This is a genomic window from Kitasatospora sp. NPDC058492, from assembly GCF_042720685.1.
Taxonomy (GTDB): Bacteria; Actinomycetota; Actinomycetes; order Streptomycetales; family Streptomycetaceae; genus Kitasatospora.
The window spans coordinates 4,189-60,647 of the sequence record NZ_JBHXMU010000051.1 but is presented as its reverse complement, the minus strand read 5'-3'; the positions used below and the strand labels follow the sequence as shown (position 1 = coordinate 60,647).

48 protein-coding genes (1 of these 48 running past the window's edge) are annotated in these 56,459 nt (G+C 73.2%); 22 read left to right on the top strand and 26 right to left on the bottom strand.

Annotated elements, in window-relative coordinates; all coding sequences use genetic code 11:
* Positions 1-2,527, bottom strand: partial view of an acyltransferase domain-containing protein gene (locus ACFWPI_RS28835; RefSeq protein ID WP_380378670.1) — the 5' end (the start) only. 3,482 nt of this gene lie to the left of the window's left edge; 2,527 of the gene's 6,009 nt are visible here — the first part of the coding sequence; the start codon lies at positions 2,525-2,527; the stop codon falls past the left edge of the window.
* Positions 2,528-3,313: 786 nt separating this feature from the next.
* On the opposite strand from ACFWPI_RS28835, the gene ACFWPI_RS28830 reads away from it, so the two are divergent.
* Together ACFWPI_RS28830 and ACFWPI_RS28825 are read left to right on the top strand one after the other, a co-directional pair.
* Positions 3,314-4,687: an MFS transporter gene (locus tag ACFWPI_RS28830; protein ID WP_380378669.1), complete on the top strand. Its 1,374-nt coding sequence runs from the start codon at positions 3,314-3,316 to the stop codon at positions 4,685-4,687.
* A 1,439-nt stretch (positions 4,688-6,126) separates the two neighbouring features.
* Positions 6,127-6,768: a LuxR C-terminal-related transcriptional regulator gene (locus tag ACFWPI_RS28825; protein ID WP_063346323.1), complete on the top strand. Its 642-nt coding sequence runs from the start codon at positions 6,127-6,129 to the stop codon at positions 6,766-6,768.
* Here ACFWPI_RS28825 and ACFWPI_RS28820 read toward each other — a convergent pair.
* A complete protein-coding gene (locus ACFWPI_RS28820) occupies positions 6,760-7,572 on the bottom strand; it encodes a BTAD domain-containing putative transcriptional regulator (protein WP_380338649.1) in 813 nt (270 codons plus the stop codon). The two genes, ACFWPI_RS28825 and ACFWPI_RS28820, sit on opposite strands and share 9 nt — an antisense overlap.
* Before the next feature lie 300 nt (positions 7,573-7,872).
* Here ACFWPI_RS28820 and ACFWPI_RS28815 point away from each other — a divergent pair, with 300 nt between their 5' ends.
* Positions 7,873-9,873: a GTP-binding protein gene (locus ACFWPI_RS28815; protein WP_380378666.1), complete on the top strand. Its 2,001-nt coding sequence runs from the start codon at positions 7,873-7,875 to the stop codon at positions 9,871-9,873.
* Positions 9,874-9,965: 92 nt separating this feature from the next.
* Here the strand turns inward: ACFWPI_RS28815 and ACFWPI_RS28810 are convergent, their stop codons facing one another.
* The 4 genes from ACFWPI_RS28810 to ACFWPI_RS28795 are packed head-to-tail and all read right to left on the bottom strand — an operon-like array spanning position 9,966 to position 14,131.
* Entirely contained in the window at positions 9,966-10,736 is a 771-nt protein-coding gene (locus ACFWPI_RS28810) for a cyclase family protein (RefSeq protein ID WP_063346326.1), read from the bottom strand.
* A complete protein-coding gene (locus ACFWPI_RS28805) occupies positions 10,723-12,384 on the bottom strand; it encodes an FAD-dependent oxidoreductase (RefSeq protein ID WP_380378665.1) in 1,662 nt (553 codons plus the stop codon). Before ACFWPI_RS28805 ends, ACFWPI_RS28810 begins: the two co-directional genes overlap by 14 nt.
* Entirely contained in the window at positions 12,377-13,315 is a 939-nt protein-coding gene (locus tag ACFWPI_RS28800) for an aromatase/cyclase (protein WP_380378663.1), read from the bottom strand. Before ACFWPI_RS28800 ends, ACFWPI_RS28805 begins: the two co-directional genes overlap by 8 nt.
* Before the next feature lie 27 nt (positions 13,316-13,342).
* Entirely contained in the window at positions 13,343-14,131 is a 789-nt protein-coding gene (locus ACFWPI_RS28795; RefSeq protein ID WP_063346329.1) for an SDR family NAD(P)-dependent oxidoreductase, read from the bottom strand.
* Between the two features lie 179 nt (positions 14,132-14,310).
* On the opposite strand from ACFWPI_RS28795, the gene ACFWPI_RS28790 reads away from it, so the two are divergent.
* The 4 genes from ACFWPI_RS28790 to ACFWPI_RS28775 are packed head-to-tail and all read left to right on the top strand — an operon-like array spanning position 14,311 to position 17,665.
* Positions 14,311-14,730 (top strand): nuclear transport factor 2 family protein, encoded by a 420-nt coding sequence (locus ACFWPI_RS28790; protein WP_380378660.1) that lies wholly within the window; start codon positions 14,311-14,313, stop codon positions 14,728-14,730.
* A 14-nt stretch (positions 14,731-14,744) separates the two neighbouring features.
* Positions 14,745-16,298: a class I adenylate-forming enzyme family protein gene (locus tag ACFWPI_RS28785; RefSeq protein ID WP_063346331.1), complete on the top strand. Its 1,554-nt coding sequence runs from the start codon at positions 14,745-14,747 to the stop codon at positions 16,296-16,298.
* 26 nt (positions 16,299-16,324) lie between these two features.
* Positions 16,325-16,615, top strand: a complete 291-nt coding sequence (locus tag ACFWPI_RS28780) for an antibiotic biosynthesis monooxygenase (protein WP_063346332.1) — start codon at positions 16,325-16,327, stop codon at positions 16,613-16,615.
* 12 nt (positions 16,616-16,627) lie between these two features.
* A complete protein-coding gene (locus ACFWPI_RS28775) occupies positions 16,628-17,665 on the top strand; it encodes a methyltransferase (protein WP_380425127.1) in 1,038 nt (345 codons plus the stop codon).
* A gap of 78 nt (positions 17,666-17,743) precedes the next feature.
* Here ACFWPI_RS28775 and dapC read toward each other — a convergent pair whose 3' ends face one another.
* Positions 17,744-18,835, bottom strand: coding sequence for a succinyldiaminopimelate transaminase (gene dapC / locus ACFWPI_RS28770; RefSeq protein ID WP_380379913.1), 1,092 nt, complete (start codon positions 18,833-18,835; stop codon positions 17,744-17,746).
* Entirely contained in the window at positions 18,832-19,254 is a 423-nt protein-coding gene (locus tag ACFWPI_RS28765) for a PPOX class F420-dependent oxidoreductase (RefSeq protein ID WP_380379910.1), read from the bottom strand. The genes dapC and ACFWPI_RS28765 overlap by 4 nt, the downstream gene beginning before the upstream one ends.
* A 169-nt stretch (positions 19,255-19,423) precedes the next feature.
* Here ACFWPI_RS28765 and ACFWPI_RS28760 point away from each other — a divergent pair, with 169 nt between their 5' ends.
* The 3 genes from ACFWPI_RS28760 to ACFWPI_RS28750 are packed head-to-tail and all read left to right on the top strand — an operon-like array spanning position 19,424 to position 23,668.
* Complete coding sequence (locus ACFWPI_RS28760) at positions 19,424-20,908, top strand: FAD-dependent monooxygenase (protein ID WP_380379907.1); 1,485 nt, start codon at positions 19,424-19,426, stop codon at positions 20,906-20,908.
* 49 nt (positions 20,909-20,957) lie between these two features.
* The gene (locus ACFWPI_RS28755; protein WP_380379904.1) at positions 20,958-21,995 is read left to right on the top strand and encodes a methyltransferase; all 1,038 of its coding nucleotides are present in this window, start codon (positions 20,958-20,960) and stop codon (positions 21,993-21,995) included.
* A 17-nt stretch (positions 21,996-22,012) separates the two neighbouring features.
* The gene (locus tag ACFWPI_RS28750) at positions 22,013-23,668 is read left to right on the top strand and encodes an NAD(P)/FAD-dependent oxidoreductase (RefSeq protein WP_380346393.1); all 1,656 of its coding nucleotides are present in this window, start codon (positions 22,013-22,015) and stop codon (positions 23,666-23,668) included.
* 96 nt (positions 23,669-23,764) lie between these two features.
* Here the strand turns inward: ACFWPI_RS28750 and ctcQ are convergent, their stop codons facing one another.
* Both ctcQ and tcr3 read right to left on the bottom strand, forming a co-directional pair.
* Entirely contained in the window at positions 23,765-24,340 is a 576-nt protein-coding gene (gene ctcQ, locus ACFWPI_RS28745; protein ID WP_380379901.1) for a flavin reductase CtcQ, read from the bottom strand.
* Positions 24,341-24,473: 133 nt separating this feature from the next.
* The gene (gene tcr3, locus ACFWPI_RS28740) at positions 24,474-26,006 is read right to left on the bottom strand and encodes a tetracycline efflux MFS transporter Tcr3 (protein WP_380345791.1); all 1,533 of its coding nucleotides are present in this window, start codon (positions 26,004-26,006) and stop codon (positions 24,474-24,476) included.
* 176 nt (positions 26,007-26,182) lie between these two features.
* Between tcr3 and ACFWPI_RS28735 the strand changes: the two genes are divergently transcribed.
* Positions 26,183-26,680, top strand: a complete 498-nt coding sequence (locus tag ACFWPI_RS28735) for a MarR family winged helix-turn-helix transcriptional regulator (RefSeq protein WP_063346340.1) — start codon at positions 26,183-26,185, stop codon at positions 26,678-26,680.
* Here ACFWPI_RS28735 and asnB (ACFWPI_RS28730) read toward each other — a convergent pair.
* The 4 genes from asnB (ACFWPI_RS28730) to ACFWPI_RS28715 form a co-directional block, all read right to left on the bottom strand.
* Positions 26,664-28,493 carry an asparagine synthase (glutamine-hydrolyzing) gene (asnB, locus tag ACFWPI_RS28730; protein ID WP_063346341.1) on the bottom strand — a complete coding sequence of 610 codons (1,830 nt, stop codon included), beginning with the start codon at positions 28,491-28,493 and terminating at the stop codon, positions 26,664-26,666. The genes ACFWPI_RS28735 and asnB (ACFWPI_RS28730) overlap by 17 nt on opposite strands.
* Positions 28,494-28,495: 2 nt before the next feature.
* Positions 28,496-28,750 carry an acyl carrier protein gene (locus ACFWPI_RS28725; RefSeq protein WP_063346342.1) on the bottom strand — a complete coding sequence of 85 codons (255 nt, stop codon included), beginning with the start codon at positions 28,748-28,750 and terminating at the stop codon, positions 28,496-28,498.
* Between the two features lie 104 nt (positions 28,751-28,854).
* The gene (locus ACFWPI_RS28720; RefSeq protein WP_063346343.1) at positions 28,855-30,063 is read right to left on the bottom strand and encodes a ketosynthase chain-length factor; all 1,209 of its coding nucleotides are present in this window, start codon (positions 30,061-30,063) and stop codon (positions 28,855-28,857) included.
* Positions 30,060-31,340, bottom strand: a complete 1,281-nt coding sequence (locus ACFWPI_RS28715) for a beta-ketoacyl-[acyl-carrier-protein] synthase family protein (protein ID WP_279634872.1) — start codon at positions 31,338-31,340, stop codon at positions 30,060-30,062. Before ACFWPI_RS28715 ends, ACFWPI_RS28720 begins: the two co-directional genes overlap by 4 nt.
* A 174-nt stretch (positions 31,341-31,514) precedes the next feature.
* On the opposite strand from ACFWPI_RS28715, the gene ACFWPI_RS28710 reads away from it, so the two are divergent.
* Together ACFWPI_RS28710 and ACFWPI_RS28705 are read left to right on the top strand one after the other, a co-directional pair.
* Positions 31,515-32,759, top strand: a complete 1,245-nt coding sequence (locus ACFWPI_RS28710; RefSeq protein WP_063346345.1) for an FAD-dependent monooxygenase — start codon at positions 31,515-31,517, stop codon at positions 32,757-32,759.
* 99 nt (positions 32,760-32,858) lie between these two features.
* Positions 32,859-34,196 (top strand): cation:proton antiporter, encoded by a 1,338-nt coding sequence (locus ACFWPI_RS28705; RefSeq protein WP_380379894.1) that lies wholly within the window; start codon positions 32,859-32,861, stop codon positions 34,194-34,196.
* A 19-nt stretch (positions 34,197-34,215) separates the two neighbouring features.
* On the opposite strand, the gene ACFWPI_RS28700 is transcribed toward ACFWPI_RS28705, so the two are convergent.
* From ACFWPI_RS28700 to ACFWPI_RS28685, 4 genes are all read right to left on the bottom strand, one after another.
* Positions 34,216-34,443: a DUF6059 family protein gene (locus ACFWPI_RS28700; protein ID WP_063346347.1), complete on the bottom strand. Its 228-nt coding sequence runs from the start codon at positions 34,441-34,443 to the stop codon at positions 34,216-34,218.
* Positions 34,444-34,594: 151 nt separating this feature from the next.
* On the bottom strand, positions 34,595-34,972 hold the full coding sequence (locus tag ACFWPI_RS28695) for a hypothetical protein (RefSeq protein ID WP_063346348.1): 378 nt from the start codon (positions 34,970-34,972) through the stop codon (positions 34,595-34,597).
* A 440-nt stretch (positions 34,973-35,412) separates the two neighbouring features.
* Positions 35,413-35,955, bottom strand: a complete 543-nt coding sequence (locus ACFWPI_RS28690; protein WP_380378339.1) for a hypothetical protein — start codon at positions 35,953-35,955, stop codon at positions 35,413-35,415.
* Complete coding sequence (locus tag ACFWPI_RS28685) at positions 35,955-36,323, bottom strand: hypothetical protein (RefSeq protein WP_380378338.1); 369 nt, start codon at positions 36,321-36,323, stop codon at positions 35,955-35,957. Before ACFWPI_RS28685 ends, ACFWPI_RS28690 begins: the two co-directional genes overlap by 1 nt.
* 357 nt (positions 36,324-36,680) lie before the next feature.
* Between ACFWPI_RS28685 and ACFWPI_RS28680 the strand changes: the two genes are divergently transcribed.
* The gene (locus ACFWPI_RS28680) at positions 36,681-37,820 is read left to right on the top strand and encodes a WD40 repeat domain-containing protein (RefSeq protein WP_380378336.1); all 1,140 of its coding nucleotides are present in this window, start codon (positions 36,681-36,683) and stop codon (positions 37,818-37,820) included.
* Positions 37,821-37,834: 14 nt separating this feature from the next.
* On the opposite strand, the gene ACFWPI_RS28675 is transcribed toward ACFWPI_RS28680, so the two are convergent.
* Positions 37,835-38,713 (bottom strand): alpha/beta fold hydrolase, encoded by an 879-nt coding sequence (locus tag ACFWPI_RS28675; RefSeq protein WP_380378334.1) that lies wholly within the window; start codon positions 38,711-38,713, stop codon positions 37,835-37,837.
* 343 nt (positions 38,714-39,056) lie between these two features.
* Here ACFWPI_RS28675 and ACFWPI_RS28670 point away from each other — a divergent pair, with 343 nt between their 5' ends.
* The gene (locus ACFWPI_RS28670) at positions 39,057-40,310 is read left to right on the top strand and encodes an MFS transporter (protein ID WP_380378333.1); all 1,254 of its coding nucleotides are present in this window, start codon (positions 39,057-39,059) and stop codon (positions 40,308-40,310) included.
* Between the two features lie 51 nt (positions 40,311-40,361).
* Here ACFWPI_RS28670 and ACFWPI_RS28665 read toward each other — a convergent pair whose 3' ends face one another.
* The 7 genes from ACFWPI_RS28665 to ACFWPI_RS28635 all read right to left on the bottom strand — a co-directional run bounded on the left by ACFWPI_RS28665 (position 40,362) and on the right by ACFWPI_RS28635 (position 48,135).
* Positions 40,362-41,240: a helix-turn-helix domain-containing protein gene (locus tag ACFWPI_RS28665; protein WP_380378331.1), complete on the bottom strand. Its 879-nt coding sequence runs from the start codon at positions 41,238-41,240 to the stop codon at positions 40,362-40,364.
* 112 nt (positions 41,241-41,352) lie between these two features.
* Entirely contained in the window at positions 41,353-42,195 is an 843-nt protein-coding gene (locus ACFWPI_RS28660) for a trans-aconitate 2-methyltransferase (protein WP_371515894.1), read from the bottom strand.
* A complete protein-coding gene (locus ACFWPI_RS28655) occupies positions 42,192-43,769 on the bottom strand; it encodes a 4-hydroxyphenylacetate 3-hydroxylase family protein (RefSeq protein WP_380378329.1) in 1,578 nt (525 codons plus the stop codon). Before ACFWPI_RS28655 ends, ACFWPI_RS28660 begins: the two co-directional genes overlap by 4 nt.
* Before the next feature lie 27 nt (positions 43,770-43,796).
* On the bottom strand, positions 43,797-44,327 hold the full coding sequence (locus tag ACFWPI_RS28650) for a flavin reductase family protein (protein WP_380378327.1): 531 nt from the start codon (positions 44,325-44,327) through the stop codon (positions 43,797-43,799).
* Positions 44,324-46,159 (bottom strand): asparagine synthase (glutamine-hydrolyzing), encoded by a 1,836-nt coding sequence (gene asnB, locus ACFWPI_RS28645; protein WP_380378326.1) that lies wholly within the window; start codon positions 46,157-46,159, stop codon positions 44,324-44,326. The genes ACFWPI_RS28650 and asnB (ACFWPI_RS28645) overlap by 4 nt, the downstream gene beginning before the upstream one ends.
* 1 nt (position 46,160) lies before the next feature.
* On the bottom strand, positions 46,161-46,940 hold the full coding sequence (locus ACFWPI_RS28640; protein ID WP_380378324.1) for a hypothetical protein: 780 nt from the start codon (positions 46,938-46,940) through the stop codon (positions 46,161-46,163).
* A gap of 253 nt (positions 46,941-47,193) precedes the next feature.
* Complete coding sequence (locus ACFWPI_RS28635; protein WP_380378323.1) at positions 47,194-48,135, bottom strand: LuxR C-terminal-related transcriptional regulator; 942 nt, start codon at positions 48,133-48,135, stop codon at positions 47,194-47,196.
* A 744-nt stretch (positions 48,136-48,879) separates the two neighbouring features.
* Between ACFWPI_RS28635 and ACFWPI_RS28630 the strand changes: the two genes are divergently transcribed.
* The 7 genes from ACFWPI_RS28630 to ACFWPI_RS28600 all read left to right on the top strand — a co-directional run bounded on the left by ACFWPI_RS28630 (position 48,880) and on the right by ACFWPI_RS28600 (position 56,355).
* On the top strand, positions 48,880-49,824 hold the full coding sequence (locus ACFWPI_RS28630) for an ABC transporter permease (RefSeq protein ID WP_350880832.1): 945 nt from the start codon (positions 48,880-48,882) through the stop codon (positions 49,822-49,824).
* A 1-nt stretch (position 49,825) separates the two neighbouring features.
* Entirely contained in the window at positions 49,826-50,773 is a 948-nt protein-coding gene (locus ACFWPI_RS28625) for an ABC transporter permease (RefSeq protein WP_380378320.1), read from the top strand.
* A complete protein-coding gene (locus ACFWPI_RS28620; protein ID WP_380378319.1) occupies positions 50,770-51,552 on the top strand; it encodes an ABC transporter ATP-binding protein in 783 nt (260 codons plus the stop codon). The genes ACFWPI_RS28625 and ACFWPI_RS28620 overlap by 4 nt, the downstream gene beginning before the upstream one ends.
* Positions 51,549-52,346 carry an ABC transporter ATP-binding protein gene (locus ACFWPI_RS28615; RefSeq protein WP_380378317.1) on the top strand — a complete coding sequence of 266 codons (798 nt, stop codon included), beginning with the start codon at positions 51,549-51,551 and terminating at the stop codon, positions 52,344-52,346. Before ACFWPI_RS28620 ends, ACFWPI_RS28615 begins: the two co-directional genes overlap by 4 nt.
* 100 nt (positions 52,347-52,446) lie before the next feature.
* Positions 52,447-54,066 (top strand): ABC transporter substrate-binding protein, encoded by a 1,620-nt coding sequence (locus ACFWPI_RS28610; RefSeq protein WP_380378315.1) that lies wholly within the window; start codon positions 52,447-52,449, stop codon positions 54,064-54,066.
* A gap of 67 nt (positions 54,067-54,133) precedes the next feature.
* Positions 54,134-55,195, top strand: a complete 1,062-nt coding sequence (locus tag ACFWPI_RS28605) for an LLM class F420-dependent oxidoreductase (protein WP_363581882.1) — start codon at positions 54,134-54,136, stop codon at positions 55,193-55,195.
* Between the two features lie 68 nt (positions 55,196-55,263).
* Positions 55,264-56,355: an LLM class flavin-dependent oxidoreductase gene (locus ACFWPI_RS28600; protein ID WP_380378312.1), complete on the top strand. Its 1,092-nt coding sequence runs from the start codon at positions 55,264-55,266 to the stop codon at positions 56,353-56,355.
* Positions 56,356-56,459 lie beyond the last annotated feature (104 nt).

Sequence of the window (56,459 nt, the reverse complement as noted above, 5' to 3'; positions counted from 1 at the left end):
GGCGCAGGTTGTCCGCCCAGTAGTCCGGCCCGAGCTCGGCGCCGTCGACGCGTTCGCCGGTGACGGTCGAGATCATCGGGATGCGGGTGGTCCGCGGCCTGATGCCGTCGAGTTCGACCTTCAGCGGGGCGAGGACGTGGTCGACCAGCGGGGAGTGCGGGGCGTGGCCCATCCGGACCCGGTGGTTGGTGACGCCCTCCGCGGTCAGCCGCTGGACGAGGTCGTCGATCTCCTGCGGTGTGCCGGTGACCAGGGTGGAGTTCAGGCCGTTGTGGCCGGAGACGGTGAGCCGGCCGGTCAGGTACGGCCTGACCTCGTCGGCGGCGGTCATCACCACGATGCCCTCGCCGCGCCCCACGGCGAGTTGCTGGAGGAGCCGGCCGTGGTGGGCGGCCAGGCGGGAGGCGTCGTCGAAGTCGAGTGCGCCGGCGATGTGGGAGGCGGCGAACTCGCCGACGCTCTGCCCCACGACGACGTCCGGCTCCACCCCCAGCGAGCGCCAGGCTTCGGCCAGCGCGACCTGGAGGGAGAACAGCAGCGGCTGGAAGACGTCCATGTCGTCGATGCGGCCGTCCGGGGACATCAGCTGCTCGACGAGCGAGAAGCCCAGCAGTTCCCGCATCCGCCGGTCGGACTTCATCATGGACCGGCGGAACACGGGCATTCCGGCGAGCAGTTGCCGGCCCATGCCCACCCACTGCGAGCCGTTGCCCGAGAACAGGAAGGCCACCCGCGGCCTGCGTCCGGTCCGCTCCCCGACGCTCAGCCCGGCGGCCTTCGCCCCGCTGCCGAAGGCGTCCAGCTGGGAGCGGAGTTCGGGCATGTCGCGGGCGGTGGCCGCGAGCCGGAACGGGCCGTCGCCGGGCGTCCGGCGGCAGAGCTCGCGCAGGTCGCTCTCGTCGCGCAGCGCCCGGGCCCGCTCGGCCAGCGCCTCCCGGGAGTCCGCGGCCAGCAGGAGCAGCGAGCTCTCGGGGCGCGGCAGTTCCTCGACGGCGACGTGGCAGATCGCGCCGCCGAACCCGAACGAGCTGACGCCGCCCCGGCGGGCGTCGGAGCGTCGCGGCCACGGCGTCAGCCGGTCCTGGACGGTGAGGTTGTACTCGTCGAACATGATCTGCGGGTTCGGCGCGCTGTAGTGCAGGCTCGGCGGCAGCACGCCGTTGCGCATCGACATCGCGAGCTTGACCAGGCCGACGATGCCGGCGGCCGCCTCCAGGTGCCCGACGTTGGACTTGACGGACCCGAGCCGCAGCGGCTCCGTACGGCCGCCGCCGAGGACCGCGCCGATGGCGTTGGCCTCGATCGGGTCGCCGAGGGGTGTCGCGGAGCCGTGGCACTCGATGTAGTCCACGAGGTGCGGTGCGATGCCCGCCCGCTGGTACGCGGTGCGGAGCATCTTCTCCTGCGCCTGGGGGTTCGGCGCCGTCATGCCGTTGCTCAGACCGTCGTTGTTGGAGGAGCTGCCCTTGATCAGGCAGTACACCGGCAGGTCGCGCTCCAGCGCCACGCTCAGCGGGGCGAGCACGACGACGCCGGCGCCCTCACCGCGGACGTAGCCGTTGGCGCGGGCGTCGAAGGACTTGCAGCGGCCGTCCGGGGCGAGCGCGCCCATCGCGTCCATGGCGGTGTAGTAGTCGGAGACGAAGCTCAGGTTCACGCCGCCGGCCAGCACCAGGTCGCTCTCGCCCAGCCAGATCGACTGGCACCCCACGTGCACCGAGACCAGCGATCCGGCGCAGGCGGCGTCGATCGCCATGCTCGGGCCCTGGAGGCCGAGGACGTAGGAGACCCGGTTGGCGATGATGCCGTCGTGCATGCCCGTCGCGGTGTGCGGGGTGATCTGGCTGTCGGGGCCGCGGTAGTGCGCCAGGGCGGCGTAGTCGCCCCAACAGGAGGCCATGAACACGCCGGTGTCGCTGTCGACCAGGCTGTGGGGCGCGATGCCCGCGTCCTCCAGCGCCTCCCAGGACAGCTCCAGGATCAGGCGCTGCTGCGGGTCCATCTGGACGGCTTCGCGGGGCGAGATGCCGAAGAACAGCGGATCGAACTGGTCGATGCCGTCGATGAACCCGCCCCAGCGCGCCCTGTCGTTCAGCAGCTCGCGTCGCGCGGCCGGTACCGGCCCGACGGCGTCGCCGCCCTCGACCAGCAGTTGCCAGAACGACGACGGGTCCGCCCCGCCGGGGAACCGGCAGCCGATGCCCACGATCGCGACGGGCTCGTGCGAGGGCAGACGGCGGCGCTCGGTACTCGGGGCGGGCTCCGCGGCGCGCGGACCGTCGACGAGCGCACGCGCCAGCCCGTCGACGGTCGGGTACTGCCACATCCAGGTGGCCGGGACCTGCCAGCCGAGGAACTCGGACAGCGAGGCCGCGAGCGTCACCGATCTCAGCGAGTCGAGTCCGTACCGGTGCAGCGGCGCCGAGCGGTCCACCGCGCTCGCGGACACGTCCAGCAGCTCGACGACACGGGAAAGCAGGAAATCCGTTACGGCGGAAATGTCTCGCGCGGCGCGCTCTCGGGGCACGGCGACTCCCTCAACAGGGCGGATGGAATGGACGGGTGGAGCTTCACGGCCGACCGGTCGGGGGGGGTCGGTCCGCACCCGGGCAGCCGGACACGGGGGGCGGCTCACGACGCGGAGGGTCCCCTTCGCCGCATCAAGTTCCAAGGTGGGGCAGACGGTTGGCGTGCGGATGAGATCGGCGTTTCCGATCTCCACGTTCACAGTGGGCGAGAACTCCCGTTCGCGTACCGCCGTTTCAGCCGGCGGCGCAGCTCGTTCTCACCGCGGGAGAAATCACGGGCGCCTCTGGGTCACATCGGTCCGCGAGTGCATCGACGACAGGATCGCGTACGCGGAATCTTCACCTGCACGGCTACTGTCGATGGGCTCCAAGGTCCATTTGGTCAAGCGCGACGAGTATGCCGATTGAGGCAAAATGGATCGTCAGTGCTAATCCGACCGGCGGACAGCAGAGTGCCAGTTTGTTAATGGTGAGACAAGCGCCATTCGAGGGCCGGTTGAGGCAGTGGCGAGATTTGACCTCCAAGTGTCCGGTTCGAGTGGGAGCCGTCGGCGATCCGAAATGGCGCCTCGACCCGGCGGCCCGCCCCGTCACCGGGCCCCGGCCGGGATAGGCGCTCGGCCCCGCGAAAGGCGCGCTCCACCGGCACGCGACGGGGGTAGACAGCGACTGAGTGACCCATGCAAGCTGACCCCCATGGCAGTTGAGAACCTTGATGCGGCGTCAGCCCGTGCCGACCGTTCCTTAGCCGGGCTCACCGGCCGCGACGTCGACGGCAGGCCCGCATGACGGACGCCACCGACACCACCGGCACCACCGACACCGCGGCCAAGCCGGCGCTCCGACCGGGACTGGCACTCGGAGTACTGGCCGGGGCGCTCGCCCTGGACGTGAGCGGCCTCGGAGTCCTCAACGCCGCCCTGCCGTCGGTCGGAGCGCGCTTCGACCTGGACGAGACCACGCTCCAGTGGGTCATGACCGCCTACGCCGTCACGTTCGCCGGCTTCCTGCTGGTGGGCGGCCGACTGGCCGACGTCCTCGGCCGGAGGCGGGTGTTCGAGGTCGGGGTCGCCCTGTTCACCGTGTCCGCGCTGGTCGGGGCGCTGGCTCCGGACACCGCGGTGCTGCTGGGTGCGCGTGCCGTCCAGGGCATCGGCGCCGCCCTGTCGGGCCCGGCCGCGCTGGCCCTGCTCACCGAGACGTTTCCGGCCGGTCCGGCCCGCAACCGGGCCTTCAGCGTGTACGCGGCGGTCGGCGCCGCGAGCTTCAGCGGCGGGGTGATGCTGGGCGGCGTACTGACCCAGTTCCTCGGCTGGCGTTCGGTGCTGTGGTTCTCGGTGCTGCTGGGGCTCGCCGTGCTGGCCGCGACCCGCGCCGGACTGCCCGGTGGCGCCGGGCACAGCGGCCGGCTGGACCTGCCCGGCGCGATCACGGGCACGCTCGGCCTCACCCTGCTCATCGTCGGCGTGAGCAGTGACGGCGCGACGGCGTGGATCGTCCTCGGCGCCGCGGTGGCCTCCCTGGTGCTGTTCGTCGTGCGCGAGCACCGCACCGCCGACCCGGTGCTTCCGCTCGGCCTCTTCCGGATCAGGTCCGTCCGGGCCGCGAGCCTGGCGGCGTTCCTCCAGTACATGGGATCGGTCGGGCTGCTGTTCTTCGCGCCGCTGTACCTCCAGGGGATGCTGGACTACTCCCCCTTCGAGTCCGGTCTCGCGCTGGTGCCGATGTCCCTGGCCGTGTTCCTCACCGCCAACTTCGCCACCGGACGCCTGCTGGCCCGGTTCACCCCGCGCACGCTGATGGCGGTCGGCCTCGTGCTGATCGGCGGGGGCGCCGCACTGTGGCTGGGCACACCGCACGACGGCGGCTACGTGCAGTACGTGCTGCCCGGCCTGGTGCTCAGCGGCATCGGCCAGGGGCTGAACTTCCCCTCGATGACGTCCGCCGGGCTCACCGGAGTCCCGGCGCGGCAGCACGCCGTCGCCGGGGCGGTGAACGTCGTGGCGCAGCAGATCGGCGCGAGTGCGGGCGTCGCGGTGATGGTCCTGGTCGCCGCGACCAGCACGGACCAGCTCACCGGCTACCACCTCGCCTACCTCACCGCCGCCGGCGCGTGCGTCCTGGGCGCGGCGGTCATCGCCGTGCGACGGCAGGCCTGAGGGCCCCGGCCGACCGGCGGCCGGCCCGCGCCCGGCCGGGCGCTGCCGTGTCGGCCCAGTGCGCGGTCGAGGTTGAAGGCGGCGCGCCGTCCGCGGCGAAGAACCGCGTGATCAGCACGTTCGTACCGACCAGCGCGGCCGTACGAAGCTCGCCGATCAGGCCGCGCTCGGAGATCGGCGCACAACAGCTGCCGCCTGCCTGCTCGAACCCCATCGTGGCCGGAGGCGATGAGGGCGCGGAGCGCGCCGGACATCCCGCGCTGGGCCGCCCCCGGCGGCGACGGCAGCCGGCTGTGCGGACCGGGCAAGGCGATCGAGGCGTCGGCGACCCTCCCGGCCTCCTGGACTGGAGGGGACGGCAGGCCCGGCCCTCGCCCCCTGCACGCCCACACCCACACCCGTATCCCTGAGCCGCGTCCGAGCCGGGCACCGGCGCCGCCACCGAGGAGTGGGAAGCCTTCCTGCTGATCTGCTGATCTGCATCACTCCCTCGACTGTCGTCACGTCACCCGACGGCATCAGGCCGCCCGCGACCATCACCGGTGCGCGACCAGAGCAGCAGGGCCGATCGCACCGGGGCCGCCGAACCGAGAGCGGCCGAGGAGGCGGACGGCAGGCCCGAGAAGCACGGGGCGGCCTGCCGGAGCGGGCGGTTGCCCACGCCAACATCCCGGCTCACCTCGCTAGTTCAGTCGACGATGAGCCGGGGAGCGGCGGTCCCGCGCGGACGGGCCGCCAGGTTGCCGCGAGCCGCAACGGAGATTGTGATCATTCACAGTCCCTTCCCCCTCTTCACACCCACCAATCACACGAGATGCGCACGGCCGGGCCGGCATCGCGCTTCGTTCACGGAGAGCGAGATCATCCCGTGATCTCACCGTTTCCGACGCGGCGAAAAAGCGCCCTTGGGCTGCCTGCGAGGGTCGGTTAGGTTCTCCTTACATCAGGTCACGGCAACAGTCCCGGTGCCGCCGCAGCTTCGGACTCCAGCACCCCGTTGCCTGTGCGGCAAGCGGGGTTGTGACCTGGACCATAAAGCCCGCGAAAACCAGCCGTTGACCGACGATCGGAAGAAGATGAATGGTTGGCGTTCCCAGTTGATGGCTGACCCCGGACCTGCACTGTGGCCGCTGCCGTGACGGTCGGCGCCGCCGCCCACGAGGGCGGCGGTCGCCCGAAGGTGCAGGTGACGCCGGTGCGCGCAAGCCTCCGTCGGCATCGAGGCCGGACCTCACACCGACGGTCGAGGCCTCGCGGACCACCGGGCCGGGACGGCCGAATGGCACCAGCGGGCTCGGCACCGCGCAGCCCCCGATATCACTCCCCCCACACGCCCGTTGCCGTCGAATCCCGTCGGGCGCGCCGCTCTCCGCGGCGGGCCGAAAACGGCTGCCACGGCCGGGAATTCGCGCCTTCTACCAACGAGGTCTATCGTGACAATGATAAAGAATCGCACGTCGGTCCTCGTCCTCGAAGGAAATTCGCTGCTGCGCCAAGGACTGCACGCCTTCCTCTCCGCCGAGCCCGACCTGGTCGTACGCGCGACGGTGGGCACCGTGGACGAGGCGCTGGAGGTGCTGTCCGAACACCACGTCGACGTGGTGCTGTTCGGGGTGGGCGACTCGCACGCGGCCACCGAACAGGCCCTGGGCCGGCTGCTCCCCCGCGGCGCCCGCTGCCGGGTGGTCGTGCTGAGCAAGCGCGAGCGGCCGGGCGAGGTGGAGATGTACCTCGGCTTCGGAGTGAGTGCCTACCTGCGCGAGGACGTCACCAGCGACTGCCTGGTGTCCGTGGTCCGGGGGCTGGCCGTCAACCGGGAGCGGGTGTACATCATGGCCTCCCGCTCCGGCATCGACTGGATGACCGGGCCACGCGGATCCCAACTCTCCTCACGGGAACGGGAGATCATGGGACTTGTGGCGAACGGCCTGAGCAACTCCGCCATCGCCGGCCACCTCAGCATCGCCCCCGGCACCGTCAAACGCCACCTCAGGAACGTCTTCGTGAAACTCAACGCGGTCTCCCGGATCGATGCCGTCAACAAGGCCAGGGCTGCCTCCCTGCTGGTGCCACTAGGCTGAGCCGGCCGGCTGCTGGCCGAGTTCCATCACCTGCCCGGCACTCGGCCGACGCGGCTCCCGCAGCCGCGAGATTCCACTGAGCAGATCGTCGTGCAGCTCCCGCAACGGCTGCGACGGGTAGATGCCCAGGTCCTCGTCGAGCTTGCGGTAGAGCGACCGGTAGACGTGCAGGGCCTCACTGCGTCTGCCGGCACAGTCGAGCGCGAGCATGAGCTGCTCGTGAAACCACTCGTTGAGCGGGTGGTGGAGCGTCAACGCCCGTAGCTCCGGTATGAGTTCCCGGTGCCGGCCGATCTGCTGATCGGCCAGGATGCGGTTCTCCAGCGCGCGCAGGCGCATCTCCTCCAGGACGGCCACGTGGCCGGCGAGCGCCCTGCCGACGGGGATGTCCGCCAGCGCGCCGCCACGCCACAGGCTCAGCGCCTGGCCCAACCGGTCCGACGCCGCCTCGGGGTGGCCGTCGGCCAGCAGGCGGGCGCCCTCGTTGTAGAGCCGCTCGAAGTCCTGGGAGTCGAGCTCCTCCTCGCCCAGGAGCAACAGGTAGCCCGGCGCCTTGGTGAGGATGAAGTCGCGGCCCTCCACCCGACCGAGTTTGCGGAGTTGGTAGATGTAGGTCTGCGCGGTGGTCACCACCGTGCGCGGAGGATTGTCGCCCCATATTTCCTCGATCATGACGCCGAGGTCGACGATCCGATTGGCGTGCATCACCAGGATGGCCAGCGTCCACCGGACCTTCAGCGCGCTGGGTGTGCACGGGGTTCCCGCATCGAGGACTTCCATCGGGCCGAGAACATTGAACCTCATGACGCCTCCGATTTCGCCGAGATAATCACTCGACTCCTGTATATCCACGCTTCGATCAACGACTCAAGGGGACTGCGCGCAAGGTGGCACTACTGCTATTCCCAGGCGCTCGGCACGGTTGTTCCAAAAGGAATACTCCCCCGCCGATCGACGGGGGTCGATCGGCGGTCGGATCGTCAAGTGCTGTTAGACTGCGACAGGTTGGACTACTGTCACGACACGAGGAGAATGACGTGCCCCGAAAGATCCGTGTTGCTCCGGTTGTGCAAGCGAAGACCGAAGAACTAGGGGAAGCACGTCATGTCAAGCGTGAACATCGGAATCCTGGCCCATGTCGACGCCGGTAAGACCAGCCTGACCGAGCGGCTGCTCTACACCGCCGGCGTCATCGACCGGATCGGCAGCGTCGATCGCGGCGACACTCAGACCGACTCCCACGACATGGAGCGGCAGCGCGGCATCACCATCCGGTCGGCGGTGGTGTCCTTCACCGTCGGCGATGTGAAGGTCAACCTCATCGACACCCCCGGCCACCCGGACTTCATCTCCGAGGTGGAGCGGGCCCTCGGCGTGCTCGACGGCGTGGTGCTCGTCATCTCCGCGGTGGAGGGCGTCCAGGCCCAGACCCGCCTGCTGATGCGCACGCTGGTCAAGATGCGCATGCCGGTGATCCTCTTCGTCAACAAGATCGACCGCATGGGCGCCCGCCACGACGACCTGCTGGAGTCGATCCGCTCCGAACTCACGCCCGCCATCGTCCCGATGAGCAGGGTGGAGAGGATCGGTACGCCGCAGGCGAGCGCCGCGGCCCGCCGGATCGCGGCGGGGGGCACGGAGGAGGAGGCGGGGGACGACTTCGCCACCGAACTGGCCGACGTCCTGGCCGAGCACGGCGACGCGTTCCTGGCGCGCTACCTCGACGACGAGGCGGCGCTGACCGAGCAGGATTACACGACCGAGCTGGCCCGGCAGACCGGCTCGGCGCAGTTGTACCCGGTGTTCTTCGGCTCGGCCGTGGCCGGCGTCGGCATCACCGACCTGATGGACGGGATCACCAGCCTGTTTCCGGTCAATCACGGTGGCTCCGGCGATGCGCTGCGCGGAACGGTGTTCAAGATCGAACGCGGCTGGGCCGGCGAGAAGGTCGCCTATGTCCGGCTGCACACGGGAGCGCTCAAGGGCCGCACCAAGGTCTCCATCCACCGGCAGGACCAGCACGGCGCCGTCGTCGAGCTGCCCGGCCGGACGACCGTGGTCGAGGTGTTCGACCGGGGCTCCGCGGTGGTCGAGGCGCCGGCGTCGGCCGGTGACATCGCCAAGGTCTGGGGGCTCAAGGGCATCCGGATCGGGGACCAGCTCGGCACCGCCGAGGGGCTGCGCGGGCAGCACCTGTTCGCGCCGCCGAGCCTGGAGACCGTGGTCAGGGCGACGAGGTCCGGCGCGATGCCCGAACTCTACGAGGCCCTGCTGCAGTTGGCCGACCAGGACCCGTTCATCAACGTCCGCAAGAACGACGAGGAGCAGGAGGTCTCGGTCTCCCTCTACGGGGAGGTGCAGAAGGAGGTCATCAAGGCGACGCTCGCCGAGGACTACAAGCTGGACGTGGTGTTCGAGGGCACCCGGATCATCTGCGTCGAGCGGCCGATCGGGGTCGGTGAGTCGGCGGAGGAGATCGACTACCGGAGCAAGACCTACTTCTGGGCCACGGTCGGGCTGCGGGTGGAGCCCGGAGAGCCCGGCTCGGGGGTCGTCTTCCGGCGGTCGGTCGAGTTGGGTTCGCTGCCGTACGCCTTCCACAAGGCGGTGGAGGAGGCGGCGCGTTCGACGCTCCAGCAGGGACTGTGCGGGTGGGAGGTGCTCGACATCCTGGTGACGCTGACCCACACCGGGTTCGCCAGCCCGGTCAGCGCGGCGGGCGACTTCCGCAAGCTCACCCCGCTGGTGCTGATGAACGCGCTCAAGCAGGCCGGGACGCAGGTGTTCGAGCCGGTGAACAGGTTCGAACTGGAGGTGCCGGCCGAGAACGTCAGCACCGTCCTGTTGAACCTGGTGGAGTGCGGTGGCACGCCGGAGACGACGAAGGCGCAGGGCAGCACCTGCCTGGTGGAGGGCACCATCCCGGCCCGCACGGCGCAGGAGTTCGAGCAGCGGCTGCCGGGGCTGAGCCAGGGTGAGGGAGTGTTGGTCACCCGGTTCGACAGCTTCCAGCCGGCCGTCGGCGCGGCCCCGAGCCGCCGTCGGACCGACACCAACCCGCTGGACCGCAAGGAGTACATGCTGCGGATGTTCGGCCGGATCTGACCACAGGGCCGCACGCCCGACAGGTCCCGATCACCCCACGGTGGTCGGGACCTGTCGCATACCGGCCGCGCTGAATTCGGCGGCCGCGGCCGTCAATCGAGCAGTGCCACCGCCCGAGTCCAACCCGCGCCCGCGCCGACGATTTTGACCGGAAGCGCGTGTACGGTGAATCCGGTCGGCGCGGGCAGCGCACCCAGATTGCACAGCCGCTCGATCTGACAGTATTCCCGCTGCCGCCCCGCGAAATGCGCGGGCCAGAGCACGGAATGGTCGCCGGAACGCCGGAACTCCGAGAGCATATGCGTGAAAGGGGCGTCCAGGCCGAAGGCGTCCGTCCCGATGAGCCGCACCCCGAGGTCGAGCAGTAAGTTGGTCGCCTCACCGTCCAGGCCGGCGAACTCGGTGAAGTACTCCGGTGTTCCGGCGAGCTGGTCGGCGCCGGTGTGCAGGAGCACGATGTCCCCGGCGCGCGGGCAATGGCCGATGTCGTCGAATGCCCGCCGCAGTCGGTCCGCGCCGATCGTACCGACCCCGGTGTCGGTCAGGTCGAGGACGACTCCCGGGCCGATGAACCAGTCCAACGGCAACTGGTCGATGTCGCGCGGAATTCCGTACGCCGTCTTGGTGCCGTAGTGCGACGGCGCGTCGACGTGGGTGCCGGTGTGGGTGGTCAGGGTCAGGGTGTCGAGGGAGAGCAGTTCTCCGTCGGGCAGGTCGGCGATGTCGAACTCGATGCCGTGGTTGCGGAGCATCCCCTCGGCCATGTGCCGCGCGCCGTCGGCCGGCGTCAGTACCTCGTGACGGATCCCGTCCACCTCCCAGGCGCCGCCGTCGATCGCCGAGGACAGGTCAATGATGCGCACTGGTGGTCCCTTCCGGTAGCAGGGCGCAGGCCTGGAGGACCTGGCGGAACCGGCCCGGGCCGCGGTCCCGGGCGGCGACGTAGCCGTCCGGCCTGATCAGCAGGAACTCCCCGGGCGCCAGACCCAGGGCACGACGCAGCGCGCCGTCGGTGTCCGCGTCGGAGTGACCGTCCGCGTCGGAGTGACCGTCCGCGTCGGAGCTACCGTCGGCGTTCGCGTCGGACAGCACCCGTACCGAGACGGCCGCGCCGAACAGCCGGTCCACCTGCTCCACCGCCTCCCGGTGGGCGGCGCGCCCGGTTGCCGGCTCGGCGGCCAGCAACGTCCATCGGGGATCGGCGAGTTCGGCACGGAGAGCGGCCCCGCCGGGGTGCCCGCCTGCCGTGCCGGCGGCGCAGCCCACCCGGTCGCCGGGCCTGATCCCACCGGTGGCGTCGGTCGCCAGGGTGAGCGGGCTGTCCGGGTAGGCCAGGCCCAGCCCGCAGAAGCCGCGGATCATCTTGCCCTCGACCCGGCGCTTCAGCGGCGGCACCGCGCGCAGCACGGCTGTGCCGACGGTGAGCAGGGCCGGCCCCAGCACGGTGCGCAGCGAGACCAGCGCGGTGGCCGTCCTGGTGGAGCGCAACAGGACGGCCCCGGTCGGCACCCGCTCGGCGTCGTAGCTGTCGAGCAGGTGGGGCCCGGCGTGACCGCGCGTCACGTCCGCCAGCTTCCAGGCGAGGTTGTAGGCGTCCTGGATGCCGCTGTTCATGCCCTGCCCGGAGGCGGGGCTGTGCACGTGCGCGGCGTCGCCGGCGAGGAAGCAGCGTCCCGAGCGCATCCGGGTGATCTGGCGCTGCTGCACGGTGAACACCGAGAGCCAGCTGGGCGCGCCGACCGTGACCTGCCGGCCCAGCGCCCGGCCGATTTTGGCGGTCAGCCTGCGCCGGACGACCTCGGGGTCGTCGGCTCCGCCGGTGTCCCTGGTGTCCACCACGCGCCACTTGCCCGGTTCGGGGAAGGGCACCAGCAGCAGCGTTCCCGGGTCGGTGTGCAGCAGGTGGTTGCTGTCCGGCGGCAGGTCGGCGTCGATCGTGACGTCGGCGTTGAGCCACTCCTGGGTGGTGTCCCCGATCAGCCGCATGCCGAGCTGGCGCCGGACGGTGCTGCGCCCGCCGTCGGCACCGATCAGCCAGGGCACCGGCGTCTCCTCGACCCGCCCGTCGGGGTGGCGCAGGGTGACCAGCGCGGCGTCCGTCTCGGAGCGGACGCCGACCAGTTCGACGCCCCATTCGACGGTGACGCCGTACCGCGCGGCGCACTCGCGCAGCACGCGTTCCGTCACCACCTGGTCCACCATCAGGCTGAATGGGTAACCGGTGGGCATCGTCTCGTAGTTGGTATCGAATCGAACCAGGGTGCGGCCCCGGCGGTGCATGGTGAAGTGGGTGACACGTCGGCCCAGCGGGAGCAGCCGGTCGAGCGCTCCCATCTGGTCGAGCACCTCCATGGTCCGGGCGTGCACCGCGAGCGCCCGGCTGCTGGTGGCCGGGCCGTCGGCGGCGTCGATCAGCCGTACCCGTACGCCGCGTCGGGCGAGCTCGTGGGCCGCGGTGAGCCCGACCGGGCCGGCGCCGGCGATCAGGACGGACGGTGCGGGGTCAGCCATGGCGTTCCTCGGCGAACCGCTTGGCCAGCGCCAGGGTGGCGCGGCTGTTGCCGCCCGCGGCGGAGCGGATGAACGTCCGGGCGGAAGCAGTGGTCGCCTCGGGGCCCAGGACGGCGGGAATCGCCTCGGGGTTGAGCACGACGGCGTGCCAGGACGTCACCCGGACGCCGTGCCCGGTCTGCTCGAAGGTCCACCGGCCGGTGTGGGCGGACATCATCGACGGTGTGCGCAGCTGCTTGTAGGCGATGGCGGTGCCGGGGAAGCAGATCCGGATCGACTCGGTGGTGTGCTCGGAGCCGTCCGCGGTGCGGGTGTCCATCGCCATGTGCTGGATGCCGGGGACGTCCTCGCGCAGGTCGAGGCGGGCCACGTGGGGCAGCCGGTCCGGCCACTCGGCGGCTTCGTGGAGGAAGCCGTAGACGGTCTCCAGCGGCGCGTCGACCAGCACCGAGTCCTCGAACTCGAATTCCAGGTCGGCGAGCGCCGACCAGCTCTCGGCGAGGGCCTTGATGTTGCCGAGTTCGGTTCGACTGTTGCGGTCGGTGGCCCGGGTGATCCACTCGACGCCCTGTGGGTCGTCGTCGACCGCGGTGAACTCGTGGGTGAGCGTCAGGGTGGCGCCGCCGGGCCGCTCGTGGACCTGCCACTCCCCCGCCATCGAGGCCACCGGCGGCGAGGAGACCTCCTGCCGGAACCGGATCCGCCGGCGGCCGCCGTCCAGCTCGCGGCGTGAAGTCCAGTGCTTCACCTCGCCGTTGGCGCCGGCCCAGATCCGCAGCCGCTCGGTGTCGGCCGTCAGGGCCTCGTGCTCCACGTGCAGGGTGGGTCCGAACCGCCGTGGCCACGCCAGGGTGTCGGCGATGACGGCGTAGACGACGTCGGCGGGGGCGGCCACGTCGATGTCGTGGGTGGTGTGCTGTGTGCGGGTCATCCGTCGACCAGCCTTCCGTCGGTGGGTTCAGTAGATGCCGAGGCCGCCGCAGACGTTGATCGCCTGCGCGGTGATGGAGGCGGCGGCGGGGGTGGTCAGGTAGTCGACCATGCCCGCCACCTCCTCCGCGGAGGAGTAGCGGCCGAGCGGGATCTTCTGCTCGAACCGGGCGAGCACGTCCTCCTCGCTGGTCTCCCAGGTGGCGGCGTACGCCTGGCGGACCCGCACCGCCATCGGGGTCTCGACATAACCGGGGCAGACCGCGTTCACGGTGGTGCCGGTGGCGGCGAGCTCCTTGGCGAGCGCCTTGGTGAAGCCGATGACGCCGGCCTTGGACGCCGAGTACGGAGCCCCGAGCGGGACGCCCTGCTTGCCTCCGGTGGAGGCGACGGTGATGATCCGCCCGTGGCCGGCCCGCTCCATGCCGCCGGTGGTCAGCACCTCCCGGGTGACCCGGAAGACGCTGGTGAGGTTGGTCTCGATCACGTCGTTCCACAGCTCGTCGCTGATGGCCGAGGTGACGCCACCGCCGTTGCGCCCGGCGTTGTTGATCAGCACGCCGATCGGACCGAACCGGTCCACCGCGGTCCGGACCGCCGTGGCGACGTCCTCCTGGGAGCGGACGTCGGCGGGTACGCCGTCGACCTCGTACCCCTCGCCGCGCAGCCGCGCGACCGTCTCCGAGACGTCCTTCGCGGTGCGGGCGCAGATGAAGACGCGCAGGCCTCGCTGGGCCAGGCGGACGGTGCTGGCCAGTCCGATCCCGCTGGTCGCCCCGGTCACCAGGGCGACCCCGGTGGTTGTCTCGGTGCTCATCGCATCAGTCTCCGATTCAGAGTTCCCGGGCTCGTTCAGGCCCCTCGGCCCGACCCTGCACCGCCGGCTTCGACTCCCGTTGGAGCGCGCCCGCGCGGCCCGCGCTCGAACCGGATTCGAAACGGGGGTGCGAACGTCGTCGCCGTACCGATCCCCAACCGCCCGAGGAGGGCCCGAGCATGACCGAATCGCTCTACGAGGAGGTCCAGCACTTCTACGGGCGGCAGATGCGCCACCTGGACGAGGGCGAGGTCACCCAGTGGGCCGCGACCTTCACCGAGGACGGCGTGTTCGCCGCCAACGCCCGCCCGCACCCGCAGGAGGGCCGGGGGAGCATCGAGCGCGGCGCCCACGAGGCGGCGGCGCGCCTGGCCGCCGCCGGGGTCCAGCACCGGCACTGGCTCGGCATGCTGGAGGTCGCCGAGCAGCCGGACGGCACCGTGCTCGCCAGGACCTACGCGCTCATCATCGCCACGCCCAAGGGCGGTGCGGCCACCGTGCACCTGAGCACCAGCTGCGAGGACCGGCTGGTGCGGGTGGCCGGGGAGCTGAAGGTCCGCCACCGCCAGGTGTGCCGGGACGACCTGCCGGCCGCCTGAGAGGAGACCCCGACATGGCTACCTCTGCGGACAGTACGACCTTCGGCGCGCCGCTGGACACCGTGTCGGAGCTGATCGGCGGCCCCCGGATCGACGACCTGCTCCGACGCTCGGCCCGGCGCTCGCCCCGGCACCCGGCGCTGGTCGCCGACGGCGAGGTCCTCGACCACGCCGGACTCGACGGACGGGTGACCCGCTGCGCCGAGGCGCTGCGCGGCGCGTTCGGCGGCCCGGAGACGGTGATCGCGATCGCCGCCGAGCTCACCGTGGACTTCGCCGTCACCTTCCTGGCGATCTCCCGCTCCGGCAACACCAGCGCCATGTTCAACCCGTTGATCTCGGACGACGCCCTGGTGCACGTCCTGAACGCATGCGGTGCGCGGGCGGCGGTGCTGTCGCCCCGGATGCACCGCCGGATCGAGGCGGTGCGGCACCGGGTCCCGGCGCTGCGGCAGATCGTGGTGACCTCGGACGCGGGCGACGGCACACCGGTGCTGGACGAACTGCCCCGGGCGGCCGTCCCGGACGGCGAGGCCGCGCGGACCGCCTGCCTCCAGTTCACCAGCGGTACCACCGGCGCTCCCAAGACGGTGCGGCTGAGCCACGACAACCTCCTGGTGAACGCCGCGCAGTCGGCGCACGCCCACCAGCTGGGCGCGGACTCGGTCTCGCTCGACAACCTGCCCTCGTTCCACCTCATGCACCTGAACACCGCGCTGGCGGTCGGCGCGACCCTTCTGCTCTGCCCGGCGGAGGACCAGGAGGCGATGGTGGAGCTGGCCCGCGCCTGGCGGGCCAGCCACCTGTACAGCCTCCCGGTGCGGCTGTCCCGGCTGGCCGGGGACCTGCGCCTGCCGGCCTTCCGGATCCCCTCGCTGCGGGCGGTGCTGTCCGGCGGCTCCACGCTGCCGCCGCGCACGACGACGGCCCTGTCGGAGCACTTCGCCGTCCCGGTGGTCCAGGGCTACGGTCTCGCCGAGACCTCGCCCTCCACCCACTTCGACCTGCTGGACCGGCCGACCACCGGATCCTGCGGCCCGCCGGTGGCGGGAACGGGCTGCCGGATCGTCGACGTGCGGACCGGCGCGGTACTGCCGACGGGCGAGAAGGGCGAGATCCAGGTCAAGGGGCCCCAGCTGATGCTGGGCTACCTCGGCGCCGGGCACGGCGAGGCCGTGCGCCCGGACGGCTGGTTCAGCACCGGTGACGTCGGACGGGTCGACGAGGAAGGCCGGCTGTCCGTCGTCGACCGGATCAAGGACGTCTTCAAGTGCGACAACTGGCTCGTGTCGCCGACCGAGATCGAGCGGGTGCTGATGCGGCATCCGTCGGTCGCCGACTGCGTGGTCTTCGACTACCCCGACGAGCTGAGCGGCGCCGTCGCCGTCGGACTCGTCGTCCCGATGGGCGATGACGTCGACCCGGCCGCCCTGGCCGGCTTCGTCAACGCCCGACTGCCCTACTACGAGCACCTGCGGCACCTGTGGCTGGCGGAGAGCATCCCGCGCTCCGCCACCGGCAAGGTGCAGCGGCGCGATCTGCGCGACCGGCTGCTCGGCAAGCCCTGACCCGCGACCGACCCAGGAGGACCAGCATGTTCACCTTCATCAACCGCTTCACCGTCACCGGTGACAAGACCGAGTTCGAGGCCGTCGTCGGGGAGATCACCGCGTACATGAGCGCCCAACCCGGCTTCCGCTCCCACCGGCTGTACCGCTCGGCCGCCGACGCGCAGGTCTACGTGGAGACCGCCGAGTGGGACGACGCCGTCTCGCACAAGCAGGCGACCGGCTCCCCGGAGTTCCGCTCGCGGGTCGGCCGGGTGATGGCGCTCGCCCAGGCCGAACCGGCCCCGTTCGACCTGATCACGCAGCACGGCGCCTGAGGAGGACGGCAGATGACGACGACCGGCGAAACCATTCCGCAGGCGGTGATCCGGCTGCGCGAGCTCGCGCTCAGCGCGGCCTGCGCCGCCTCCGTCCGCGCGGCGGCCCGGCTGGGCCTGGCCGACGCGCTCGGCGAGGAGCCCGCCACCGTGGCCGAGCTGGCCCGGGCCGTGGGCGCCCAACCGGACGCGCTGCAACGGCTGCTGCGCTCGCTGACGACCTACGACGTGTTCAGCGAGCGACCCGACGGCCGGTACGCGCACACCGACGCCTCGCGGCTGCTACGGGAGGACACCCCGCGCACCCTCAAGCACATGGTGCTCTGGGGCACCGAGCCGTGGACCTGGGAGCTGTGGGGGCACCTCGACGAGGCGGTCCGCACCGGCAAGGCCGTCTTCCCCGAGCTGCACGGCATGGACTTCTTCGACCACCTGCACGCCCACGCGCCCGAGTCGGCCGCGGTCTTCGACCAGGCGATGACCCAGTCGAGCCGGCTCTCCGCGCTAGCGCTGGCCGACCGGCTGGACCTGAGCGGGGTCGGCACGGTGGTGGACATCGCCGGCGGCCAGGGGCACGTCCTCGCCACGCTGCTGGAGCGCAATCCGGGGCTGCGCGGGACCCTGCTGGACCTGCCCGAGGTGGTGGCGGGGGCCGACCCGCGGCTGCGGCCGGGCGGCGCGCTCGCCGACCGGGCGACGCTGCTGGCCGGCGACTGCCGCCGGGAGGTCCCGGTCAAGGCCGACGTGTACCTGCTGAAGAACATCCTGGAGTGGGACGACGAGAGCACCGTCCTGACCCTGCGCAACGTGGCGGCGGCGGCGGAGCCGGGCAGCCGCGTCATCGTGGTCGAGAACCTGGTGGACGGAAGTCCCGAGATCAGGTTCACCACCGCGATGGACCTGCTGCTGCTGCTCAACGTCGGCGGCCGCAAGCACACCCAGGCCGGGCTGGTCGCCCTCGTCCGGGAGGCGGGTCTGGAGCCGACCGGGGTCCGCCCGGTCAACTCCTACCTGCACCTGGTCGAGAGCACGGTCCCGGACCGGGCCTGACGGACCGGGGTACGCGCGGCGTCGGTCCCCGAGACCCCACCGGGTCTCGGGGACCGACGCCGTCGTCCACTCCGTCCGTCAGAAGGCCGCGGCGAGCCGCTTCACCGCCTGCTCGACCCGCTCGTCGGTCTCGGTGACCGCCACCCGGACGTGCCGCGCGCCCGCCTCGCCGTAGAACTCCCCGGGCGCCACCAGGATGCCGAGCTCAGCCAGCGCGCCCACCGTCACCCAGCAGGGCTCGTCCCTGGTCGCCCAGAGGAAGAGCGCGCCCACCGAGTGGTCGATCCGGAAGCCGCACTCCAGCAGCGCCGCGCGCAGCACGGCCCGCCGCCGGGCGTAGCTCCCGCGCTGCCCCGCCAGGTGCGAGTCGTCGCCGAGCGCCGCCACCATGGCGGCCTGCACCGGGGCGGGCACCATGTGTCCGGCGTGCTTGCGCACCTCCAGCAGCGTGGCGATCACCGCCGGGTCCCCGGCAGCGAACCCGGCCCGGTAGCCGGCCAGGTTGGAGCGCTTGGAGAGCGAGTGCACGGCCAGGACCCCCTCGTGGCTGCCACCGCTGATCTCGGGGTGCAGCACCGAGCGGGTCTCGCCCTCCCAGACGTGGTCGAGGTAGCACTCGTCGTTCACCACGAGGGCGCCGCGTTCCCGCGCCCAGCCGACGATCGCGCGCAGCTCGGCGGTGCCGAGGACGCGGCCCTCCGGGTTGGACGGGGAGTTCAGCCAGACCACCCTGGGGGCGGGGCCGTCGTAGTCCAGCGGCGAGGCCGTCCGGACCAGCCGGGCACCCGCCAGCCGGGCGCTCACCTCGTACGTGGGGAAGGCGAGTTCGGGCACCAGGACGACGTCGGAGGGGCCCAGGCCGAGCATGGTGGGCAGCCAGGCGATCAGCTCCTTGGTGCCGACCGCGGGGATCACCGCGGACGGGTCCACGCTCACGCCCTCGCGCCGCAGCAGCCATGCCGCGACGGCCTCGCGGAGCTGCGGCGTACCCTCCGTGGACGGGTAGCCGGGGGCGTCCGCGGCGGCGGCCAGGGCCGCGCGGACGACGGCCGGCGTCCGGTCCACCGGGTCGCCGAGCGCCAGGTTGACCAGCCCGTCGGGGTGGGCGGCGGCGAGCTTGCGGTAGGGGAACAGGACGTCCCAGGGGAACTTCGGCAGCCGCTCTATCATGCCCGGGCCCCCTTCGCGACGGTGCGGGCCAGCGGCGTCGCCTGGCAGTCGGAGTCGATGCCCCAGGAGACGATCCGCTCCGGGGTGATCCGGATCAGCTCGTCGTCGACGTGCGGCAGGACCTCCTTGCCGCCGGTGGGGAGCGCCTGCGCGGTGCCGCGGATCTCCAGGCCCCGGACCACCCAGTCCGCCGGGTCCAGCACGTCGTCCACGACCAGCGAGACCTTCGGATTCTCCTGCACGTGGCGGTACTTGAGGCTGCGGGCCATGCCGCGACCGGTCACATCGATGGTGCCGAGGCCGGCGTTGTAGTGGAAGCCGAGCGGGACGACGTGCGGCTGCCCGCGACCGTCCACGGTGGCCAGGCGGGCGAGCGACTGCGAGGCCAGATAGGCGGCCTCGTTCGCGGTGAAGGGCATGACGGGTCCTCACATCGGTCGGATCAGGGATTCCGCCGACGCTAGGCGTCGCCCTTCGAGCCGCTTTCGTGCCCCGCCCGCGCCAGGGCTGCCAAGAGCGCTGGACACCGGCTCGAAGCGGCGCTGGCACGGTGGGCCCGTCGTACAGGAGCCGGCAGCGGAGGGCGCGATGGACTGCGATGTGGTGGTGGCGGGTGCGGGGCCGACGGGCCTGATGCTCGCCTGCGAGCTGGCGTTGGGCGGTGCCCGGACGCTGGTGGTGGAGCGTAGGGAGGAGCCGGAGAAACACTCGAAGGCCATGGGCATGCAGGGCCGCACCGTGGAACTGCTGGAACTGCGCGGGCTGCTCGACCGGTTCCTGGAGGGCGCGGGCCTGCTCAAGGGCGGCAACTTCGCCAGCCTGGGCGTGCCGATGCGGTTCGAGGAGTTCGACACCCGGCACCCGTACGTGCTGCTGGTGCCGCAGCTGCGCACGGAGGAGCTGCTGGCCGAGCGGGCGCGGGAACTCGGCGTGCGGATCGTCCGGGGCGCTCCCGTCACCGGCTTCACCCAGGACGAGGACGGCGTGACCGTCGAGACCGGGACCGGCACCGTCCGGGCGCGCTACCTGGTCGGCTGCGACGGCGGCGGCAGTACCGTACGCCGGCAGGCGGGGATCGCCTTCACCGGCCAGGACCCGCACATGTACGCGCTGATCGGGGACATGCGGTTCCGAGGTGAGCTGCCGCGCGGTGAGGGACTGGGGCCGATGCGCCCGGTGGGTCTGGTCAACCCGGAGAAGAGGTCCTGGTTCGGCGCCTTCCAGCACAAGCCGGACGTCTACCGGGCCACCGTCGCCTGGTTCGGCGAGCCCTTCCCCGACCGCAACGCGCCGGTCACCGAGGAGGAGATGCGCGCGGCCCTGGTCGAGCACACCGGCGGCGACCACGGGATGCACGACGTCACCTGGCTGTCCCGGCTCACCGACGTCTCCCGGCTGGCCGGGGCGTACCGCAGCGGCCGGGTGCTGCTGGCCGGCGACGCGGCGCACATCCACCTGCCGGCCGGCGGGCAGGGGCTCAACCTCGGTATCCAGGACGCGGTGAACCTCGGCTGGAAGCTCGCGTCCGTGGTACGCGGCCAGGGCGGCGAGGAGTTGCTGGACAGCTACCAGGGCGAGCGGCGCCCGGTCGCCGACGGCGTGGTGCGCAACACCCGGACCCAGGCCGTGCTGATCGACCCGGACCCGAGGTACGACGCGCTGCGCCAGACCTTCCGCGAGCTGATGGCACTGCCGGACACCAACCGCCACATCGCCGGGATGCTGTCCGGCTTCGACGTCGCCTACGGGACGGGTGACCACCCGTCGGTCGGGCGCCGGATGCCGGACGCCGACCTGCTCACCGCCGGGGGCGGCCGACGGATCAGCGGCTGCTTCACCGAGGCGCGCGGGCTGCTGCTGCTGCCCGAACCCGGACCGGCCGCCTCGCCACCGGCCGCCTCGCCACTGGCCGCCTGGGCCGACCGCGTCACCACCGTGACCGCCAAGGTCGCGGGCGCGGAGCCCGACCTCGCCTTCCTGATCCGCCCTGACGGCTACGTCGCCTGGGCCGGGCCCCCGGCGCGGCGCGAGGAGCTCCGCCACGCCGCGACCACCTGGTTCGGCGCCGCCTGAGAACCGCACGACCCGCACGACACCCGCAGCACACCGAGAGAGGGAGAAGATGACTTCAGTCACCGGCAGCCCCGCCGCCCGCGCGCGCCGGATCGTCGCACTCAACACCGCCTACTTCCAAGCGAAGGCGCTCCAGAGCGCGGTGGAGCTCGGCCTCTTCGAGCTACTGGCGGACCGCTCCGCCGGCGTCGACGAGATCCGGTCCGAACTGGGCGTCAACCACCGGCTGTTCAAGGACTTCCTGGACGCCCTGGTCGGCCTCGACCTGCTGACGGCCGAGGACGGCCGCTACCGCGCCGCCCCGCTCGCCGAGGAGTTCCTGCTCCCGGACGCTCCGACCTACCTGGGCGGCACCGCCCAGCAGCACGCCCGGCTGCACTTCCACGCCTGGGCGCAGCTGACCGACGCGCTGCGCGACGGCAAGGCCAAGTCCGCCGTCGCCGCGCAGGGTCCGCTGGCCTACCCCAAGCACTACGAGGACCTCGACCGCGCCCGCCAGGTCATGGCGCACATGGACGCCCACAACGGGTTCACCGCGGACGAGCTGGCCCGCCAGCTCGACTGGAGCCGCTACACGTCCTTCGTGGACGTCGGCGGCGCGCGCGGCAACGTGGCCTCCCGGATCGCCTCGGCCCACCCGCACCTGCGGGGCGCCGTCTTCGACCTGCCGGCGCTGCGCCCGCTCTTCGACGAGCTGGTGAGCACGGCCGGGACGGCCGACCGGGTCACCTTCCACGGCGGCGACTTCTTCGCCTCCCCGATGCCGGAGGCCGATGTGGTGATCCTCGGCCACGTGCTGCCCGACTGGCCGGTCGACGACCGCCGGGAGCTGCTGCGGCGCGCCCACAAGGCGGTGCGGCCCGGCGGCGCGGTGGTGCTCTACGACGCCATGATCGACCCGGACGAGCGGGACCCGGAGGTCCTGCTGCAACGGATCAACCACACCATGATCCGGGACGACAGCTCCGCGTACTCGCTCCAGCAGGCCCGCGACTACCTGGAGGAGGCCGGCTTCACGGTCGACCGGGTGACCGCCACCGACACCATCACCCGGGACCACTTCGCCATCGGCGTCAAGTCCGCCTGAACGGAAGGGAGAACGACGTGACGGAGCACGCCGCACCGCAGGCGGAACAGCCGTACGACGTGGTCATCGTCGGCACCGGCCTGTCGGGCACCATGCTCGGCTCGATCCTGGCCAAGCAGGACTTCCGCGTCCTGCTGCTCGACGGCACCCACCACCCCCGGTTCGCCGTCGGCGAGTCGACCATCGGGCAGACGCTGGTGGTGCTGCGGCTGATCGCCGACCGGTACGGGATCCCGGAGATCGCCCACCTGGCGAGCTTCGAGGACGTGCTGGCCAACGTGAGCAGCGCGCACGGGCAGAAGAGCAACTTCGGGTTCATGTTCCACGAGGACGGCGAGGAGCCGGACCCGAACCTCACCAGCCAGTTCCGCATCCCCGGGATCGTCGGCAACGCCGCGCACTTCTTCCGGCAGGACACCGACGCGTACATGTTCCACACCGCTGTCCGCTACGGCTGCGACGCGCGGCAGGACTACCGGGTGGAGCGCGTCGACCTCGACGACGACGGGGTCACGGTGGTCGGCGCGGACGGCAGCAGCTACCGCGCCCGCTACCTGGTCGACGCCAGCGGGTTCCGCTCGCCGCTGGCCAAGCAGCTGGGGCTGCGGGAGGAGCCCAGCCGGCTCAAGCACCACGCGCGCTCGATCTTCACGCACATGGTCGGGGTGGAAGCGATCGACGACCACCTGGACACGCCCGACGGGCTGCGTCCGCCTGTGCCGTGGAACGACGGGACGATGCACCACATCTTCGAGCGCGGCTGGATGTGGATCATCCCGTTCGACAACCACCCCGGGGCCACCAATCCCCTGTGCAGCGTGGGCATCCAGCTCGACCCGAGGACGTACCCGGCGCGCCAGGACCTCACCGCCGAGGAGGAGTTCTGGTCCCACGTGGACCGCTTCCCCGCGGTGCGGCGGCAGTTGGAGGGCGCCCGGAGCGTGCGCGAGTGGGTCCGGACGGACCGGATGCAGTACTCCTCGACCCGGACGGTCGGCGAGCGCTGGTGCCTGATGTCGCACGCGGCCGGGTTCATCGACCCGCTGTTCTCCCGGGGGCTGTCCAACACCTGCGAGATCATCAACGCGCTGTCCTGGCGGCTGATGGCGGCGCTGCGCGAGGACGACTTCTCGCTGGAGCGGTTCGCCTACGTGGAGCGGCTGGAGCAGGGCCTGCTGGACTACAACGACCGGCTGGTGAACAACTCGTTCATCTCCTTCTCCCACTACCCGTTGTGGAACTCGGTGTTCCGGATCTGGGCCTCGGCCAGCGTGATCGGCGGCAAGCGCATCCTCAACGCGCTGACCGCGACCAAGGAGACCGGTGACGACACGCACTGCCAGGCCCTGGACGACAACCCGTACCCGGGGCTGTGGTGCCCGCTGGACTTCTACAAGGAGGCCTTCGACGAGCTCACCGAGCTGTGCGAGGCCGTGGACGCCAAGCGGATGACGGCCGAGGAGGCCGCCGCCACCCTGGAGCAGCGGGTGCGGGAGTCGGACTGGATGCTGCCCGCGCTGGGCTTCAACGACCCCGACACCCATCACATCAACCCGACGGCCGAGAAGATGATCCAGCTCGCACAGTGGGCCACCGACCACCCCCGCCCGGAGATCCGGGAGCTGCTGGCCGCCAGCGCCGAGGAGGTCAAGGCCGCCATGCGCAGGAGCTAGGGTCCTGTCCGGCCGAGGACGGCCGGCGGGACCGCCGAGGGCCGCGCCCGGGGAGCTGATCCCCGGACGCGGCCCCTTCCGTCGTCGGCGCGCCGCTCAGCCCTCGGCCGCCAGGGTCAGCGCGACGGTCCTCGGGTCCTCCTCGACCGGCCAGCGGGCGTAGGAGCGGCGCCAGTACATCAGCGGGCTGGGCACCTCCGGCCGGGCGGCACCGTCCACGACGGCACCGATCACGATCGTGTGGTCGCCGGCGTCGAGGGCCGCGGCGACCCGGCACTCGGCGTGCGCGACGGCGTCCAGCGGCACGGTGGGCAGGCCACCGAGCCGGCTGGGCTCCCAGCGGACGCCGCTGAAGCGGTCGCCACTGGCCGAGGCGAACAGCGCGGAGGTGTCCTCACCACCACCGCGCAGCACGTTCACCACGAACTCGCCGCGGTCCAGCACGGCCCGCAGCACCCGGCTCTCCCGATGGATGCAGACCAGCAGCAGCGGCGGCGTCTTGGAGACGCTGCACGCCGCGGAGCAGGTCAACCCGTACGGCTCGCCGTCGGCGCCCAGGGTGGTCACCACGGTCACTCCGGTGGGCAGCGCGCCCATGATGGACAGGAAGGTCGGGCCGTCGACGCAGTCGCCGGCGAGGTCCTCGGGCAGGGGTAGGGGCATGGTGGGCATGGGGTCTCCACTCTCGGCAGTCCGGTGCGGTGTCCCCATGCTCGTCGGGCGCGTTCGAGTCGCCGTCGGGTACGCCGCGTACCCCTGGCCCGGGAGCGGGACCAGGGGTACGCGGGTTGCCTCGGACGCGCGGTCACTCCTCGTCGCGCAGCTCCCGCAGCAGGAAGGTGAGCACGAAGCCGACCGCCAGGATCAGGCCGCCGACCAGGAACATCGTCTGGAAGCCGGCGGCGAAGGCGTCGATCGTGCGGGCCGCGAGGCCACCGCTCGTGGCGGGGTCCGAGAGCGCCTGGCGCACCGCCTCGTCACCGTTCAGGTCACCGCCGATCCGGCCGGCCGCGACGCCGAACAGCACCGACATGAAGACCGCGGCGCCCGCCGTGCCGCCGAGCTGACGGAACAGGCCGGAGGCGGCGTTGGCCACGCCCAGCTCGGACTGGGGCGCCGCGCTCTGGATGGCCAGGGTGATGACCGTCTGGGAGAGCCCGATGCCCAGGCCGAGCCACGCCGTGAGCACCACCACCACCCACAGCGGGGTGTCGGCGCCGGCCGTGGAGAGCCCCAGCAGCGAGCCGGCCATCGAACCGAGCCCGACGATGGCGGGCTTCTTGAACCGGTTCGTCTTCTTGATGATCTTCGCGCAGACCATCTGGGAGATGATCGCGCCCGTCATCAGCGGGATGATCACCAGCCCGGCCACGGTGGCGGTGCGGCCCTGCACCAGCTGGAGGTAGAGCGGCAGGGTGGAGACCGTACCGAAGATGCCGACACCGATGGTGAAGTTGACTGCGGTGGCCAGGGTGATCCCGCCCCGCTTGAACAGCCGCAGCGGGACCATCGCCTCCAGGCCCCGGGCCCGCTCCGCCAGGACGAACAGCACCAGGCCGAGCGCGGCGACGGCGTACAGCACCAGCGAACGGCCCGAACCCCAGCCCCAGTCGAGGCCCTCCTCGGCGACGACCAGCAGCGGCACCAGCCAGAGCGCGAGGGTGACGGCGCCCCGGTAGTCGATCGGGTGGTTCACCCGCTGGTGCGGCAGGTTGAGTGCCTTGCGCACGCTCAGCAGCGCAACCAGCCCGAGCGGCACGTTGATCAGGAAGGCCCAGCGCCAGCCGGTCACCCCCAGGATCTCGCCGGCGCCCGCGAACAGCCCGCCGACCAGCGGGCCGAGCACGCTGGCCGCGACCCACGCCATCATCAGGTAGGAGAAGTACCGGCCGCGCTCCCGCACCGGGGCGAGGTCGGCGATGACGGCCGTGGGCAGCGACATCAGCCCGGCGCCGCCGAGTCCCTGGACCACGCGGGCGACGGCGAGCGTCTCCATCGAGTTCGCCAGCGAGCAGGCCGCCGACCCGACGATGAAGACCACGATCGCCGCCAGGTAGAGCGGCTTGCGGCCGTAGATGTCGGAGAGCTTGCCGTAGAACGGCATCGCGATCGTGGAGCTGACCAGGTAGCCGGTGATGACCCAGGCCTGGACGGTCTGCCCGTGCAGCTGGTCGCCGATCGTGCGCAGCGCGGTCGAGACGATGGTCTGGTCGAGTGCGGCGAGCAGGACTGCCAGCAGCAGTCCGGTGAGGGCCGTGATGATCTGGCGGTGGGTGAAGCCGGCCGGGCCGGCGTCGTCCGCGACGGCCTCGTCGGTCTGCGAGGCGAGGTTTGCCATGTCCTGTTTCTCCATGCGGTTTCGGTCGGCCCGCCGTGCGGTGCCGGACGACCGCACAACCCGGGCCCGACACACAAAATCGACAAGCTCTTGTCAATTTGAGGGTAGTGCCCACCTCGAGTAAATGACAAGCTCTTGTCGAAATCGCGCGAGCGTGCTGCGATTAGGCTTCCGTCATGACCGACCTCTCCCCCGTGGCAGATACCTTGAGCGAGATCACCACCGAGTTGTTCGCCGTCAACGGCGCCCTGCTGCGCGCGGGCGACGGGCTGTCCGGCCGGTTCGGGCTGACCTCCGCGCGATGGCAGGTCCTCGGCCTGCTGGCAGACGGTCCGCACAGCGCCGCGCACCTCGCGCGGGAGCGCGGGCTGCGCCGCCAGGCCGTCCAGCAGACCGTGGTCAAACTGGTCGAGGACGGCCTCGCCACCACCAGCCCCAACCCGGCGGACCGGCGCGCACCGCTGGTCTCGCTGACCGCAAAGGGCGCCGACGCACTCGCCCTGCTGGAGCCGGCCGAGCGGCGCTGGCTGGAACACCTGGCCTCGCCACTGGACCCGGACGACCTGAAGGCCACGCTGCGAGTGCTGCGTGGCCTTCGGGCGGCGCTGGCCGACGAACTGCCCCCGTCGGTCGCGGGCGACAGTGGCACCGCGGATCTCACAGGTCCAACGTGACCTCGTACTCCGTGAGCCAGGAGTTGAGCCAGAGCACCAGCTCCAGGCTCCCCCGGTCGTACGGGCGGCTCACCGCGCCCAGCGGCCGGTCGACGACCGCCCGCGCCCGCCCGAGGTCCAGCAGCGGCAGGACCGGGGCGTCCGCGTCGCGCAGCAGCCGGGCGAGTTCGGCGCGCAGCACGGCCTCGTAGCCCGGGTCCTGGGTGGCCGGGTACGGGGTCTTGACCCGCTCGACCACCGACCGCGGCAACAGGTCGGCGACGGCCGCGCGCAGCAGGCTCTTCTCCCGGCCGTCGAAGGACTTCATCGCCCACGGCACGTTGAAGACGTACTCCACCAACCGGTGGTCGCAGAACGGCACCCGAACCTCCAGGCCCACCGCCATGCTCATCCGGTCCTTGCGGTCGAGCAGGGTCTGCACGAACCGGGTCAGGTTGAGATAGGTGATCTCGCGCATCCGACGGTCATCGGCGGACTCCCCCGGCAGCACCGGCACTTCGGCGAGCGCCTCCGAGTACCGCGCGGCCCGGTAGCCGTCGAGGTCGAGCTTGTCCAGCAGTCCCTGCTGGAACAGCGAGCGGCCGCCGAAGTAGCGTGCCGAACCCGAGGTGAGCCAGGGGAAGGTGGTGGCGCGCAGGGCCAGCGGGTTGTGGAACCAGCGGTAGCCGCCGAACAGTTCGTCCGCGGCCTCGCCGGACAGCGCCACCGTGCACTCCCGCTTCACCGCCCGGAAGAACAGGTACAGCGAGGGCCACATGTCACCCCAGTACGCGGGCGGCAGGTCGGTGGCCCGCAGCACCGCGGCGCGCACCGCCGGATCCGTCAGATCGCCGCTGTCCAGCAGGACTTCGCGGTGTTCCGCACCCACGTGCCGGGCCAGGTCGCGGACGAACGGCGCGTCCGGCGCCTGGCGCACCGCGTCCGGGGCGAAGCCGTCCGCCGCGCCCCGGAAGTCCACCGAGAACGAGCGCACCGGCCCCGACCGGGCCGCCAGCGCCGTCACCGCCGAGGAGTCGAGGCCTCCGGAGAGCAGGCAGCCCAGCGGCACGTCCGAGACCAGCTGGCGCGCGACCGTGTCGGACAGCAGCTCCCGCACCGTCCCGATGGTCGCGGACAGGTCGTCGGTGTGCTCACGGGCCTCCAGCCGCCAGTAGGTGTGCCGGCGCACCCCGGTGCGCCCGACCCGGACGAGTTGGCCGGGCCGGACCTCGCGCATCCCGGAGAAGACGGCCGCCTCGGGCGTCTTGACCATGTCCAGCGCCTCGCACAGCCCCTCCGCGCCGACCCTGCGCGGCACCGCGCGGTCGGCGAGGACGGCCTTCGGCTCCGAGCCGAACAGCACGCCCGTGTCCGTCGGGTAGTAGTACAGCGGTTTGACGCCCATCCGGTCGCGGACCAGCAGCAGTTCCTCGGCCTGCTCGTCCCAGATGCCGAAGGCGTACATGCCGTTGAGCCGGTCCACCAGCGCGGCACCCCACTGGAGGTAGCCGCGGAGCACCACCTCGGTGTCGCACGCCGTCCGGAACCGGTGGCCGAGCGCGATCAACTCGGCGCGCAACTCACGGAAGTTGTAGACCTCGCCGGCGAACGTGATCGCCGCGCCGCGGCCCCGGTGCCGGGCGGTCATCGGCTGCTGCCCGTGCGCCGGGTCGATCACCGCCAGCCGGCGGTGGCCGAAGCCGACCCACGGGCCGAACCAGAGCCCCTCGGCGTCCGGCCCTCGGCAGGCCATGGTGTCCGTCATCGCCTGCAGCAGATCACGGCGCTGCTCGGGGGAGGCGTCGAAGTCGACCGCCCCAACGATGCCGCACACGCTCAACCCACCTGGGTCAGGCTCAGGTTGACCGCGGCCAGCAGCTGCCGCGGGGTCCTGGCCTCGACCACGACGTCGTCCGGCAGCGCGATGCTCCGGTCCCGCTCGATCATGTTGACGGTGTTGAACAGCGCCAGCGAGTCGTAGCCCAGGGCCTCGAAGGGCACGTCCAGGACGTCGTCGAGGTCGACGCCCTCGTCGACGCCCGCGGCCTCGCGCAGCGTGGTGATCAGATCGTCAAGGGTGAACTCTGCCATGGCGTTTCCTCAGTTCGGTCGATCGTCGGTCGGTTCTTCGGCGGCCGCTTCCGCGGCTCGCCTGCAGTCGGTCGGAAGTCGGTCGGAAGTCGGTCAGCGGTCGGTCAGCAACCCGTCAGCACCAGCGCGCTGTTGAACCCGCCGTGCCCACGGGCGAGTACCAGCGCGCTCCCCAGCCGGGACGGCCTCGGCCGGTCCCCCACCAGGTCCAGCTCACCGAAGGCGGGCCGTCCGAGGTGGACGGAGGGCGGGATCACCGAGTCCCGCATGGCCAGCAGCGCCGCGGCCACGTCCAGCGGGGCACCCCCGGCGAGCAGCCGGCCGGTCATCGTCTTGGGCGCCGTCACCGGCACCCCGCGCGGTCCGAACACCGCGCTCAGCACCTCGGCCTCCGCCCGGTCCCGCTCGGCCACCCCGCTGGCGTCGGCGAAGACCACGTCGATGTCGGACGGGCCGGCCCCGGCGTCGGCCAGCGCCGCCTCGATCGCCCGCCGCAGCCCGGGCGGACGCCCGGAACCGGGGCGCGGGTCGAAGGTGGCCGAGTAGCCGGCCACCTCCCCGTAGTGGCGGCGCTGCCCGCGCCCGGCCGCCCGCTCGGGATCCTCCAGGACGAGCAGCGCACCGCCCTCCCCCGGCACCCCGCCCGACGCGTCGGCGTCGAACGGCAGGAAGGCCCGCCGTGGGTCCCGTTCCGGGCTCACCGTGCCGCTGCGGGTGAGGCAGAGCCACGACCACGGGCAGAGCGAGCCGTCCACCCCGCCCGCCAGCATCAACGCGGTGCCCTCCCGGACGTGCCGCCGCGCCTTGGCCAGTGCGTCCAACCCGCCCGCCTGCTCGGCCACCAGCGCCGAGCCGGGGCCCCGCATGCCGTGCCGGATCGAGATCTGCCCGGTGTTGACCGGGTAGAACCAGGCGAAGGACTGGTACGCGCTGACGTATGCCGGGCCCTTGCTCCACAGCGCCGTCAGCTCCCGCTGCCCGAACTCGAACCCGCCGGCGGAGGCGGCCGTGACCACCCCGGCGGCGAAGTCCGGCATCGTCGCCGGGTCCGCCCCCGCGTCGGCCAGGGCCTCCTCCGCCGCCACCAGCGCCAGCCTGGTCATGTGGTCGGTCTGGGGCAGCAGCCTGCTCGGCAGATGGTCCTCCGGCCGGAAGTTCACCTCACCGGCCACGTGCGCCCGGTAGCCGGCCGAGTCGAAGCGGGTCACCGGGCCGAGGCCCGAACGGCCGGCCAGCGTGGCCTCCCAGTACTCCTCCACACCCCAGCCGTTCGGCGCCACCACGCCGATACCGGTCACCACGACCTTCGTCATGCCCCGCTCCATTCCGGCTCGGCCAGCACGATCGCGCTCTGGAAGCCACCGAAACCACTGGCCACGCTGAGCACCGTGGACACCCGCTGCTCCCTGGCCACCAGCGGCACGTAGTCCAGATCGCACTCGGGATCGGGCACGTGCAGATTGGCCGTCGGCGGAACCACCGAGTGCTCGATCGCCAGCGCGCTGGCGGCGAACTCCAGGGCACAGACCGCGCCCAGCGAGTGCCCGATCATCGACTTGATCGAGCTGACCGGCACCCGGTAGGCGTGCTCGCCGAGGCTCCGTTTGAACGCGGCCGTCTCGTGCCGGTCGTTCTGCTTGGTGGCCGAGCCGTGCGCGTTGACGTACGCGATGTCCTCGGGATTCATCCGGCTCCGGTCGAGCGCGACCCGAATCGCCTCCGCCATCTCGTTCCCGTCCAGCCGCAGCCCCGTCATGCTGTAGGAGTTGCAGCGCCCGGCGTACCCCGTGACCTCGGCGTAGACGTGCGCGCCGCGTCGGCGCGCGTGCTCGCGCTCCTCCAGGACGAACATCGCCGCGCCCTCGCCGAGGGCGAAGCCGTTGCGGGTCAGGTCGAACGGCCGCGAGGCGCTCTCCGGCTCGTCGTTGCGCGGCGAGGTCGCCTTGATCGCGTCGAAGCAGGCCACCGTGATCGGAGAGATCGCCGCGTCCGACGCACCGGCCAGCATCACGTCCGCCTCGCCGTCACGGATCAGGTCGCAGGCGTGGGCGATCACGTCGATACCGGAGGTGCACCCGGTCGAGACCACGCCCACCGGCCCCTCGGCCTCCACCAGCCAGGCCAGTTCGGTCGCCATCGAGGACGGCACGAAGTAGTCGTACAGATAGGGCACACCGTGGGCGTCGTCGACCAGCTGCCGCCGGCCCTCGTCGCTGACCACGGCGAACTCGCGGTCGAGGCTGATCGTCATCCCGCACGCCGTCCCGGCCATCACCCCGGTGCGGAGCGGATCGTTCGACCCCGACACCCCGGAGTCGGCCAGTGCCTCGCGCGCCGCCACCATGGCGAACTGCGCGGTGCGGTCCCATTGCCGGATCTGACGCTGGGTCAGACCACTGGCCACCGGATCGAAATCACACTCGGCGGCCACCCGGGACCTGAACGGCGACGGGTCGAACGTCGAGATCGTCCGGGTCGCCGTCCGGCCCGCGGTCAGCAACTCCCAGAACGCCTTGGTGCCGACCTCGCCGGGGGCCACCACCCCCATCCCGGTCACCACCACGCGGCGCCGCCCGTCCTCACCTGACACCGCTGCTCCCCCGCTCCGCATCCGACATACCCGATCGCCTCCTGTCCGTGAGAAGAAATCCGCCGGCACCGATCGTCGGCTCCCGCCCTCGCGGCGGATTCGAGCCGCCGTCCACCTGCCGCGCGGCCCGCCGCGCGAACCGGCGTTGAGGAGTGCTGCCTAGCCTCTGGTCGCATGGACATCGACACCGACATCTGCGTGGTCGGCGGCGGCCCCGCCGGGCTGACGCTCGCCCTGCTCCTGGTCCGCTCCGGCGTGCGGGTCACCCTGCTGGAACGCAGCCGCTCGCTGGACCGGACGTACCGCGGCGAGATCCTCCAGCCCGGCGGCCAGGCACTGCTGGACGAGCTGGGCGTCCTCCGCCCGGCGCGGGCGCACGGCGCCGTCGAGCACCAACGCTTCCTGCTGGAGGAGCGCGGCCGGATCCTCATCAACGGTGACTACCGACGGCTGCCCGGACCGTACAACTGCCTGCTGAGCCTGCCACAACGCCACCTGCTGGCCGAGCTGCTGGCCGCCTGCGCACGGCACGACGGCTTCCGCTACCTGGCGGGCACCAGGGCGAGCGGGCTGGTGGAGGAGGGCGGCGTCGTCCGCGGGGCGGTCGCCGCCGGGCCCGGCGGCGCGGGCGAGCAGGTGATCCGGGCGCGGTGCGTGGTCGCGGCGGACGGCCGCTTCTCGAAGATCCGCACCCTCGCCGGCATCGGCTACCGGCGCCAGGAGCTGTTCAGCCAGGACGTCCTCTGGTTCCGGCTGAGCGGAGCGCCGCAGCGGAGCACCGGGCACACGCGGGACGTCCGGGTCTTCCGGGCCGGCGGCAATCCGGTCCTGAGCTACTCCTCGGTGCCCGACTCGCTCCAGCTCGGCTGGACGCTCCCGCACGGCGGCTTCCGTCGGCTGGCCGACCGGGGAGCCGACCACATCATCGAGCAACTGTGCCACGCCGCACCGGAGTACGCCGAGCGCATCCGCGAGGAGATCACCGGCTTCGGGGACCTGTCCCTGCTCGACGTCTTCTCCGGCAGCGCCGAGGAGTGGGTGCGCGACGGGCTGGTGCTGATCGGCGACAGCGCCCACACCCACAGCCCGATCGGCGCGCAGGGCATCAACCTCGCCATTCGGGACGCCGTCGCGGCTCACCCCGTCCTGGTCGAGGCGGTGCGCAGCGCCGACGCCGGCGCGGCCCGGCTCGACCGGTACACAGCGCTGCGCAGGCCCGAGGTGGACCGGATCACCCGGATCCAGCGGATCCAGAGCCGGATGATGCTCTCCACCGGGCGCCTCTCCTCGGCGATCCGCCCGCGGACGGCGGCTCTGGTGTCCAGGACCCCGCTCTACGGCGCGATGCTGCGCCGGATCGCCTTCGGCACCTCGCCCGTCCGGCTGCGGACCGATCTGCTCGGCTCCACCGGACGGTGACCGGCGCCCTCCCCCACCCCTCCCGGTACGTCACCCCATTTCCCGTACCGGCCTGGCAGCCGCCCTCACCAGGGGCACCGAGCGAAGAGGTAGAGCGTGATGACTCCACTGATCGATCCGCATCAACTGTCGGCCGCCGGGCCGACCGAGGCGGCGACGGCGGGCGGTGTGCTCGTCGCCCTGGCCGTCATCCTCGGCACCGCGTTCGTCTGCGGGAGACTGGCCGTCCGGCTGCGCCAGCCCGCCGTCATGGGTGAGATCGTCGGCGGGGTCGCCCTCGGGCCCAGCCTGATCGGTCTGCTCCCGGGACGGTTGGACGCCGTCCTGTTCCCCCCCGAGGTCCAGCCCCATCTGCGGGTGCTCTCCCAACTCGGCCTGGTCTTCTTCATGTTCATCGTGGGGTACCGGTTCGACACCGCCCATCTGCGGGGCGCCGGGCGCCGGGTGACGGCGGTGTCGCTCAGCTCCGTCGCACTGCCCTTCGCACTCGGCCTGGGCCTCGCGGTGCTGCTCCAACCCTGGTTCGACGCATCCCAGTTGAGAACCACCGGCTGGCTGGGCCCGGCCCTGTTCCTGGGGACGGCGATGTCCATCACGGCCTTCCCCGTCCTCGCCCGGATCATCGCCGAACGCGGGATGCACCAGGATCCGCTCGGCACCCTGTCGCTCGCCTGCGCCGCCCTGCAGGACTTCCTCGCGTGGTGTGCGCTGGCCGTGGTAGTGGCCGTGGTGAACGCCCAGAGCCCTTGGGCGCTCGGACGGTTGGCGCTGAACACGGTCGTCGTCGTGCTCGTCCTCGGTTGCGTCGTCCGCCCCGCCCTCGGCTGGCTGCTGGCGCCGGAGCGGCGCCGCGCCGTCGGCGGACCGTGGATCCACGCCGTCCTCGTCACCGGGACACTGCTCTCCGCCTGGGTCACCGGCGAGATCGGCCTGGACGCCGTCTTCGGCGCCTTCATGTTCGGCGCGGCGGTGCCCCGCGACCGGATCGACGCCCTCGCGCCCGAGGTCCCGGAGCGCATCGAGCAGGCCGGCCTCCTCCTGCTGCCGGCCTTCTTCACGGTCACGGGGCTGGCCGTCGACCTGACCGGCATCGGGTGGCACGGCCTGGTCATCGTGGCCGCGGTGCTGGTGACGGCCTGCGTCGGCAAGTTCGCCGGTGCCGCCGCCGCTGCCCGGCTCACCGGCTCGACCAGGCGGGAGGCGGCCGCCCTCGGCATCCTGCTCAACGCCCGAGGCCTCACCGAGCTCGTCATCCTGAACGTGGGCCACCGGCTCGGCGTCATCGATACCCGGATGTTCAGCGCGATGGTGGTCATGGCCCTCGTCACGACCCTGATGACCGGGCCGCTGCTGCGACGCGTCGCCCCGCGGGGCACGCCACCACCATCGCTCCGCGCCCGCTCGGCCGCCCCCGAGGCGGTGTCCAGCAACTCCTGACCGTCCGGCCCCGAAGGGGTCAGAAGTCGCGCGGCACCGGTCCACCGGAGATGTCGCGCAGCTGCCTGCGCAGCTCCCTCTCGACGTCGCTGAGCGGCAGGTCGGGGCGGAGCCGCTCCGGGTGGCCCGGCCCGGGACCAGCGGGAGGCGGCGGCGCGACCGGCGGGGCGTACCCCGACAGCTGCCCGAGGGCGATCAGGCCTCGCAGCAGCGAGCGCAGGCAGGAACCGAGCAGTGAGCAGCGCATCCGCCGAGGATGGCGGGCCGCCTCGGAGCGCCCGTACAGCAGCGTTCGAGCGGGTCGGCCACCTCCAGCCGACCGCCACCCCGCTTCAGCCGCGGGAGGCGACGGGGCCGGCTGCGGCACGCCGCCCGGCCACCGCGGCCCTGCCGTGCCATCACGACGCAGCCGACGGCGCCGCCTTCGCGCCCGGCACCGCAACGGACGTGATCAGCTCTCCCGTACGTCCGCGGATGTCGATGCGGACCGGCAGCGTGCGGCGCCGCACGCTGGTCCCGCCGGGCCCGGCCGAGTGCGCCCGGCCCAGCACCTCTGTCACCGCCATGACGAGCGCCGTCGTCACGGCGTCCTCGGTGATCGGCCCGATGTCGTCCCCGAGCCAGTGCAGGACGAGCGCCCACTCGCCGTTTCGGGTCCCCGTGCGGGGCTGGGTGGGCTCCGCGTTCAGACCGAACTCGGCGAGGGCCTCGATCAGCGACTCCACGTCCTGGCCGTCGAGGTGCTGGAAGTTCTCTTCGATGAGCAGCTGTGTCATGAGCGTTCCCCCATGTGGTGGTCGGTCGGACGCGGACTCGGACGGCGCCTGCCGGACGTCGCCCTACGACGATGCCGCGCCAGGGGCAGTCCGGCCCGACGGCCGGGCTCCCCTGACGATCGATCAGTGCTTCTGATGGCGTGGACGGTCGTTCCGGCCCACCCGGTTGCCGCCGCCGGACATCTTGACGCGTTCCGTACGCACGGACGGCCACACGTCGCCACCGCGGGCCGCCGGACGACAGCACGACGGCACGACGGCACGACGGCACGACGGCACGACGAGGCGGCCCCGGTGCACGGATTCCCCGGCACCGGGGCCGCCTCGTGCGCTGAGCGGGGCTCACGCGCCGAGCGGGGCCGCGTCATGCGCTGAGCGGCGGCGATCCGGGCAGCGTCGCGCCCGCCGGGTGGGCGGGCGCAACGGCGGCTTCGGCCCGGTCAGTTCCAGGGGTTGGCCGCCTGGTCGTTGATGGCCGTCCAGAACCGGGTGTTGTTGGGGATGTTGCCGTAGGCCCAGAAGGTCCAGCCACCGGTCTGCGCCAGGTCGGACCCGAAGTGGCCGTCGTGGAACTCGGCCTCGCGCCAGCCGGCCCCGAAGGAGGCCTGGCAGAGGCTGTCCGCCGCGGCCCGGCTGTTGAGCCGGGCGCCCCTGACCGGCCGGCTGAGGGCGACGGTGCCCTGCGCCCAACCGTTGTAGAAGCCGATGCTGATCCCGGACGGGGCCGGGCTGCCGTCGACGTCGAGGCAGAGCACGGGCAGCGAGACCGACGGCGCGGTGTCGCCGTTGCAGGCGTTGCTCGGGCTGCCACCGGGGCCGCCGACCTGGACGGTGCCCTCCGGGCCGTAGGCGACGACGGACCAGGTCATCCCCAGGTGGGTGCCCGGTCCGGTGGCAGCCTCGGCCGGGGCCGCGGACAGCGGGATCAGGGCGGCTGCGGTGACGGCGGTCGCGGTGGCGACGACCTTCTTCAGACGGTTCATCAACTGCTCCTGGTTCGAGGCGTCTCGTCATCGACGGCGACGCCACCTCGGCGGTCCGCGCCGCCTTCGACCTCTCCTACCGCTCGCTCCCCGCCGAGGCCCGGGCCCTGCTCCGGCTGCTCGCCCTGGCCCCGGCCGTCGGCGTCGGCCCCGGCGCGGCAGCCGCCCTGACCGACACCCCCACCGCCGCCGTCCGGCCCATCCTCGATCACCTGGCCACCGCCCACCTGCTCACCCACGAGGACCACCACCGCTACCGGCTCAACGACCTCCTTCGCCTCTACGCCGCCGAACGCTGCACCGCCGAGACCGGTACCGCCGAGCGCCGCGCCGCCCTGGAACGCCTCAGCTCCTGGTACCTCCACCACGCCGACTCCCCCTCGCCGCCACCCACCCCTCCCGTCGCGGACCACCCGTGGAGCCGGGGCCACCACCTGATCGGCCTCCACCTCGACGAATGGGTCGAGGTGGACCGCCTGGCCGCCCTTGCCGCCTGCACGGCGCAAGCACCGGACGCCCCCTGATCCGATCGTGCAGCCCCGCGCGCCACGCCGTGTGCCCCGTCACGCGCCCCGTCATGTGCTGTAGGCATGGGCGGCCATGGCGTCTACCCCGAGTCGTCGACTGCGTCATCGGCGCCCAACTCGCCTTCCCGGCCCCATACTCTGGCTCCCGCCGATGCGGACGCATCGTGTGTCACAGGGGAGGATTTCGTGAAGTCGCTCATGGCAAGGGCCCGTTGGCTGGGCACCGCGGCATCGGTCGGCCTGCTGCTGTCCACCGGAGCCGGGATCGCCACCGCACAGCCCGCCACCACCGCGGCCCCCCAGGTCGTCCCGGTGGGGTACGCGTACCCGACGACCGCCGTCACCCCGGACGGCACGAAGGCCTACGTCGGGGTGACCGACGACCCCCGCGGCACGCCCGCGGTCAAGGTCGTCGACACCCGGACCGGCGGGATCACCGCCCGGCTCACCCTTTCCACCGCCGCGAACTCCTTCGTCGGCGCGCTGGCGATGAGCCCCGACGGCACGCGGCTGTACGCGACCGTGGGGGCGCAGCACCTGGTCACCATCGACACCGACAGCGACACGGTGGCCGCCGACGTCCTGCTCCCGGTCCAGCCGCACCCCGACGGGTACGTGGACGGCTCGCCGAGCTCCCTCGTGGTCAGCCCGGACGGCGCGGGCGTCTACCTGGCCCAGAACGGGCCGCGGCAGCGCTGGGGCTTCCAGCCCGCCCGGGTCCTCGCGTACTCGACCGCCACCGGCGCCTTCACCGCCTCCGTCGGCGTCACCGACTTCAGCGTCGGTTCGATCGTCCTGCGCCCCAACGGCCAGGACCTGTACGTCACCACCGGAGCAGGCCTGGTCCACCTGGCCGCCACGCCCACCTCGCTCACCACCGTCCGCACCCTCACCGCCGGACACGGCGCCTCCGGCGGCGCGGTGCTCAGCCCCGACGGCAGCACGCTGTACGGCCTCGGCGGCTACGAGAGCGACTACCTCGTCGACACCGAGACCGATACCGTCACCGAGAACTTCCACTTCGCACCGGGCAACACCGACCTCCGCTACCCGGTCGTCAGCCCGGACGGGAGCCGCCTGTACTTCATCTCCAAGTCGACCGTCTTCATCGCCCCGGGCGGACCCACCCCTCCCGGCTACCACTACGAGAGCGTGATCCTCTCCTACGACACCGAGGCCCACGCGCTCGTCCCCGCCGAGACGGTGAACCCGCAGAAGGTGGAACTCGCCACCGGCCTGGCACTCGCCCCGGACGGCCACACCTTCTACCTCGGCGGCAACACCTACCCCGGCGGCGTTCCGGGCATCGTCGCCAGCCTGGAGATCATCGAAAACTGACGATCAGTCAATTCCTAGGCGGGTGCCCGGCCCTCGACGATCCGCCGGATCTCGCGCGCCAGGGTGTCGGGGTCACTGGTCGGCACCATGTGGTCGGCGTCGGCCGCCAGTACGTGGCGGCCGACCTCGGCCCGGCCGACGCGGTAAGCATGGGAGGCGTTCACGGCCTCCCGGACCTTCGGGCCCATGCCGGTCGAGGTCCGGACGGCCGAGACCACCGTGAGCGGGATGCCGCCGAGGGCCGGCGGGTTCTCCTTCATGGCGGTCAAGTCCGCGACGACGGAGCCGAGTTCGGCGCCCCGGGTGCGGATGGTGGAGACGGTGAACCCCTCCTCGCGCATCTCGGCCGCGGCGTCCGCCGGAAGGGCGTCGAGCATCGGGCGGAAGGCCCGGGCCAGCAGGCCGGTGCGGGCCAGCAGCATGCTGACCGCCTGCCCGATCCGCTCCTGGCGGCGCACCGAGGGCGCGAACACCAGGTCGCAGGACTCGTCCGTCGGGTCGGCCAGCACCAGGCCCGCGATCCGCTCGGGGCGGGCCGCGGCGGCGAGCCGGACGATCGGCCCGCCCCAGCTGTGCCCGACCAGGACGAACGGGCCGGGGCCGAGGCCGCCGAGGTGGTCGAGCAGGTCGTCGAGGTCCTCGGCGAGGCGGCGCAGCGGGCGCGGCGCCGGGTCCGGCGCGCTGCGGCCGAGCCCGCTGCGGTCGTACGCCACCGTGGCCGCGACCCCGTCCAGCCGGAGCTGCACCGGCGCCCAGTACGAGCGGCTGGAGGCGAGCCCGCCCTCCAGCACGACCGTCGGCACGCCCTCACCGCCGGGCCCCGGCCGCCGCAGGTAGAACAGCTCCCGGCCGTCCCGTGTCCGCGCCCGCCCCGGCTCACCCTGACTGTGCATCCCCGGCACCGCCCTCACCCTCGACCGTCCATCAAGTTTGGTTAGCCTAACCTCACTTCCCTGGTGATCGCGACCACCCGCGGCCGACCCGCAGGGTCGATGGGGCGGCGGGGACGGCGGGGACGGCGGGGACGGCGGGGACGGTCAGAAGTCGGCCACCGTGTCACCGGCCGGACCAGGGCGACAGCCTGTGACCTGGGGTCACAGGATGACCGCCTGTCTGGCTGGCCGCGAGGGCCGTCCGCAGGATGGCCGCATCGGACTCCTGCCCTCCCGTCGCGGCCGCTTCCGCCTGCCGTCCGAAGGCCCGGCCGCTCCCTCGCACGACAAGGTGGTGATCGCTGTGAGCAGCATCTCCGACCCGCCCCGGCCCGAACAGGCCGAGGACGTCCCGCCCCTGGCGCCGGCCCAGGCCTTCGAACGGTGGCGCTACGCGGGAGTGTTCCTCCTGCTGTTCCTGTTCGGCACGGAGACCTTCCTGGTGTCGCCGCTGCTGCCGACCATCGCGGACTCGGTGCACACCACCGAGGCGGCCGCCGCCTCCAGCGTCACCGCCTACGTGCTGGTGTACGCCGTCGCGGCGCCCTTCCTCGGGCTGCTGAGCGACCGGTTCGGCCGCCGCCGCACACTGGTGGCGGGCACCCTGCTGTTCGTCGTGTCCAACGCGGCGGCCGCCCTCTCCACCGGGCTGACGCTGCTGGTCGTCTCCCGCGCGGTGGCCGGGCTGGCGGCGGCCGCGGCCGGGCCGGCGATCTGGGCGCACATCGCCGAGACCGCACCGGAGGCGGTACGCGGCCGGGCCCTCGGCCTGGGCATGGCGCTGTTCTCCTGCGGCCAGGTGATCGGCGTGCCGCTCGGCGGCTTCCTCGCCGGACTGGCCGGCTGGCGGTCGGCGTTCTGGGCGCTGACCATCGGCACCGCGGCGGCCGTGCCGCTGCTGCTGAGCCAGGTCCAGCGCCGTTCGGCGCAGGCGGCCGCGCCGCAGGTGGGGGCGGTCCGGGCGATCCTGGCGGGCTGGGCCGACCCGACGCTGCGGCGCGCCCTGCTGGTCAACACGGTGTTCAACACGGCCAACCTGGGCGCCTACACCTTCCTCGGCGCGGTGCTGGTGCAGCGCTTCGACCTGTCGGTACAGGCCTTGGGCCTGGTGGGCGTGCTGGTCGGTGCGGGCAGCCTGGTCGGCTCGCTGCTGGGCGGCCGGCTCGGGGACCGGGCCAGGACCGCCGGGCGCTCCGACCTGCCGATGCTGCCGCTGTGGGGCGTGCTGCTGGCGGCGGGCGTCGCGCTGGCGGCCAAGGGGCCCGGCCTGGTCCTCGCCCTGGCCGGCGTGGTGGTGTGGTTCCTGGCCTCCGGAGGCTTCGTGACGGACCAGCAGACGCTGGCCGGCACCATCGCCCCGGAGCTGCGGGCGACCTCCAGCGCGTGGCTGACCTCGACCATGTACGCGGGCACCGGCCTGGGCGCCTGGGCGATCGGCACCTTCGGCAACGTCGCGGACGGCACCCTGCTGATCGGCACCGGGCTCGCGCTGGTGGCCGCCCTGGGCGCGCTGGCGGTCAGCCTCGGCCTGCGCCGGTCCGCCGCGTCGGGCGCCTGAGGCCCCGCCGGAACGGCCGGGATGCCCGGCAGGGCCGGCAGGGCCGGCGGCTCAGCCGACCCGGCGCTCCCCCTCCACGCCGCCGACCGCGCGCAACGGATGATCGACGAGTTCGGTCATCCGCGCCCGGTCGGCGGCGCCGTGCGGGGTGAACAGCAGCACCGTCGCGGTCGGGTCGTCCACCGGGTGGAAGGACGACAGCGTCAGCCGGACCGGGCCGAGCCCGGCCGGCTCGACGGTGACGGTGCGGACGGTCAGCTCCGCCACCGAGTGGCACCCCCACCAGTGCCGGAACTCGGGCGCGTCCTCGTCCAGGTGCCGGTAGACCTCGCCGGTGCGGGGGTCGGCCAGGGCGGGGCCGGCCTGCGCCCGGAACTGCTGGAAGACGTTCATCGCGAGCGGCTCCCAGTCGCGGAACACGGCCCGCACCCGGTGGTCGGCGGCCATCACCCACATCAGGTTGCGCCGGTCGGCGGGGACGAACTCGGGCGAGCCCCAGAGCGCGACCCAGGCGGCGTTCCAGCCGAGCAGGTCGAAGTGGCGGTCGAGCAGGACGGCCGGGCTGGTGGGCCAGGAGTCCAGGACCGGCCGGATGGCCTCGGCGAGCCGGCCGGCGCCGTCCTCCGAGGCGGCGGCCGCCGTCGGCTCGTGGTAGCCGGCCAGTCGCATGGCGTGCCGCAGCCCGGCCGCGTCCAGCCGCAGCACCCGGGCGATCGCCTCCAGCACCTGCCGGGAGGCGGTGACCCGCCCCTGCTCGACCCAGGTGTACCAGGCCAGGCCGACGCCGGAGAGGGAGGCGACCTCCTCGCGGCGCAGACCGGGGGTGCGGCGCCGGGTGGTGGCGGTGAGGCCGACGTCGGAGGGCTTGAGGAGCTCGCGATGGGCGCGCAGGAAGGCGCCGAGTTCCCTGCCTGCGGGGGGAGTTGACACGGTTGACTCCTCGGCCCTGGTCGGTGCCGTCGAATGCGGGGGTGTGGGCTGCCACCAGCGTAGACGCAGCCCGCCGCCCACCCCAGGGGTGAGCGGCGGGCTACACATGTTGTTAACGAGACGTCAGCTGCCACAGTCGGACGGGCATGTGGCTGACGTGGCCGCGCTCCTGCTGCCGGCGCCAGGCGCTCTCGCCGACGGCGCGGAAGAAGGCGGGCCGCTGCTGCGCCGGCACCGCGCGGCTGTAGTAGTCCCCGAAGGTGGCGGCGTGGAAGTGCTCGTACTGGGCGGCGCCGTCGACGGTGACCACGGCGTCGCGCTCCAGGTGGCCGGCCACCGCGAGGTGCGGGCCCACCACCGCCGCGAGTTCGTCGACGGTCCTGGTCCGGGTCGCGATCGGCAGCACCCCGGCACGCTCCAGGACGCCGGGCACCTCGTCGTACGGGGTGCCGAGGGCGACCAGGGCGTCGCGGACCAGCTCGTCCTCGCCGCCGAGGCCGCGCTCGTCCCGGGCCGGGTGGTAGGTGGTGAGCAGGAAGCGGCCGCCGGGGGCGAGGTGGGCGGCGGCCCAGGCGAAGATCCGCTCCTCGTCCGGGTACAGCCAGTGCAGCACCGAGGTCTGGGTGATCACGTCGGCCCGGAACGGCAGCGGCTCGGGCACGGTGAGGTCGGCGCGGTGCAGGGCGACCCGCTCGCCGTAGGGCTGGAGCCGGGCGGCGGCCTCGGCGATGCGGTGCTCGGAGCGTTCCAGGCCGACGGCGCGCCGCAGGGAGGGGAAGCGCTCCAGGGCCTCCTGGAGCAGCTGGCCGATCCCGCTGCCGAGGTCGATCAGGGACTCGGGGGCTCCGGTGACCTGGTCGAGCACCCAGTCACGGTCCTGGACCTGGCGCAGCCGGCTGGCGTCGGCGTACCCCGCGAGGGTGCGGGCCTGGATCTCGACGGCGGACGTGCTCACGGCTGGTTCTCCTCCACGGTGGACGGCTGTGCGGTGGACGGCTGGTCGGTAGCTGGCTGCTCCGCGGCGGACGGCTCCGCGGCGGCGGGCTGCTCCGCGACACCCTGGTCGACCAGCTTCAGCAGCCGTTCGCGGGCGGCGCTCTGGTCGTAGCGCTTGAAGAGGTTGATCCGGTTGCGGGCCAGGTCGCCCCGGTGCACGTACTCGTAGAGGTCCTGGCGCTGGCCGAAGCCGTCGCCGGTCAGCTCCCAGGCGATCCGGAAGAGCCGGGCCTTGCGTTCGGCGTCGATGTCCCGGCCGCGCATGTAGCGGTCCAGGTGCGGGCGCAGCCGGGGGTTGGCGAGGTCCCCGGCGGTGGGCTGGATGAGCAGCCCGGAGGCGCCGATCTTGCGGACGATCTCGACCGCGCTGCCGGCCACCTCGGCCGACCAGACCCGGGAGGCCGCCGTGTCGCCGGGGGCGAACAGGCCGCCGTCGGTGAGGCCGCCGCGCGCCTCGGCGGCGTCGAGGAAGTACTCGGTCAGTTCGGCGTACCCGGCGAGGCGGCCCAGGTCCTCCTGGATGTTGCGGAAGCCGTCCACGCCGATCGACTCGGCGACCAGGGTGGCACTGGCCAGCAGGGTCCGCAGCCGCTCGCGGTAGCGGATGTGGCCGACGTAGGCGCTCCAGGCGTTGATCCGGCCGAGGCCGGTGCGCGCCAGGTTCGCGTCGCGCAGCAGGAAGACGCGGTCCCAGGGCACCAGGACGTCGTCGAAGAAGAGCATCGCGTCCTGCTCGTCGAACCGCGCGCCGAGCGGGTGGGCGTGCCCCCAGGAGGCGCTGCCGAGCGGTTCGCGGGCGAGGGTGATCAGGCCGGGGGTGTTGAGCGGCAGGGCGAACCAGGTCACGAACTGCTCGCCCCGGCCCTCGGTGAACGACGCCGAGAGGTAGACCAGCACCTCGTGGGCGATCGGGGCGAGCGTGGTGAGCTGCTTGGCGCCGCGCACCACGATGCCCCGGTCGTTCTCCTCCACGACGCGCAGGGCGAGGTCGGGGTCGTCCAGCGGGTTGGCGGAGCGGTCGATCTGCGGGTCGCCGAGGGCGTGCGAGAGGACCAGGTCGTTGCTCGCGCAATGCCGGTACCACGCCTCGGCGTTGGCGCCGAAGCGCGGGTCGGCGCCGGCCAGCCGGTGCCGGAAGTCGTAGACGCCGACGGCGATCGAGGCCATGAAGGCGGGTGAGCGGCCCTGCTGTCCGAGCGCCTCGGCGTGCCACAGTTCGGCGCTGCGGCGCTGGAGCCGCAGGTCCTCCAGGGTGCGCGGGGGCTGGTAGGCGCGGGCGAGCCGCAGGCCGCTGTCCGGGCCCTCCCAGGTGAGCAGGTCGCGGTGGGCCGGGTCGTGCTGGAGGTCGATCAGGCGGGCCAGTTCGTCCACGGCCGGGCGGAACGCGGGGTGTTCGGCGGGGTTCGCGATGCGCTTGCCGTCGAGGTAGAGCTCGCGGCCGTCGTCCAGTTCGGCCCGGTACCGGTCGCCGGTCAGCAGGCCGCGGGCGGTGGCGGGTGCGCCGCGGCCGGTGATGGTGCCCAGCAGTGTCATGCGCCAACTCCGTTTGATGTCAAGGGTTCAAGGGTTCAAGGGCTTCGGGTCGATCACGCGGTACCGGCCGTCGTGGTAGAGCAGCGGGTCGCCGTCGCCGCGGTCCGCGGCGGCGACCCGGCCGACCAGGATGGTGTGGTCGCCGCCGGGCAGGGTGCCGTGCAGCCGGCAGTCGAACCAGGCCAGGGCGTCGTCGACGAGCGGGGCGCCGGTGACGGCCGTGCGCATCGGCACCGCGGTGAAGCCGCCGAGCGCACGCCCGGCCCCGGGGGTGGCGAAGCGCCGGGCCACCGCCGACTGGCCGTCCGTCAGGACCGAAAGGCCGAACCGTCCGGCGGCGCGGGCCGCGGCCACGAGCGGGCTGTGGCGGCTGACCGCGACGGTGACCAGCAGCGGGTCGAGGGAGAGGGTGTTGAAGGAGGAGACCGTCTTGGCGAAGACCTCCTCGTCCGATCGGGTGGTGACCACCGCGACCCCGGTGGTCCAGCCGCGGGAGGCGGCCCGGAAGGCCTCCTCGGTGGCCTTCGCCGTGGTCACGGCCGCCGCGGGGCCGCTCATCGCAGCCCCACCCGGTAGGCGCGCAGCCACTCGTCGACCTGGACCAGGTGGTCGAGGCCGCCGACCGGGTTCGGCGCGGTGCGCGGGCTGGGCAGCGGGCGGCCCTCGGCGAGCAGCCGGCGGACCAGCTCGCGGTCCACCAGCTCGAAGACCGGCGCGTTCGGGTCGGCCAGCAGCTCGTGCGCCCGGGCGGTGAGCACCTCGGTGTAGCGGACGGCCGGGGTGGAGGGGTAGCCGCTCTTGGGCCGGTCGGCGACCTGCGGCGGGAGGAGGTCCCGGACGGCGTCGCGGAACAGGCCCTTGGCCCGCCCGTCCGGCGCCTTGAGCGCCCACGGGACGTTCCACAGGTACTCCACCAGGCGGTGGTCGCAGAACGGCACTCGCACCTCCAGGCCGACCGACATCGACACCCGGTCCACCCGGTCCAGCAGCGGGGGGAGCCAGCGGGTGAGCGCGAGGTGGAAGACCTCGCGGATCCGCGCGTCGGCGGCCGACTCGCCGGGCAGGCGCGACACCTCGCCGAGCGAGCGGTGGTAGGCGGCGGCGGTGTACTCCTCGGGGCGTACCTCGGCGCGGACGTCCGGGCGCAGCAGGTCCGCCGGCGTGGCCTTGCCGTGCAGCCACGGGAAGGTCGGCGCGGCGACGGCCTGCGCGTCGTGGAAGTACGGGTAGCCGCCGAAGATCTCGTCCGCGGCCTCGCCGGAGAGTGCGACCGTGGAGCGCCGCCGCACCTCGCGGAAGAGCAGGTGCAGCGAGGCGTCCATCTCGCCCCAGCCGGGCCGGTCCCGGGCGCGCAGGACGGCGTCGCGGGCGTCCAGCAGGTCGTCGTCGGGCACCAGGACGGTGGTGTGCAGGGTGCCGATGTGCTCGGCGGCGGCCTGCACGTACGGGGCGTCGAGGGTGGTCCGCCAGGCGTCCGGGGTGCGGTCGGTGCTGCCGGGGAAGTCGACCGAGAAGCTGGCGATCTTCCCGTGGCCGGCCCGCTCGCGGGCGGCCGCGGCCAGCGCGGTGACGGCGCTGGAGTCGACGCCGCCGGAGAGCAGGGTGCACAGCGGCACGTCGCTGATCAGCTGCCGCTCGACGGCGTCGGCGAGCAGGTCCCGGACGGTGCCGCGGGTGGTCGCGGCGTCGTCCCGGTGCTCGGCCGACTCCAGCCGCCAGTAGCGGAGTTCGCGGGTGGCGCCGCGGCCGACGACCACCAGGTGGCCGGGCCGGACTTCGTGCAGCCCGCGGAACAGGCCGTGGCCGGCGCTCGGCGCGGCGGGCAGCGCGAACAGTTCGGCGATGCCCTCGGCGTCCAGTTCGGCGCGGAACAGCGGGTTCGCGAGCACCGCCTTGGGCTCGGAGCCGAACAGCACCCCGGTGGCGTGGGCGTGCCAGTACAACGGCTTGATGCCGAGGTGGTCGCGGACCAGCAGCAGTTCCTCGCGCGCGGCGTCCCACAGGGCGTAGGCGAAGATGCCGTTGAACCTGGTCGGCGCGTCCTTGCCCCACTGGAGGTGGGCCCGCAGGACCACCTCGGTGTCGGAGCGGGTCCGGAAGACGTGCCCGAGGGCCTCCAGTTGCGCGCGCAGCTCGCGGTGGTTGTAGAGCTCCCCGTTGTAGCAGAGCACGGCGCCGGCGTCGGGCCCCGGGCGGTCGGCGAGCGGCTGGGCCCCGCCGTCCAGGTCGATCACGGACAGCCGGCGGTGGCCGAACGCGGCGTGCCGGGAGAGCCAGACGCCGTCCGCGTCCGGGCCGCGGCAGGCCAGGGTGGCGGTCATCTCCCGGACCGTCCGCGCCTGGTGGCGCAGGTCGGTGTCCCAGTCGATCCAGCCGGTGACACCGCACATCTCAGGACTCCCCCGGTTCGTCGTTGGCGGCGGGCCCGGCTGCGGCGCTCGACTCCCAGCGGCAGCCGTGGCCGGTCGGGCCGTTGGTCAGGCGGTGCGCGGGCCGGTAGCCCTTGGCGCGGATGTTGGCGGACAGCGCCTCGGTGCAGTAGGTGCAGGGCGAGGCGAGGGTCAGCTGGACGCCCGAGCGGCGGGCCTTCTCGCGGTAGTCCCAGATCGCACAGTGCGTGATGGTGAGCGCCGCGTGCTCGGCGTCGGGCGGCTCCTCGTCGTCGAACTCGTACTCCGAGCCGTACAGTTCGGCCTGCCGGGCGATCCGGTGGATCGGGTCGGCGGCGCCCCGGCCGTGGTCGGGTTCGACCTCGCGGTGCACCTCGGCATTGGACCGGGCCCAGTCCCCCAGCCCCTCCTCGCCGTAGCGGCGCACGAGGAAACGTTCCATCAGTGCCTGGTCGCGGAAGAACACCCGCTGCCACTCCGGGGCCGGGGCGTCCGGCGCGGGGAGGTCGGCGAAGAGCTCGGACTGCAGCACGAACCAGTCGGTCAGGTGCAGCCCGTTCCCGCGCGACACCAGGTACCGCGTCAGGCCCGCCTCGGCCTCGTGCAGCCGCTGGCGCCAGAGCGCCGACCGCTCGGCGTCCGACATCGCGCGGTACGGGGACCTCGGCTGCTCCGCGCCGGGGCTCCGGTGGCTCGCGGCGGCCAGCACCGCCGTGCGCGGGCCGGCGTCGGCACCCGCCGCACCGGTGGAACCGGTCGGACCGCCGGTCCTGTCGGACACACCCCCCATCGGGCCATCTCCCTTCGGCTGGACGATCCTTCGGACCGTCGTGTGGTGGTCGTTTCCCGCCACGCTACGGAGCCGGCCGGGCGCCCCGGTAGCCCCGAACGGCGCCGCTCAGGGCGCCGATCGTCGCCTCGCGCATGCTCCGAAGGTCACCCGCGGGAGGCGGCCGGAACACGACGGAGGGCGGGCCCCGCGTGCTGCGGGGCCCGCCCTCCGGAGAGTGGTGACGGAGATGTGCTGGAACGAACTACCCGGCGAGGCCGTGCCGGTGGGCGTAGAGCGCGGCGCGCAGCCGGTCGGGCTGCCCGATCTTGCGCATGGCCTGGGTGAGGTGCTTCTTCACGGTCGCCTCGGCCAGGGCGAGCTCCCGCCCGATCTCGGCGTTGCTCAGCCCGAGCCCGAGCTGGACCAGCACCTCGTGCTCACGATCCGTCAGTCCGGCGTGCTGCGGCGCCAGTTCGCCGACGTGCTGAGGGGGAGCCGCCGCGTGGGTCCGGGCCGGCGGCGGCGCCGGCAGGAACACCGACCCGCCCGCCGCGGCGAGTTGGACGGCGCTGATGATCCGGTCCTCGGCCAGGTCGAGCGGAAAGCAGCCGCTGGCCCCGGCCAGCAGCATCCGGCTCGCCTCGGCGGTCGACTCGGCCCGGCGCAGCAGCAGCACCCGGGCGTCGGGCGCCGCGTCCGGGCCGCGCAGCGCCACCACGACGGCGAGGTCGGCCTCCAGGCTCGCGCCGCGGCCGAGCAGGATGACGTCGGGGGCGACCCGGCGCACGGCGGCCACCGCGCGCAGCGGGTCGCCGGTGGACCCGACCACGGCCAGCCCGGGCACGGTCGTCAGCACGCTGCGCAGCCCGGCGCTGGCCACCGAGTGCCGCTCGACCAGGAACACCCGGGCGTCGGCGGTGCGGTCGCGGTCCTCCTCCACGCACATCGGATGGCCGCACCCGCAACCGGTGGCGGTCGGCCCGACCGACGGTGGCGGCGTCACCGTCTCCGCCAGCAGCTGGTGACCGGCGATCAGGTCGAGCGGGTTGTCGATCTCGGCCTGTGCCGGTGGTGCGGCGTGCACCGGCGGCGCGCCCGCGGCGGGGGCGTCCACCAGGGTGGCGCCGCCGCAGGCGCCGCGTCGGGCGGGAATCCGGCGGCCGCGCGGGCCGGCCGGGACGGCGAGCTTGCTCACTGCTGCCATCGCGCACCCCCGGGGGCGGAGGCAGGGCGTCTGAGGTACGGCATGGCGATACGGTCCCCTTGCTGGTGGCGGGCCGGCCCGGTGGGCACGGGTGCTGCGGCGAGGATCCGTCGAGGACGCGCACGGGCGTCGGCTGCGGAATCCGGGACTGGGGAGGGGCGCCGACCGCAGCGGCTGGGAACGGGGCGGTCAGCGCGCAGCGCGCGGGCGACAGAGCTCGTCGAAACACCGTCGGTGCCACGAGCCGCCGATCCCGACCAGGGTGATGTCGGTCCGCCGAATAGCCATGCGGGGAACCCTAGGTCCGGTTCCTTGTGCAGGTCAAGGACAGAACCGGGGCTCGGCGCCCTGGGCAGTGGCGGTCCTGGCACTCCGGATGCTGTGACCAGGAGTAACAGCATCAAGTGCTGACTGGCTGTCCGGGCCACCGGTCCGCAACGCTCCTTCAAGCGGCCGCAGCTGCCGGAGCGGCACCGATGTCCCCCGTCCCACGGACCGCCCGACCCGTGCTCCGGCACCCGATCCCGCCCCGACGCGGCATCCGCCCCCCGGCGAACGGCCCGTCCCACGGCCCCGGTCCGGCGGTCCAGCACCCCGGACGCCGCCGGTGACTGCCGGTTACCACCGCCGACCGTCCCGAACCGCTCCCCGAACCGCCCCTCCCGGAAGGACCACCAGCCCCATGCCCGCCCCGCCCAACCGGCCCGCCGCCGGCCAGTCCGGCGCCACGCCACGGAGGGCCGGGTGACCCGCTTCCTGCTGCGCCGCCTCCTGCTGGCCGTACCGACCCTGCTCGGCGTCACCGCCGTCGTCTTCGCGACCGTCACGCTCGTCCCCGGCGATCCGGTGGCCCTCTTCCTCGGGCCGGGCGCACCGCCCGAGGCCCGCCGCGAGCTCTCCGAACGGCTCGGCCTGGACCAGCCGTTGCCCGTCCGCTACGCCTCCTGGCTCTGGCACGCGCTCACCGGCGACCTCGGCACCTCCGTCTCCGGTCAGCGCCCGGTCGCCGACCTGCTGCTCCCGGCGCTCGGCCAGACGCTGACCCTGACCGCGGCCGCCTTCCTGCTGGTGCTGGTCGGCGGGGTGGCGCTGGGCGCCGTCGGCGCGCTGCGCCCGCGCGGCCCCGGCGGGCGGATCTCCGGCGCGCTGTCCGCCCTCGCGGTCTCCGCCCCGCAGTACTCGGTGGCCCTGCTGCTGATCGCCGTCTTCGCCGTGGGCCTGCGCTGGCTGCCGGCCGGGGGCACGCACGACGTGTTCGGCTCCGGCGGCCTGCCCGACCTGGCCCGCCACCTGGTCCTGCCGGCCGTGGCCGCCGCGCTCGTCCCGCTCGGGCTCACCGCCCGGGTGTTCCGGGCCGCGCTGGGGGGCGTGCTGGCCGGCGAGCTGGCCGACTCGCTGCGCGCCCGCGGCCTGCGCCCGGCCACCGTGCTGCGGCACTGCGTGCACAACGCCTCGCCGGCACTGCTGACCATCGGCGGCCTGCAACTCGCCTACCTCCTGGAAGGGGTGATCTTCGTGGAGACCCTGTTCGCCTGGCCGGGCGTCGGCCGGCTGCTGTACGACGCCCTCACCTCCCGCGACCTGCCCCTGGTGCAGGGCGGGGTGCTGGTGGTGGCGGTCGCGTTCGTCGGCGTCAACATCCTCGTGGACGCGGCGCACGCGGCGATCGACCCGCGAGTAAGGAACTGATGTGACGTCACGTGTCCTCAGCCGGGGCAACCTCGGCCTGACCGTCCCCGCCGCCCTCGCGGCTCTGCTGGTCCTGCTCGCGCTCGCCGCGCCGCTGGTCGCCCCGTACGACCCGGCCGCCGGGCGGCTGGCGGACCGGCTGCTCGACCCGGGCAGCCCCGGCCACCTGCTCGGCACCGACGGCCAGGGCCGCGACCTGCTCAGCCGGCTGATCTGGGCCGGGCGCGCCTCGCTCACCGGCGGGCTCGTCCCGGTCGCGGTGGCCGCCGTCGTCGGCACCCTGCTCGGCGTCGTGGCCGGGCTCGGCGGCCGGACCACCGAACAGGCCCTGCTGCGCCTGCTGGACGTGCTCTACGCCTTCCCCGGGGTGCTGCTGGCGATCGCCATCGCCTCGCTGCTCACGCCCGGCCTGGGCGCGACCGTGCTCGCGCTGTCGGTGGTGCTCACCCCCGCGGTGGCGCGGGTCGCGTTCACCGAGACCCGGCGGGTCCGGGCCGCCGAGTACCTGGTGGCCGCCCGGGTCAGCGGCGCCGGCTGGGGGTCGCTGGTCCTGCGCCAGGTCGCCCCGGTGGTGGCGCCGGTGGTCCTGGTGTACGCGTCCTCGCTGGTCGGGCTGGCCATCATGTACGCCGCCGGGCTGTCCTTCCTCGGGCTCGGGGTCGCCCCGCCCACCGCCGAGTGGGGCGCGATGCTGGAGGAGCTGCGGCCCTCGCTGCTCACCCACCCCTGGGTGGCGGTCCTGCCGGCCCTGGTCATCATCGCCGTCTCGGTCGTCTTCAACACCCTCGGCGAGACACTGCGCACCCGCGTCGGCGACACCGGCGCCCTGCTGGCGCACGCCGCCCCCGCCGCCGCGAGCCGGTCCACCGACCAGTCCGCCGACCGCTCAGCCGACCGCTCGGCCGACGGCTCGGCCCGGCCGGGAGCCGCGAAGCGGGTGGGCGCATGAGCACGCTGCTGGAGATCAACGGCCTGACCGTCGAGTACCCCGGCGGGGTCCGGGCCGTCGACGACGTCTCCCTCACCCTGCCCGCCGGCCGCTCCCTGGTGCTGCTCGGCGAATCCGGCAGCGGCAAGACCACCGTCGCCCGCACGGTGCTCGGGCTGCCGGGGCACGGCGCCGCCGTCACCGGAGGCGTCCGGCTCGCCGGGACGGACCTGCGGGCGCTCGGCGAACGCGCACTGGCCGACGTCCGCGGCCGGCGGATCGGCTACGTTCCGCAGGACCCGGCCGCCTCGCTCGACCCACTGCGCCGGATCGGCCCGCAGCTCGCCGAGGTGCTGCGGCGGCACGGGATCGCCGCCGACCGCCGGGCCGCCCGCGCGGCCGTGCCGAAGCTGCTCGCCACCGCCGGCATCCCGGACCCGGAACGCGTCGCCCGGGCCTACCCGCACGAGCTCTCCGGCGGCCTGCGCCAGCGCGCCGCCATCGCCGTCGCGATCTGCTGCGGCCCGGAACTGCTGATCGCCGACGAGCCGACCACCGCGCTCGACGCGCTGATCCGCGGGCGGATCCTCGACCTGTTCACCACCCTGCGCGCCGACTGCGGCATCGCCCTGCTGCTGGTCACCCACGACCTCGCGGCGGCCCGCCGGATCGGCGGCACCGTGGCGGTCATGCGGGCCGGCCGGATCGTCGAACTCGGGCCCGCCGAGCGGGTGCTGGGCGACCCGGAACACGCCTTCACCGCCGCCCTGGTGGCCGCCGAACCAGGAGCCCGCCGATGAACGCCGTAGCCCACACCCGGCCGGACGCCGTCCCCGCCCGCCCGGGCCCGGTCCTGGTCGTCGACGCCGTCACCAAGCGCTACGGCGACCGGACCGCCCTGGACGCCGTCAGCCTCACCGTCGCGCCGGGCGAGACCGTCGGCCTGGTCGGCGAATCCGGCTCGGGGAAGTCCACCCTGGCCCGGCTCGCCCTCGGGGTGCTCGCCCCCGACGCCGGCAGCGTCCGCTTCGCCGGCCGCGATCCGTACCGGCTGCGCGGCCGCGCCGACCGGGCGCTGCGGGGCCGGCTCCAGTTCGTCCCGCAGGACCCGCGCGGATCACTCAACCCCAGCCTGCGCGCCGGGGAGGCGGTCGCCTTCGCGCTGCGCCTGCACGGCACGCCGCGCGCCGAACGCGCCGCGGCCGTCGCCCGGCTCTTCACCCAGGTCGGCCTGGAGCCCGCGCTCGCCGACCGCTACCCGCGGGAGCTGTCCGGCGGGCAGCTCCAGCGGGTGGCCGTCGCCCGGGCCCTGGCCACCGGGCCGGACCTGGTGGTCTGCGACGAACCGACCTCCGCCCTCGACCGCAGCGTGCAGGCCCGCCTGCTCGACCTGCTGACCGACCTCCAGGAACGCACCGGCCTGGCCTACCTGTTCATCTCCCACGACCTCGCCGTCGTCCGGCACCTCGCCCACCGGGTGCTGGTGCTGCGGCACGGCCGGGTGGTCGAGGAGGGCCCGGCCGGCCTGCTCTGGGACTCCCCCGCGCACCCGTACACCCGGGCGCTGCTGGAGGCCGCCACCGGCGTCGCGTGACCCGCCGCCGAAGCTCCGTACCGACACACCGACACACCGACACATCGCCGCACCACCGAACCCCCGCACCTCCGCACCACCGAACCGACGAGGAATCGCCATGACGCGCACCAGCCGTATCCGCTCCAGAGCCGTCGCCCTGCCGGCCGCCGCCGTTCTGCTCGCGGCGGCGGCCGGCTGCGCCGGCTCCGACGGCGGCGGCTCCGCGGGGGCGGGCGGCGGTGACGGCCGCGGCGGCACCCTGGTCATCGGCGCCACCGGCAAACTCCCCAACCCCGACACGGTGATCGGCGGCGCCGGCTTCGAGGGCAAGCGGCTGGTCTCCTTCCAGCTCTACGAGGGCCTCACCCGGTACGAACTGCTCAAGGACACCGACAAGCCGCCGGTCGTCACCGGCGCCCTGGCCACCGACTGGCAGGTCGCCGCCGACGCCAGGACGTGGACCTTCACCCTCCGCAAGGGCGTCACGTTCCAGGACGGCACCCCGTTCGACGCCGACGCCGTGGTCTTCAACCTGGCCCGCTACCTCGACAAGAAGAGCCCCGAGTACACCGACGCCCTCGGCGCCGCCGCCGCCGAGTACGCGGGCGACATCGTCTCGTACCGCAAGACCGACGCCGACCACGTCGAACTGGTCACCAAGGACCCCAACGGCCACTTCCCCGAGGACCTCGCGCACGTCCTGATCGCGAGCCCCACCGCCGTCCGCAAGTCCGGCTCGGCGGACTTCGCCCGGCACCCGGTCGGCACCGGCCCCTTCTCGTTCGTCTCGCAGACCGAGGGCCAGCAGATCGAGCTGGCCGCCAACAAGGGCTACTGGCGCGGCGCCCCCAGGCTCGACCGGCTCGTGATCAAGGCGCTGCCGGACGCCGCGGCCCGCACCGCCGCCCTGCGCTCCGGCGGCGTGAACTGGATCGAATACCCGAACCCGGACGACATCGACAGCCTCAAGGCCGACGGCGTCCAGATCGCCACCAACAGCTACGACCACCTCTGGTACTGGATCCTGGACACCTCCAAGGCGCCCTGGGACAACCCGCTGGTCCGCAGGGCCGCCAACTTCGCGATCGACCGCAAGGCCATCGCCGAGAAGCTGCTGCACGGCACCGCCGACCCGGCCTACCAGACCGCGCCGCGCGCCACCGCCGCCTACGACCCCGCCGGCGACGTCTACTCCTACGACCCCGCCAAGGCCCGGCAGTTGCTCGCCGAGGCCGGCGTCCCGAACGGCTTCAGCACCTCCGTCACCGTGCCCACCGGCGGCAGCGGCAACCTGCTGCCGGTGCCGATCGCCGAGGCCCTCCAGCGGGATCTCGCCGCCGTCGGCATCAAGGTCGAGCTGCGCACCACCGACTGGACCACGCTGATCGGCGCCGAGGCCAAGGGCCAGGTGGCGCTCGGCTCGGACGCCGTCGCCCAGTCCACCACACTGTTCCAGTCCGAGGCGCTGCTCCCGCTGTTCATCGGCTCCAAGAGCCCGTTCTGGACCGGCCACTACACCAATCCGCAGGTCGACGAGCTGCTCGCGTCGTCGGCCGCGAACGCCGACCAGGCCGCCCGGCAGGCCGGGTACCGCAAGGCGCTCGCGCTGGTCACCCAGGACGCGCCCTGGCTGTTCGTGGTCAACGACCGCAATCCGAGGGCCCTTTCGCCGAAGGTCCAGGGGCTCGTGCAGCCGCAGTCCTGGTTCCTCGACCTGACCACCGTGTGGGTCCGCTGACCCGCGGACACCGCCTCTCCCCCGGCTCCGAAGAGCACCGCGCACCACAGGAAGGACGGCCATCCCGATGACCGACCCGCACCGACCGCACCACCACAGCGGGACCGTCCCGCCCGGCTCCGCGCACGGCCCCGTGCCCGCCGCGCCGCCCAAGTGGGGCATCACCCTCCCGCTGCCCGGCCTGACCATCGACCGGCACCGGTTCCTGGTCGAGCGGCTGCCCGACCTCGGCTACACCGACGTGTGGAGCGCCGAGGGCGGCGGCACCGACGCCTTCACCCCGCTGGCCGCCACGGCGGCCTGGTCCCCCTCGCTGCGGATCGGCACCGGCATCGTCCCGGTGCACACCCGCGGCCCGGCCGTGCTCGCCCAGACCGCCGCGACGCTCGCCCAACTCGCCCCGGGCCGCCTGCTGCTGGGCATCGGCGCCTCGGTGCCCGCGCACGTCACCGACATCAACGGCATCCCGTTCGACGAGCCGTTCAAGCGGACCAGGGACGTCCTGCGCTTCGTCACCCGGGCGCTGCGCGGCGAGTACGTCACCGGCGGGTTCGACACCTTCGACATCACCGGCTACCGGCTGCCGCACCCGCCGACCGAGCCGGTCAAGGTCATCCTGGGCGCGCTGCGGCCCAACATGCTCCGGCTCGGCTTCAACGAGGGCGACGGCGCCATCACCAACCTGCTGTTCCCGCACGACGTGCCGAAGATCCTGGACGCCGTCGGCCCGCAGCCGCCCGGGAAGGAGCTGGTCGTCAAGGTCTTCGTCTGCCCCACCGAGGACACCGACTACGCCCACCGCGCCAGCCGGCCGTTCCTCGCCTGGATCCTCAACCGCGAGCCGTACCGCAAGTTCCACGAGTGGCTGGGCCACGGCGAGCTCCTCGCCGAGACCCACCGTCTCTGGGCGGCCGGCGACCCGGAGGGCGCCCAGAAGGCGCTGCCCGACGAGGTCGTCGACGGGCTGTTCATCAGCGGCTCGCCGGAGGAGTGCCGGGAGCGCATCCTCGCCTACCACCGCCCCGGTGTCACCACCATCCAGCTGTACGTGTCGCTGCCGCCCGAGGTGTTCGTCAGCCGCGCCAAGCTGCTCGACACCCTGGCCCGGCTCGGGCCGGCCGCCCTCTGACCGTCGCGCCCCGACCGCTTCACCCTCACCCCTGCCACCCTCACGACGCTCACGACCGGAGGAGAGCCGTGCCACTCGAAATCCGCGGCGGGGTCCGCGCCGCACCCGTCCCCGGCCACACCGCGCAGGAACGCCAGGCCCTGCGCTGGGCCCCCGACGGCCGCGACCGCACCGCCGACCCCGCGTACGTCACCCGCACCGCGCGGGAGAACGAGGAGGACGGGCTGGACAGCGCCCTGGTGGTGCAGTCCAGTTCGTGGCCCGACCCGTGGCTGGTGGCCTCGTGGGCCCTGGCCGCCACCACACGGCTGCGCATCGCGGTCGCCCACCGGGTCGGCACCACCGCGCCGACCGTCGCCGCCCGCTCCCTCGCGACCCTGGACCGCCTCTCCGGCGGGCGGGCGGCGGCCCACGTCATCATCGGCTCCAGCGACCACGACACGGCCCGCGACGGCGACCTCCTGGACAAGCAGGAGCGCTACCGCCGGGCCGACGAGTACCTCGACCTGTTCACCCGCTACCTCGCCGCCGACCAGGACATCGACCACAAGGGCGAGTTCTACACCGTGTCCGCGGCCCGGCCCGGCCTGCACCCCAGACCCGGCGGCGAGCTGCTCTCCTTCGGCGGCTCGTCACCGCAGGGCCTCGACCTGGCGGCCCGCTACGCGGAGGTGTACGCCGTCAGCCCGCTGCCGCTGCCGGACACCCGGCGGCGGATCGCCCAGGTCCGCACCGCCGCCGCCGCGCACGGCCGGACCCTGCGGATCTGGCGGCACGTCACCGTCGTCCTCGCCGACACCGACGAGGCGGCCCGCGACCGCGTCCGCCGGCTGCGCCGCGACGCCCTGCGCCTCACCTCCGGCGGCGGCGGGCCCTGGACGGAAGCCGTTCAGCTCGACCGCGACCGAGAGCGCGGCCGCTCCGACCCGGCCCGGGGCGACGAGCAGGTCGCCGCCTACATCCGCCGCTCCCTCACCGCCGCCTACGCCGGCTCCCCCGCCACCGTCGCCGCCCGCATCGGCCTGCTCCGCTCGGCCGGCGTGGACATCGTCCAGCTCGACCTCCCCGTCGAGACCGACCAGGACCGCGAGCTGCGCCGCAGCCTCGTCCGCCACCTCCGCACCGGCCTGGGCACCCCCGCCGACCGCCGCGTCTGGTGACCGGCGCCCCCGTTCGGCCGGGGGGGGGGGGGGGGCCCCCGCCCCCCCCCCCCCCCCCGGGCCCCCGCAGTTGCCCCGGGTGTTTTGTTTGTGGGGTTTTGGGG

What these genes read in the sequence shown, in the direction of transcription:
- ACFWPI_RS28830 (WP_380378669.1), top strand. Translation starts at nt 3,314, where the DNA reads ATGACGGACGCCACCGACACCACCGGCACCACCGACACCGCGGCCAAG.
- ACFWPI_RS28825 (WP_063346323.1), top strand. Translation starts at nt 6,127, where the DNA reads ATGATAAAGAATCGCACGTCGGTCCTCGTCCTCGAAGGAAATTCGCTG.
- ACFWPI_RS28820 (WP_380338649.1), bottom strand. Translation starts at nt 7,572, where the DNA reads ATGAGGTTCAATGTTCTCGGCCCGATGGAAGTCCTCGATGCGGGAACC.
- ACFWPI_RS28815 (WP_380378666.1), top strand. Translation starts at nt 7,873, where the DNA reads ATGTCAAGCGTGAACATCGGAATCCTGGCCCATGTCGACGCCGGTAAG.
- ACFWPI_RS28805 (WP_380378665.1), bottom strand. Translation starts at nt 12,384, where the DNA reads ATGGCTGACCCCGCACCGTCCGTCCTGATCGCCGGCGCCGGCCCGGTC.
- ACFWPI_RS28800 (WP_380378663.1), bottom strand. Translation starts at nt 13,315, where the DNA reads ATGACCCGCACACAGCACACCACCCACGACATCGACGTGGCCGCCCCC.
- ACFWPI_RS28795 (WP_063346329.1), bottom strand. Translation starts at nt 14,131, where the DNA reads ATGAGCACCGAGACAACCACCGGGGTCGCCCTGGTGACCGGGGCGACC.
- ACFWPI_RS28790 (WP_380378660.1), top strand. Translation starts at nt 14,311, where the DNA reads ATGACCGAATCGCTCTACGAGGAGGTCCAGCACTTCTACGGGCGGCAG.
- ACFWPI_RS28785 (WP_063346331.1), top strand. Translation starts at nt 14,745, where the DNA reads ATGGCTACCTCTGCGGACAGTACGACCTTCGGCGCGCCGCTGGACACC.
- ACFWPI_RS28780 (WP_063346332.1), top strand. Translation starts at nt 16,325, where the DNA reads ATGTTCACCTTCATCAACCGCTTCACCGTCACCGGTGACAAGACCGAG.
- ACFWPI_RS28775 (WP_380425127.1), top strand. Translation starts at nt 16,628, where the DNA reads ATGACGACGACCGGCGAAACCATTCCGCAGGCGGTGATCCGGCTGCGC.
- dapC (WP_380379913.1), bottom strand. Translation starts at nt 18,835, where the DNA reads ATGATAGAGCGGCTGCCGAAGTTCCCCTGGGACGTCCTGTTCCCCTAC.
- ACFWPI_RS28765 (WP_380379910.1), bottom strand. Translation starts at nt 19,254, where the DNA reads ATGCCCTTCACCGCGAACGAGGCCGCCTATCTGGCCTCGCAGTCGCTC.
- ACFWPI_RS28760 (WP_380379907.1), top strand. Translation starts at nt 19,424, where the DNA reads ATGGACTGCGATGTGGTGGTGGCGGGTGCGGGGCCGACGGGCCTGATG.
- ACFWPI_RS28755 (WP_380379904.1), top strand. Translation starts at nt 20,958, where the DNA reads ATGACTTCAGTCACCGGCAGCCCCGCCGCCCGCGCGCGCCGGATCGTC.
- ctcQ (WP_380379901.1), bottom strand. Translation starts at nt 24,340, where the DNA reads ATGCCCACCATGCCCCTACCCCTGCCCGAGGACCTCGCCGGCGACTGC.
- tcr3 (WP_380345791.1), bottom strand. Translation starts at nt 26,006, where the DNA reads ATGGCAAACCTCGCCTCGCAGACCGACGAGGCCGTCGCGGACGACGCC.
- ACFWPI_RS28735 (WP_063346340.1), top strand. Translation starts at nt 26,183, where the DNA reads ATGACCGACCTCTCCCCCGTGGCAGATACCTTGAGCGAGATCACCACC.
- ACFWPI_RS28725 (WP_063346342.1), bottom strand. Translation starts at nt 28,750, where the DNA reads ATGGCAGAGTTCACCCTTGACGATCTGATCACCACGCTGCGCGAGGCC.
- ACFWPI_RS28720 (WP_063346343.1), bottom strand. Translation starts at nt 30,063, where the DNA reads ATGACGAAGGTCGTGGTGACCGGTATCGGCGTGGTGGCGCCGAACGGC.
- ACFWPI_RS28710 (WP_063346345.1), top strand. Translation starts at nt 31,515, where the DNA reads ATGGACATCGACACCGACATCTGCGTGGTCGGCGGCGGCCCCGCCGGG.
- ACFWPI_RS28705 (WP_380379894.1), top strand. Translation starts at nt 32,859, where the DNA reads ATGACTCCACTGATCGATCCGCATCAACTGTCGGCCGCCGGGCCGACC.
- ACFWPI_RS28700 (WP_063346347.1), bottom strand. Translation starts at nt 34,443, where the DNA reads ATGCGCTGCTCACTGCTCGGTTCCTGCCTGCGCTCGCTGCTGCGAGGC.
- ACFWPI_RS28695 (WP_063346348.1), bottom strand. Translation starts at nt 34,972, where the DNA reads ATGACACAGCTGCTCATCGAAGAGAACTTCCAGCACCTCGACGGCCAG.
- ACFWPI_RS28690 (WP_380378339.1), bottom strand. Translation starts at nt 35,955, where the DNA reads ATGAACCGTCTGAAGAAGGTCGTCGCCACCGCGACCGCCGTCACCGCA.
- ACFWPI_RS28680 (WP_380378336.1), top strand. Translation starts at nt 36,681, where the DNA reads ATGGCAAGGGCCCGTTGGCTGGGCACCGCGGCATCGGTCGGCCTGCTG.
- ACFWPI_RS28675 (WP_380378334.1), bottom strand. Translation starts at nt 38,713, where the DNA reads ATGCACAGTCAGGGTGAGCCGGGGCGGGCGCGGACACGGGACGGCCGG.
- ACFWPI_RS28655 (WP_380378329.1), bottom strand. Translation starts at nt 43,769, where the DNA reads ATGACACTGCTGGGCACCATCACCGGCCGCGGCGCACCCGCCACCGCC.
- ACFWPI_RS28650 (WP_380378327.1), bottom strand. Translation starts at nt 44,327, where the DNA reads ATGAGCGGCCCCGCGGCGGCCGTGACCACGGCGAAGGCCACCGAGGAG.
- asnB (WP_380378326.1), bottom strand. Translation starts at nt 46,159, where the DNA reads ATGTGCGGTGTCACCGGCTGGATCGACTGGGACACCGACCTGCGCCAC.
- ACFWPI_RS28635 (WP_380378323.1), bottom strand. Translation starts at nt 48,135, where the DNA reads ATGGCAGCAGTGAGCAAGCTCGCCGTCCCGGCCGGCCCGCGCGGCCGC.
- ACFWPI_RS28620 (WP_380378319.1), top strand. Translation starts at nt 50,770, where the DNA reads ATGAGCACGCTGCTGGAGATCAACGGCCTGACCGTCGAGTACCCCGGC.
- ACFWPI_RS28615 (WP_380378317.1), top strand. Translation starts at nt 51,549, where the DNA reads ATGAACGCCGTAGCCCACACCCGGCCGGACGCCGTCCCCGCCCGCCCG.
- ACFWPI_RS28610 (WP_380378315.1), top strand. Translation starts at nt 52,447, where the DNA reads ATGACGCGCACCAGCCGTATCCGCTCCAGAGCCGTCGCCCTGCCGGCC.
- ACFWPI_RS28605 (WP_363581882.1), top strand. Translation starts at nt 54,134, where the DNA reads ATGACCGACCCGCACCGACCGCACCACCACAGCGGGACCGTCCCGCCC.